Here is a 57671-nt window from a genome sequence, read left to right on the forward strand (position 1 = left end):
TCCAGGCAACCAAGGAGGGCAAGAGCTACACGGTCACCGGAACCGGCGAGGCGACAACGCCCGGCCAAAGCGGCACGCGCCCGGTGACTTTCGGGGTGCACGTCACCTGTCCGTAACTGCAGTGCCGCGGAAACGGTTGTCTACCGTCGTCGCCTCTGCGATGCTGGCAGCTTGGACATCTTCGCGGAGTGGCAAACCGGCGGCACTGAACTGCGTTGGCGGTCAACGACCGCCGCCAACGATGCGCACGAAGTCGCGGTGTTCAGTCGCCGCTGCGGCACACCCGGCGCCCCCGCCCTGGTCCTCGTGCACGGCTTCCCGACGTCGAGCATCGACTATTTCGCCTTGGCCGCTGAATTGGGTTCCGAGTTCGACATCTACCTGCTGGACTTCCCGGGTTACGGCCTGTCCGACAAGCCGGCCGAGCCGTATGTGTATTCGCTCTACGACGACGCGCGTCTGCTTGTCTACGCGATCACCCAGGTGTGGAATCTGACCGAATACCGCATGCTCACCCACGATCGCGGCAGCAGCGTCGGCATGATCGCACTGGAGATGCTGGCCGCCCTGGATCCGCCGGCCGCGCCCGTCGACCTCATCGTGACGAACGCCAACATCTACCTACCGCTGTCCAACCTCACCGCATTCCAGACCGCGCTGCTTGACCCCGCGACCGGTAGGCCCACCGCGGAGGCGACGACGCCGGAGTTGCTGGCGGCGGGTCTGGGAGCCAGCACCTTTATGCCGCGGCGGACAACCGACGACCCGGAGATCGCCGCGCTGGCCAAGTGCTTCGCCCACAACGACGGAATCCGCGTGCTGCCCGACACCATCCAATACCTGCACGAGCGTGCCGCGGACGAAACAGGTTGGCTGGAGGCACTTTCCAAGAGCCCGGTCAACACCACCCTGGTGTGGGGGCTGCATGACAACGTCGCGCCGCTGCGTGTCCCCAATCACGTCTGGCAGACGTATCTGAAGAACAAGCCCGGCCGCAACCGCTATTGGGTGGTGCCCGGCGCCGACCACTACCTGCAATGCGACGCGCCCGGCCAACTGGCCGAGATTGTTCGGCTCACGGCCCAGGGCGGCGACATTCCGCTGCAGACACTCGGCAACCAGCCCGACGGCGCGGTGTTGGTCGACCAAAGCGCCTCCTAGCCCGGCCGCCCGAGTGCCCGGCTAGCCGCACACTCAAGCTCGAGTGCCCGGCTGGCCGGGCACCCTCAGCGGGCCGGGCCAGCAGCGTCAGCCGGTGACGACGGGCAGGCGCGCCCACCCCCGCACGCTCGCGGTGTGCGCTCGCTGGGCGTTGGCGTAGTCGACTTCCCAGTCGGGCCAGCGCTTGAGGACCTCTTCGAGGGCCACGCGACCCTCCATCCGGGCCAGCGCGGAGCCCAGGCAGAAGTGCAGGCCTTGCCCGAAACTCAGGTGGCTGCCACCGCGGTGGATGTCATAACGGTCCGGATCCGTGAAGTGCCGATCATCTCGGTTGGCAGAACCGTTGAGCAGCAACATGTACGAGCCCTCGGGCACCACCCGACCGTAGAGCTCGGCGTCCTGCGCCACATAGCGGGCCTGCACCGGCGAGGGCGGCTCGTAGCGCAGCGTCTCCTCCACCGCGCCGGGGATCAGGGACGGGTCGGCGACCAGTTCGCGGCGCTGATCCGGGTGATCGGACAGCAGCTGTCCCATGAAGCCGATCAGCCGGGCCGTGGTCTCGTTCCCGGCACCGGCGATCATGGCGGTGTAGGCCAGCACCTCGGTCCGCGACAGGGGCCGCCGGGTGCCGCCCGGTTCCTCGATCTCGGCCCGCAGCAGGTCGGTCATCAGGTCATCGGAGGGGTGATCGGCCCGCCATTCGATGTACTCGGCGAACACCACGATGCTCTCCTCGAACAGCTTCGCGTTGACCGCGGCGGGGTCGCGCTCCTCGGACAACTCGATGTACGCCCCGCCGCGATCGCGAATCTTGGCCTGATCCTGCTCGGGAATGCCCAACAGGTAACCGATGGTCCGCATCGGCATCATCGCCCCGAGATCGGCGATGAAGTCGAAGCCGCCGGCACCGATCAGCGGATCCAGCTCGCGGACGCAGAAGTCGCGCACCAGGCTCTCCACGGCCAGCATGCGCCGCGGCGTGAAGACACGGGACAGCAGGCGGCGGTGCAGGTCGTGCAGCGGCGGGTCTTCGAACAACAGAATGCCCGGTGGCACTTCGATATTGGCGAACAAGATGTCGGCCGTGGTCCCGCGGCCGGATCGGTAGGTCTGCCAGTTCGGCAGCTCGCGCGCCACGTCGTCGTACCGGCTCAGCGCGAAGAAGTTGTACTTCTCGTTGTAGTACAGCGGCGCTTCGTCGCGCATGCGCTTCCACACCGGGTACGGGTTGTCGTCGATATCGGAGTCGAACGGGTCGTAGTACAAGTCGATCGTGCTGGTGCCGGCCATTGTCAGTCCCTTCGCTCAGTCGTTTCGGTGTAGGAAGCCATGCAGGATCGCCTGGGTGAGTTCTTCGACGATCACCTCTCGAGATGGCGGCTTGGCGCCGAAGTAGGTGGAGCGCAACGCGGCCATGCCGGCGATCATTGCCACCGTCGAGTGAGCGGGCAGGTCGGGATGGTCCGACCGCAGTCCCCGCAGATGCATGCCCTCCGCGCTGATCTCCCCGAGCGCCGTGATCGCCCGTCTGATATCGGCGACGCCGGCGTCGGCCTTCTCTTCCTCGCTGAGTGCCTCCGACGCCATCAGCGTCAGCAGCAGACCCTGGTGTTCGACGAAGACGTCGTAGAGCTGTCCGACGAAATGTCGGGCCAGCTCTTGCTCGTCGGTCTCCTCGGGGACCACCGATTGCCAGGTCCGGCCGAACTCGGCGACGAAGTCGGTAAACGGCTGGACGAGCGCCTCGCGGAACAGCGCCGCCTTCGAACCGAAGTGACGGAACAACAGATGCTCGGTAACGCCTGCGGCCTGGGCGATTTCACGCGTGGTCGTGCTGCGGTAGTCCTGGCGGGCGAAGCGCGCCCGGGCGCTGTCGAGCAGCAGCTTGCGCGGAGCGCCACGCGGTCGGCGGTTCGCCGGGGGCGGCGCTTCCGCCGCGGCGGGTTTCGTGCTGGGTGGCCGCTGGGGCACGGTTTCGCTCCTCGCCCGATTGTTGACTGTCTTTAGGATAGTGTGCACTATCTAATGAGTCGAGCGTAGGAAGGGGTGCGACCGTGGGCGCCGTCATCATGCTGGGCACGCTGTTCGGGCTGATCGTCCTCATATTCGGGCTGGTGTTGCGCTTCGACCCGCAGGCCCGCCGGGCTCAAGGACACGATCGGTGAGCTCCCAGATGACGCCCGTGATGCAGGCGGCGAGTGCCTTCGCGCTCGTCGGGGGCATCGGGTTCACCGCCCTCGGCGTGTACCTCAGCGTTCGGCGGCGCCGCCTCCACCCCCTCCTGCTGCTGTGCATCTCGGCGATGTCGTTTTCGTGGATCGAGGCCCCCTATGACTGGGCGATGTACGCGCAGTTCCCGCCGGCAATCCCCCGCATGCCGTCGTGGTGGCCGCTGAACGTGACGTGGGGTGGACTGCCGTTGTTCGTTCCCGTCGGCTACATCTCCTACTTCGTGCTGCCAGCCGTGACGGGCACGGCGCTCGGGCGATGGTTGAGCGGTCGGTTCGGATGGCGAAGGCCCCCAACGTTGTTGGTGGTTGGTCTTGTCGTCGGCTTCTGCTGGGCGCTGTTCTTCAACGGGTTCCTCGGCGCCAAGCTCGGCGTGTTCTACTACGGCCGGGTCATCCCCGGGCTGGCGATCCGCGAGGGCACCGTGCATCAGTACCCGCTGTACGACTCCCTCGCGATGGCCATCCAGATGATGGTCTTCACCTATCTGCTGGGCCGCACCGACCCGCAAGGACGAAACGTCATCGAGATGTGGGCCGAGAACAGGGCGAAGAGCCGCCTGGGTTCGTCGCTGCTGTCCGTCGTCGCTGTGGTCGTCGTCGGAAACGTCCTCTATGGCGCGGTTTTCGCGCCGCACCTCGTCACGAAGCTGGGCGGCTGGGTGACCGCGGGACCGACGGAGCAGTTGTTTCCGGGCGTGCCGAATCAACCCGAGTAGTTACTTGCCCCGGCGGTCACCCAAGAGCCTCGGGCAGCACAACCTCTCCCACGCGCTTGAGATACGACCACGCGACGTCCGGTGGCAGCCCGCCGCACAGCGGTGACAGGTTGAGGACCTGGCCGGCGCGGACCCGCGAGATCGCCTCGGGGACAGAGATAATCACGTGTGATGTCCCGGTCGCACGCAGCTCGTCCACGGTGTTGACGTGGCTGAATCCCGCCGTCGTCTCGTCCCCGGGGTTCCACGCGGCATAGGTGCGCACATCGTGCAGCAGGTGCTCGCCGATCTCTTTCCACGCCTGCTCCACGTCGTCGGCGACGAAGACGACCGAGGGCGTGTCGCGGTCGGGAAAGAAGGTGGGCCCGGGCTGGTGGCCGTGCTCCCGGCAGGCCTCTTCGTAGGCTTCCTGCATGCCTGGTGCGTTGGCGTTGCCCAGCATGCCCAGGCCATACCTGCCGGCCCGGCGGGCCGCTGCCAACGTTCCGCCGCCCCACATCAGTGCCGGCCCGCCGGGAGTCAGCGGACGCGGTGTGACGGTGATCCGCCTTCCGTCTTCGACGACGGTTTCACCGGCAAGCAGTCGCCGTAACAGCGCGAGTTTCTCGTCGCAGAGGCGGCCACGCGTCTTGATCGGCACACCGAAGTGCTCGAACTCCTCGGGCCGATAGCCCAACGCCAGGATGTAGGACGCCCGCCCGTTGCTGATGATGTCGAGGACCGCCATGTCCTCGGCGAGACGCACGGTTTCGTAGAACGGAAGAATCAGGATCAGGCTCAGCGCCAGACGCTGCGTTCGCCCGGCCACGGCCGAGGCCAGCAGAAGCGGTGACGGCAGGTAGCCGTCCTCCGACCCGTGATGCTCGCACAGCACAGCGGCCAGACCGCCGTGTTCCTCGGCCCAGGCGCACATTTCGGGTGCCGCGGCGTACAGATCGGTTGGGGGCGCGGCCCATTCGGGATCGCGCATGTCGAAGCGCAGCGTGTACACGGCAAACTCCTAGGTGGCCTAATCTTGGTGATGCACGTTACACGCTCAGTCGAAGGCGTAAAGCGGCAGCGTCGTGGGAATGTCCAATGAGCTCAGCAGGCCCGGGCGCGCGTCGACGACATAGGGAATGGCATTGACCACCCGCATGGCCGTCGACGCCATCGCGGCGTGCCCGGCGCCGTGGCCTTCGGCATCGCCGAGCGTCATCACGCAGTGGATGTCGGGATCGCCGTCGATGTCCACGCGATAGGTCGCGTCGAACTCCGAGGTGGGCCAGTCGGGCGCGACGTCGCGGGCCATTCGGATCACGTGTTCGATCACGATCGCCTCGCGGCCGTTGACCACCCCGGCGGCCCGGGTCCGCACGGCACCGCAGGTGTCCGCCTCGATGGTGCCGAACGCCACCTCGATGTCGCGCTCGGTCAACCGGCGGTCGAGCGAACCGCGCACCTGCTCCACCTCGACCCGAAGACCCTCGGCGATCAGGTATATCGGTGCCTGCCAGGCCATCTCGATGAAGCCGGGAGTCTTCAGCATCGGCTCGAAATCCAGCGGCCGGCCGAAGCCCATCCCGTCCATCATGACGTCGGCCACCGGGTAGTGATCGTTGAGCGCGACCTCGCTGGCCGTGATGGTGCGGATGTTCTTGGACTGCGTCGTCATCAGCAGGGCGAGCTGGTCGGAGGCGAACCCGGGAAAGATGCCGGAAACGTAGAACGAGGCGCCGCCGGCCTTGGCCGCCACCTCGAGTTGGTCACGCCAGTCGGGGGCGAAATACGACGGCGGATGCACCAGGCTCGTCGAGGACGTCGACACAACGTTGATGCCGGCCCCCAGCAGCCGCAGGTAGTCGGGCACGGCCGCACCGTCGCGTTCGGGGCCGCTGGCCGCGAACACCACGCAGTCGGGCGACAAAGCCATCAGCGCATCGGCGTCGTTGGTGGCCGCCACGCCCAGCGGCTCGCCACCGGCCAATTCGCCCGCGTCCCTGCCGACCTTGTCGCTCGAATGTACCCACACGCCAACGAGTTCCAAATCCGGCCGACGCCTGATGGCATCGATGGCGATCGAGCCGACTCCCCCGGTGGACCACACGACAACACGCATCAGCATTCTCCTTACTGGACGTGTGCCCGCGCGGCGGCGGCCGCCGCGCGCTCTAGGTACGGCCACGCAACGTCGGGCGCGATGCCACCGCACAGCGGGTGCAGTGGCAACGGCCGGCCGCCGCGCACGTAGTCGGTCGCCTCGTCCGAGGTCAATATGCGGTACGGGCCGCGCTCTTCGCGCAGAGCCGCGACGCTGTCGGCGCGTGTGATGCTCGCGACGGAATCGTCCCGGGGCCGGTAGGAGGCCGCCATCACGGCGTCGTGCAGCAGGTGGGGCCCCAGCACATCCCACGCCTCATTCACGTCGTCAGCGACGAAAACCGCAGTGGGTGCGCCCGGGACGGGGAACTGGACGATCCCCGGCTCATGTCCGTGCGCGCGGCACTGGGCTTCGTAGAACTCCTTCAGGCCCGGCCACTCCGTCTGGGAGACGAACCCGAGGCCGTAGCGCCCGGCCCGACGGGCGGCGGCCTCGCTGCCGCCGGCGATCAGCATCATCGGTCCACCGGGTGAACCGCACGCCGGCGTGACACGGATTGTGCGACCGCGATATTCGACGGGCTCCCCGCGCACCAGCGGCCCGAGCACCGCCAACATCTCGTCGGCCGCGCGGCCGCGGGTGGCCATGTCGACGCCGAAGTGGTCGTACTCCTCGCGTCGATGCCCGACGCCGAACGCATACGACACCCGTCCCCGGCTGACCAGGTCGAGCACGCACATCTCTTCGGCGAGCCGGACGAGGTCCCACAACGGAATCGGCACGGCGGCAAGCAGGATCGCCAATGTGCGTGTCCTGGCCGCGATCGCCGCGGCCAACGTCAGCGGTGCGGGCAGGTGGCCGTCGTCGGTGCCGTGATGCTCGGAGAGCACGGCCAACACGCCGCCGCGGGATTCCGCCCACGCGCACATGTCGATGGCGGCCGCATAAAGGTCGGCGGCCGGCCCGGCCCCACTCGGCGCCCGCATATCGAACCGAAGGATGAACATCAGCGCGCACCCGCGTCGCCTCTGAGGATCGGCCGGAATGCCCGCACAGCTGCAGACTAACCTAAGATTTGTTCTTTAAGATAGTGCGCGCTCTCTTAACCCTTGACCCCGCGGACGCGCGGCTGCTAGCTTCCGAAGCGAACGTTGGGTAACGGTCGGCGTAAAGGGCAACGGCCGCCTCAGTTTTCATCGCGCACGCATCTGAGGAGGAACAAGATGACGACTCATCGCGTGGTGGTGTGGGCGACCGGCGGCATCGGATCGATCGCGATCCGCACCATCCAGCATCGCCCCAATCTGGACTTGGTCGGGGTATGGGTGCACTCGCCGGAAAAGGACGGCAGGGACGCGGGCGAACTCGCCAACGGCGAGCCGATCGGTCTGGCGGCCACTACCGATGCCGACGCGCTGATTGCGTTGAAGCCCGATTGCGTCATCTACGCCGCCAGCGGTCCGGAACGCGACGCGCTGGCCATCCCGGATTACGTCAGGCTGCTCGAGTCCGGCATCAACGTCGTCACGACCAGTACCACCCGCTTGGTCAACCCGCACGCCTACGAACCCGCCGAGTGGCGCGACCAACTGGTCGCCGCGGCCAAGCAGGGCCAGGTGTCGCTGTACGCGTCGGGAATCGAGCCCGGCTTCGCCGCCGACTACCTGCCGCTGGTGCTGTCGACCCAGTCGTCGTCCATCGACAAGATTCACGCGTTCGAGATCGGCCTGTACGACGACTACGGCGTGCCCGACATCATGAGCGACGCGCTCGGTTTCGGGCGCCCACTCGACTATCAACCCTGGATCGGTTTCCCCGGCGCGATCGCCGGGGAATGGCAGGGGCAGATCCGATTGGTCGCCGACGCGCTCGGCGTCGAAGTCCAGGAAGTCCGCGAATATTTCGACCGCGCCGTCACCAACCGGACGCTGGAGGTCGCCATGGGCACCGTCGAGGCCGGAACGTGCGGCGCGCTGCGGATGCGGGCGATCGGCGTCGTCGACGGCCGGGAGGCCATCGTCATCGAGCACGTCACCCGGCTCGCGCACGACGTCGCCCCGGACTGGCCGACGGGGATCGGCGACCTGTCCTACCGCGTCATGATCAGCGGCGACCCCGACATCGATTGCACGCTGGCCGCGACGCTCAAGGACCCACGCAAGGCCGGAGTCGGCGGAATGACTTCCGGGGCCGGCGCGATGGTCGCCACCGCGATGCGCGTCGTCAACGCCGTGCCGTATGTCGTTGCGGCAGAACCGGGATTGATCAGTTCGGTGGACCTGCCGTTGACGATCCCGCAACACGCGTTTGTCGGCGGCTAGGTTGCGCCGGTTACTCTGCGGGCGTGACGTTTAACCCGCTCGAGGAGCTCACGCTGCAGCAACTGCAGCTCCGCACGAGCATGAAATGGCGCGCGCATCCGGCCGATGTCCTGCCGCTGTGGGTCGCCGAGATGGACGTCATGCTGGCACCCACCGTGGCCGACGCGCTGCGGGCGGCCATCGACAACGGCGACACCGGATATCCGTGCGGCACCGCGCTGGCCGAAGCGGTGAGTCAATTCGCGTCTGAGCGCTGGCAGTGGCACGACCTGGACATCGGTCGCACCGCGATCGTCCCGGACGTCATGCTCGGCGGCGTGGAGCTGTTACGTCTGGTCACCGACCGCGGCGACGCCGTCATCGTCAACCCGCCGGTGTACGCCCCGTTCTACGCCTTCGTCACGCACGACGGCCGCCACGTCGTCGAAGCGCCGCTCGACGCCGAAGGCCGAGTCGATCTGGACGCATTGGCGGACGCCTTTGCGCGCGCCCGAGCCCGGGGTGGAAACGTCGCGTACCTGTTGTGCAACCCGCACAATCCCACCGGAACGGTGCATACGGCCGACGAACTCGGGGCCATCGCCGAACTCGCCCGCCGGTTCGGCGTCCGGGTGGTGTCGGACGAAATTCACGCGCCCGTGGTCTTGTCGGGCTCGCGGTTCACCCCGTACCTGACCGTGCCCGGCGCGGAGAACGCCTTCGCCCTGACGTCCGCGTCCAAGGCCTGGAGCCTGTCCGGACTCAAGGCGGCACTGGCCATCGCCGGACCGGAGGCAGTCGCGGACCTGCACCGGATGCCGGAAGAGGTCAGCCACGGGCCGAGCCACTTCGGCGTCATCGCCCACGCCGAAGCTTTCCGAACCGGTGGCGACTGGCTCGACGACCTGCTGCGCGGCCTGGATCGGAACCGGACGCTGCTCGGCGATCTGGTCGCCGAGCAGCTGCCGAAGGTGAAATACCAATGGCCGCAAGGGACTTACCTCGCATGGCTCGATTGCCGGGAGCTCGGCTTCACCGAAGACGCCGCCGATGGGCTTGCGGTGGTGGCCGACCTGTCCGGGCCCGCCCGGTGGTTCCTCGACCACGCCCGGGTGGCGCTGAGTTCCGGCCACGTCTTCGGCACCGGCGGCGCGGGGCACGTCCGGCTGAACTTCGCGACCTCGGGGGCCATCCTCACCGAGGCCGTGTCCCGAATGGGCCGCGCCCTCGCCCACGCGGCCGACACGCGCTAGGCCGGAATCTCCTCGGCGCCGCGGCCCAAGTTGCGGAAGCCCTCGGCGGGCCGCTTGAAGCCGAGCACGAACGGCAGCGAGTTCAACTCCAGCTTGGCCGTGGCCCCGAGCCGGCGCAGGAAGCTGGACTCGGCCGGGGCCAGGGAAACCTGCGACGTCGCGAGGTCGAGGTAGTGCGTCGAGGTCTCCCCGATGTCGTCGAAGACGTGGGTCAGCGTTTTGCACTGCGAGCGCACCGGTTCGTCGAGGCACGCCGCGACGGGATCGGTCATCAGCACGTATTCGATCACGGGCACCATGTTTTTCAGCATGCGATGCACCAGGATGACGTCGAAGCCCGCGAGCTCTGTGTGGCGCTTCACCCGCTGCTCGGCCACCTCACCCTGGTGGACGACGAACTTCAACGAGAGCTTGTCCAACTGCGCGCAACTCGCACACTCGCAGGCGAGATCCTTTTGGAAGCGCTCACGCCGCGCGATGAACGCTTCCCGCATCCGGGACAGCCGGTCACACACCAGCACTTTGGCGTCGCCGTCGGGCGCCCAGAAGAAGGCGGCGTCACCCTCCAGCTTCGCCAGCTTCAGGCCTCTGCCGGCATCGATCACCGCCTCCAGCAGACCCGCCACCGTCAACTGCGCATGGGCCAGGTGGGTGCGGTTCCACTGCATGTAGTGGGTATAGCCGCTGATGTCGGCAATGATCAGGACCGCGCGCCGAATCGCCATGAACAAGCCAGTTTACTGTCCGCCCAACGCTTAGCCCAATGAAATCTCCCACTAGACGAACTCGCGTTGTCGCGGGAGGCTAACTCAAGGCGCCCGCCCACCGGAGGAGCTGAATATGCATGTGCTACGAACCCCGGATTCCCGATTCGAAAACCTGGAGGGCTATCCGTTCGTAGCGAACTACCTCGACGTGGCGGCGAGCGACACCCAGCCGCTGCGCATGCACTTCCTCGATGAGGGCCCGGCCGATGGACCGCCGATCGTGCTGCTGCATGGGGAACCCACCTGGAGCTACCTCTACCGGACGATGATCCAGCCGCTGGCCGACGCCGGAAACCGCGTGCTCGCGCCCGACCTGATCGGTTTTGGCCGCTCGGACAAGCCCAGCCGGATGGAGGATTACACCTACCAGCGGCACGTCGAATGGGTGACCGCCTGGTTCGAGCGCCTGAATCTCAAGGACGTGACGCTGTTCGTGCAGGACTGGGGATCGCTGATCGGGCTGCGCATCGCCGCCGAGCAGGGCGACCGCTTCGCTCGACTCGTGGTGGCCAATGGCTTCCTGCCCACCGCGGACCGACCCACTCCACCCGCCTTCCACGTCTGGCGGGCGTTCGCGCGCTACTCCCCCGTGCTGCCCGCCGGCCGCATCGTCTCCATGGGGACCGTCCGCCACGTTCCCTCCCGGGTGCGGGCCGGGTACGACGCGCCGTTTCCCGACAAGACGTATCAGGCCGGGGCCCGCGCCTTCCCGCAATTGGTGCCCACCTCCCCGGACGATCCGGCGATCCCCGCCAATAGGGCCGCCTGGAAAGCGCTGGGCCAATGGGACAAGCCCTTCCTCGCCATCTTCGGGGCCCGGGACCCCATCCTCGGCCAGGCGGACCGTCCGCTGATCAAGCACATCCCCGGCGCCGCTGGTCAGCCGCACGCCCGCATCCGCGCCAGTCACTTCATCCAAGAAGACGCCGGACCCGAACTGGCCGAACGCATTCTGTCCTGGCAGCAGGCGCTGCGCTGACCGCGTCAGCGGGTGTTGACCCTCCCCTGTCGATCAGTGGTCCGGGATGCCCGCCCCGGCCAGAGCCGGAACTGCGTCCTCGTTGTGTAGCAGCGACGCGGCACCGGTCTTGAACTGGGTGAGCTTGTCGATGATCGTCTGCCCCTCTGGAGTGTGGCCCCAGATGCTGATGCCCTGGTGGGTGGTGGGCTCCCAGGTGGCCTCGTCCACGACAATCGGATTCCAGCCGACTTCCCATTCGAACCCCGACGGCGTGACGGCGTAGAAGGACAGCTCCTTGTCGTTGGTGTGCTGGCCCACCCCGAGCGCCATCCGGAAACCCAGTTGCTTGACGCGCTGGTAGGCGGCGGTCATGTCGTCGAGTTCGGCGACCTGGACATTGACGTGCTGGACCCGGGTGCGGATCGGGTTCAGCCTCAGCCGGTTGACCGAAGCGATCGCCACGGTGTGGTGCCGCTCGTTGAATCGCAGGAAGCGGATCTTGAATCTGAGGCCGCTGATCGTCTCGTCGATGTAGTCGGACAACCGCGCATCCAACACCGTGTCGTAGTAGCCACGCAGCTGATGAGGCTTCGTGGTGGCGACGGCCACGTGCCCCAAACCCGCTGCGCCCGTGACGAACCCGCTAGAAGCCACCATGCGCAACGGCGCGATGCCGGGACGCGCGCGGGTGAAGACCTCCTGGGTCAAGCCGTTCGGCCCGGGAAACCGGACGAGCCGCTCCACGCCGCGCAGCGCCGCCTCCTCGTCGGTGCCCTCGGCCACGGGCACACCATGCTGCGTCACGCGCGCGAGCACGGTGTCGAAGGCGTCGTGGTCGTCGAGCTGCCAGCCGATAGCGGTGACGTCTTCGGCGGGGCCGCGTTGCAGCAAAAACCGGCACTCGTTGTCGTCGAGGCGGAACCGCATGGCGTCGGTCATCCCGTCGTCGCAGTGCATGCCGATGGCATCGCGGCCGAATCGTCGCCAGTCGCCGAACTTTTGCGTCTCGATCACCACGTAACCGAGGTGGACCCGGCCGAAAACCGACGGGCTCATCGCTCGTTCTCCAAGAAGTCGATGACCAGACGGTGGAACAGTTCGGCGCGTTCCCATTGCATCCAGTGCCCGGTGTGCGAGGTCATCACCAGATCCGCGTTCGGCAGCGCGTTGAGCAGCAGGGGGCCGCCCGATGGCCGGTTCACCTTGTCGTCGCGGCCCCACAGGACGAGCGTCGGTGTCATCAGGGTCCGCAGCCGGCTGTCTCGGGTGAGGTCCATTCGCCACAGCGTGCGCAGCGCCGTTGGGCCGGAGGGGCGGCGCAGCGGCGGATCCGCGACCACCGCCGGGTCGATCGACGCGCGGTAGCGCAGGTCGATCAAGTCCTCGGGCACCGAGGCACCGTCGTAGACCAGATAGGTGCGGATGAACGTCGCGAGCTTGTCGCGGCTCGGGCCGTCGCCGCCGTAGTAGGACAGCAGGCTCCGCAATCCGGGCGTGGGCAGGCCCCTCGTCGTGCCGATCCCGCCCGGACCCATCAGGACCAGCTTGCCGACGCGGTGCGGGGTGTCCAGGGCCAGCCGCAGGGCCGCCGCGCCGCCGTACGAGTTGCCGACGAGATGGGCGGTATCGACGCCGAGCTCGTCTAGGAGGCCGCGCATCATGTCGGCCAGGTAACCGAACGGATCGTCTTGGTCGACGCCCTTGACCGACCTGCCGTAGCCGGGCATGTCGGGAACGATGAGTCGGAAATGCGTTGCGAGAGCGTCGATATTGCGCGAATAGTTCGACACTCCCGACGCGCCGGGGCCGCCGCCGTGCAGCATGACAACGGCCGGTCCGCTCCCCGTCTCGGAGACGAAGATCGGTTTACCGGCGACGCTGACGGTCCGCTCGTTCAGCTGTGTGGCGATCATGCGGTGACTCCGATCGGGGTGGCGGGGAGGGATGACGTCAGGTCGGTGAAGTCCTTCGGCGGCGCCGGCAGCGGACGGCCCTCGCCGGCGGCGGCGAACACGAATCCGTCGGGGCGCAGCACCACCGCCGCCGCCTTCTTGCTCCGAAGCCACCGGGTCAGCGTGCCGTCGTCGTCGCGAATCGCACCGCCCTGCGGCGCGCCGGCCTGGATGGCCAGGGCGCGAGCGCCCAGCCGCGCCCACCGATCGGCGCCCGGTGGCGCCACACCGAGGTGCAGGACGGCCCAGCCCCCGCCGAGGACATCGTCCGCCCGCAACCTCTTACCGGTCGTGTCGGTGACCCAGGGTTGCGGCAGCTGCCAACCGACCGCGGCATGCGCCTCGGTGGTGAAACACCCGTCGGGGTAGTGCGCGGGCGGAATCCAAATCAGGCCCTGCCCCGCCTTGAGCACGCCGGGCAGCCGCGTCAGCGCGCGCAGCAAATGGTTTCTCAAGAATGCCAACGCCTTTCGGCGCTCGGTGATGAGGCGTCCGTTGCGCACCGCCCGGCGGGTGACCTCGGTGACGTGGGGTTTGCGCTCGACCTGGTAGCTGTCGAGCAGTGCATCGGGCGCCTGCCCACGCGCCACCGCCGCTAGCTTCCAGCACAGGTTGGCCACGTCGCGCACCCCGGCCGACATCCCCTGGCCGATCCAGGGCGGCATGGCGTGCGCCGCGTCACCGGCCAGGAAGACCCGCCCGACGCGCCAGCGATCCGCGACGCGCACGTGGTGGCTGTAGATGACGGCACGCAGGATCTTCACCTGCTCCTCGGTGATGCCCTGCTCGCGCAGGACCTCCCACACGGCCTCGTGGGTGACGAGTCGCTTCTCGTCCTCTCCGGCTCGGGCCGGGTACTCCCAGCGGTGATGCCCCAGCGGGGTCGGGCAGTCCACCGTCGGGCGGGCGGGATTGCAGTGAAAGCGCAACCGGTCGTGACCGTCCCACTCGCGGATCACCTTGGTGTCGATGACAACCCAGCGTTCGGCGTATGTGCGTCCTTCGTATCCGACTCCGAGTTGGGCACGGGTCGGCGACGCTCCGCCGTCGGCGGCGATCACGTACGAGGCCTTCACGCGTTTGAAGGCGTCGGTGCGCAGGTCGGCGAGCATCAGTTCGACGGTCGAGTCGCCGTTGATCACGCGCAAGCATTCGTGTTCGAGCAACACCTCGACGTTGGGATACCGGGCGACGCCCTCCCGCAGCACGTGGTCAACCGCGGGCTGGTACAGGAACTGCTGCGGCGGATGCCCGCAGCCCCGGGACGTCATGGTGGTTTCGACGAACGGCACCCCGTCGGCGTCGACCCACGCCAACGGCCGGTCGGGCAGCATGTCCCGTTGCAACCGGTCCGCCAAACCGACGGACTGCCAGATCCGCATCACCTCCTCGTCGGTCGAAATGGCCCGCGCGCGACCGTACACATCGGGGTCGCGCTCGATGACGACGACGTTAAGCCCCATGCGGCCAAGGAGATTCGCGGCGGTGGCGCCGGTGGGCCCATAGCCGATCACCGCCACGTCATAGGTCAGGTGCTCGTTCATTGCCCTCTCGCCTTCGTGTCGGGCTTGTTCTGTAGTGATCGCTACGGTAATGTAGTGATCACTACAGAGTCAAGGGCCTCCAGCAAGGAGTTTCAGTGGCCGCTAACGACAAGCCGCAAAAGTCGAACAGGCGCCGCCGCGTCGACGGCGAAGCGTCCAGAAGCCGCATCCTGGACGCGGCCACCGAGATCGCCAGCGAGCGCGGCTACGAGGGCACCAGCATCGGACTGGTCAGCGCCAAGTGCGGCCTGCCGGCCAGTTCCATCTACTGGCACTTCAAAGACAAGGATGACCTGATCGCCGCGGTCATCGAACGCAGCTTCGCGCACTGGCTTTCGGCATGGCAGATGCCTGCCGAAGGAACCGCGCGGGAGCGGCTCGTCTCGATGGTTATGCAGATCGCGAAGGCGCTGCTCGACTCCCCCGACTTCCTGCGCCTCGGTCTGATGCTCGCGCTGGAGCGCCGGCCGGTCGAGCCGCGGGCGCGTGCCATGTTCCTCGCCGTGCGCGCCCAGGCGTTCGAGACGCTCACGCTAGCCATCGGGGACCTCGTCCCTGGGCTGACCGACGCGCAGGTCCACCAGTTGGCCACCTACGCCCTCGCCGGTGGCGATGGCCTGTTCGTCGCCAAGGAGATCGGCGGTGATTCGGTCGACCTGCTGGCGCTGTTTGAGCTGCACGCGAGCACCCTCTACGACAGCGCGCTGCGCATGGCCGCCGAGAACGCAAAGTGACCCCGACCCAAAAGTGGCCGGTGGCCATCATCGGCTCGGGCAACATCGGCACCGACCTGCTGCTCAAGATCCTGGGCAGCGACGGCCCGCTCACGGTGGCCGCCATGGTGGGTGTCGACCCACACTCGGACGGACTGGCCCGGGCGCGGCGAATGGGCGTGCCCGTCATCGCCGACGGGGTCGGCGGGTTGCTGAGCATGCCGGACTTTGCCCGCATCAAGCTGGCCTTCGACGCCACCTCCGCCAACGCGCATCGCGCCAACTGGGCGGCCCTGCAAGCCACCGGAATCCGAATGCTCGACCTCACGCCCGCGTCGATCGGCCCGATGTGCGTGCCCGTGGTCAACCTGAACGACCACCTCGACGCACCCAATCTCAACATGGTGACCTGCGGCGGGCAGGCAACGGTGCCGATCGTTGCGGCCGTCGCCAAGTCGGGAATCGTCTCCTACGCCGAGATCGTCTCGTCGATCTCCGCGAAGTCCGCCGGCCCGGGCACCCGGGCCAACATTGACGAGTTCATCGAAACCACCTCAACCGCAGTACAAGTCGTGGGCGGTGCGCAGCGCGGCAAGGCCGTCATCATCGTCAACCCCGCGGACCCCCCGGTGCTTATGCGCAACACCGTGTACTGCCTCGTCGACGGGGACGTCGACCACCGCTCGATCGAGAACGAAATCCTCGACATGGTCGGCCAGGTCGCCGCATACGTGCCCGGCTATCGGCTGAAGCAAGACGTGCAATTCGAGGTCTTCGGCCACGACGATCCGCTCTACATTCCTGAAACCGGCAAGTTCACGGGCACCGGCGTCACGGTGATGCTCGAGGTGGCCGGCGCAGGCGACTACCTGCCCGCCTACTCCGGGAACCTCGACATCATGACCTCTGCCGCTAAGGCCACCGCAGAGCGCTTGGCTCTCCGTGCCATGCACCCCGCCGAAAGTGTCGGTGCCACAACGTGACCCAACACATCTATGTCAGCGACGTGACCCTGCGCGACGGCATGCACGCGGTGCGCCACCAGTACAGCATCGAGCAGGCCACCATCATCGCGCGGGGCACTCGACGAAGCGGGGGTCGACTCGATAGAAGTCGCTCACGGTGACGGGTTGTCGGGTTCGAGCTGCGTGTACGGGTTCGGGGCGCACACGGACGCCGAATGGATCGAGGCCGTCGCCGCGGCCGTCGACCACGCGAAGATCGCGACGCTACTTCTGCCGGGCGTGGGCACTCTGCGCGACCTCAGGGACGCGCAGCGCGCGGGCGCAACCGTCATGCGCGTCGGCACCCACTGCACCGAGGCGGACATCGCCGCGCCTTATCTCGCCGCCGCCCGCGGCCTGGGCATGGACGCCGTCGGCTTCCTGATGATGAGCCACATGACCAGTCCGGCCGGTCTGGCCGGCCAAGCCAAGCTGATGGAGGGATACGGTGCCACCTGCGTCTACGTCGTGGACTCGGGCGGCGCGATGACGATGCGCGATGTCGGCGACCGAGTCCACGCCCTCCGCCAAACCCTGTTACCCACAACGGAAATCGGCATCCACGCCCACCACAACCTGTCGCTGGGCGTCGCCAACTCGATCACCGCCGTCGAGCACGGCGCTTACCGAGTCGACGCATCCCTGGCGGGCATGGGAGCGGGTGCCGGAAACGCGCCGCTGGAGGTCTTCATCGCCGCGGCCTCCCGCCTTGGCTGGCACCATGGTTGCGATCTCCATCGGTTGCAGGACGCGGCCGACGACGTCGTCCGGCCGCTGCAAGACCGGCCCGTGCGGGTGGACCGCGAGACTTTGACTCTCGGCTACGCGGGCGTGTATTCCAGCTTTCTACGGCACGCGGAGGCGGCCGCTGCCCGGTTCGGCATCGACGCCCGCACGCTGCTCGAAGAGGCCGGTCGGCGCCGGATGGTGGGCGGCCAGGAGGACATGCTCGTCGACATCGCCCTCGACCTCACCGGTGCTCACTTGCTTGACATTCGCCGTCATAAGGACCCCTAACGTTCGTTCTCGACCTTACTTTCACGCTTCGGTCGCGAATCAGGGTTGCCCCTATACTCTCGGATGCCTTGATGTTCAGAACGGTGCGACGCTTTGATCGCTGACGGACATGCCGTGGCCGCTGCGGTCATTCCTGAGTAGGCCTGGAAATTGAGTGTTATGCGGCCCTCGAGAGCGCCGAGATCGGCTTCAAACCACTGTAATTGGCCATCAAGGGGTAATACTAACGGTATGGTAATGCCGCCCACTCTGGGTCATCGGCCACTTGTTCGCCGCGGCCTGACAGGCAACCAGTTCAATATTGGCCGAACAGCCAATTGATCCCGAGTTGGTTCCCACACGCACGTACCCTTGGGCGTTCGGTGTCAAGGGAATCGCGGGCGGCGCCGGTGCGGTGGACGTGGAGATCAAGCTGTACCCTCCGGGCGTTCCGCCCCCCGCGTATCCAACGACGGTGACGGTCACAGCCAAGATTCCGCCGACAACATTGGGGCCAACTTTTCTATAGCCCAATGTTTTTGACTTTGATCCGCAGAAGGGCTAATTGACACAGATATCGACCTTGGGGTCGCACGCCGGCTTCTTCGTCATCGTCGTCGTCGGCGGTTGGATCGTCATCATCGTCGTCGGCGGTTGGATCGTCATCGTCGTCGACGGCGGTTGGATCGTCATCGTCGTCGTCGGCGGTTGGGTCGTCGTCGCCTTGGGACTCGGCAGTGGCGTCGTGACGTCGTTCGTCGGGCGTGGGGTCGTTCCGTTGTTCGGTGGAGCATTGGGAGTGGTTGCGCCGGGCGCCGGCGGGTGTGATTGCCCGGGCGACCCCGGTGGTGGAGCCCCCGGCGTCGGCAGGGGTGGGGTGCCTGCCGGCTGGCTCGGCCCTAACGGAACGACCGGGACGTTGGGATGAGTCACGTCCGGCGGCCTGGTCCCATACGGATTCCCGCCGGTTGGGCCGTACCCCGCACCGGCATTCTCGTTCCACGTTTCTTGGCGGCGCTGCGGAACGACGCACACCGCATCCCCGTCGAAGGCCTCGCGCCAGACATATCCCGACTTGCAGGTCTGGGGCCCGTATGCGCCCCCGGTCGGCTCCCGGACGTTGGCAGCGTTGGCATTCTCCTGTGCGATTTCAGCGGCAACTTGTTTGGTAACGCACACCTGATCGCCCGGACGCGCGTTGCGTGGGACGAGATCGTTGGGGCACCCGCCGTCGGCGGGTGCCAGCGCCGGAACGCCTACCGCAATTGCGCCGATGACCGCAGACAAAGACAAACCGGCCGCCAAGACTTGACCCCTGAACACGTTCGGATTCCTCTCCGGTGAGTAAGCGTTACGAGATTCGACGCTATGGCCCGGGAGCATCCGTCACATCAGGGGTTTCACTACATTTTTGCGCGCCATCGACCGCGCCGCGGAAGACTTAGATGTCAGCCGGTGACCGCGAGGACGGCTGCGGCGAGTTCGGGGCGGCAGACCACCAGGTCCGGCAGCTTCGGGTCGGGCTGGTTGTACGCCAACGGCGAACCGTCGATGCGCGAGGTGTGCAGACTAGCGGCGCGGGCCACCGCGACCGGGGCGGCCGAGTCCCATTCAAACTGGCCGCCGGCGTGGACGTACACATCGGACAGCCCCTGGACGAGCGAAGCCACCTTGGCGCCGGCGGAACCCATTTCCACGAGCACCCCGTCGAGCGCGTCGCGCACGGCCAGGGCGATGGCGGGCGGGCGGGTGCGCGACACCACGATGCGCGGCTTGCCCGGCGCCGCGGGCGGGGAATCGACCTCAGGAGTGGCCAGGGTGATGCCCTGCGCCGGCAGCGCCACCGCACCGGCAACAAGTTCGCCGGCCTCCCACAGCGCGACGTGCACGGCCCAGTCGTCGCGTCCGGGCTCGGAGAATTCCCGCGTGCCGTCCAGCGGATCCACGATCCACACCCGCTGCGAGCGCAATCGGACCGGATTGTCGATACCCTCCTCGGACAGCACCGCGTCTTCTGGCCGTGCGTCGGTGAGAGCCGCCATGAGAAAATCGTGGGATCGCTTGTCGCCGGCGGCTTTCCGCTCGCTCGCTTCGGCGTCTGCAAACTCTTCGCGGACCGTGAGCAACAGCCGCCCGGCCTCGGTGGCCAACCGTGCGGCCAGTTCGTGGTCGTCCGTCAGTTGCAGGGCCATCACAATCCTTAACTTGGTAGCGTTGACCAACTTTACCCTGCCAGGACAACGCTGACGGGCCCCACCCCGGCAGGAAAGTTCCGGCCGTAATCTGGTGAATGTGAGCGGGGGCAACGTTCCTTTATTGAGCCGGTTGCGACGCATTCCACGGGGGCGTCTGATCGTGGTCGGCATCGTCTCGGTGGTCGCGCTGGGCGGCGTACTCGCCTTTGTGGGGATGAAGCTGGCGCAGGGCAACCACGGCGCGGGGCCTCCTACCGCCCAGCCGGCACCACCGCAGAGCTTCGCCATCCCGGGCTGCTACAACCTGTCCGTTCCGCCGGTCGAGCGCCCGAAGCGGCTCAACGTGCTGGGGTGCGCCAGCGTTGCCATTGCGCTGCAAGACATGTCGTGGAGCTCGTGGGGGCCGCAGGGCGCCGACGGGACCGGCACGGCCGTGTTCAAGGTCTGCGACCCGAATTGCGCAGTGGGGTATCAGCTGACCGAGCCGGTCGTCGTACACGCCTGGAATCCGCAACCGCCGCGACGCGAGGCGATCTGCCAGGTCGGCCTGAACATCTTCGCCGACATGGTGCTGTCCTTCCCCAAAGGCGCCCCGCCACCGAACGTGCAGAAGATGAACACGCAGTACAACGGGCAGCCGGCGGTGCATTTCGCCAACTATTCGAGCGGCGACACCCGCGGCACCCAATTCATCGGCTACACGTACTGCAACTAACGGTTGCTAGACCTCGATCACCACGGCGCCGCCCTGGCCGCCGCCCGCGCACATGGCCGCGACGCCGATGCCGCCGCCCCGGCGGGCCAGCTCGTAGGCCAGCGTGGTCACCATGCGCGCACCCGACGCCGCGATGGGGTGGCCGAGGCTGCAGCCGCTACCGGAGAAGTTCACCTTCTCCTCGTCGATGCCGTACTCCCGGCACGCCGCGATCGGCACGGAAGCGAACGCCTCGTTGATCTCCCACAGCGCCACGTCGCCGGCCGACAGACCGGCCCGCTGCAGCACCTTGCCGATGACCTTGACCGCTCCCAGGCCGGTGTCCCTGGGGGCGACACCCGCGGCCGCCCACGCCCGGACCGTGCCCATCACGTTCAGGTTCTCGGCGGCGGCATAGTCGCGGTCGACGAGGGCCACCGCCGCGGCTGCGTCGTTGGTACCGCTGCTGTTGCCCGCCGTGATCGAGAATCCCTCGATCTCCGGGTGCAGCACTTTCAGCGCGGCGAGCTTCTCCACGGTGGTGTCCCGGCGCGGATGCTCGTCGACGGAGAATTCGGTGACCGAACCGTCGAATTGGGTGATCTTCAGCGGGATGATCTCGTCGACGAACTTCCCCGCGTCCATGGCCGCGATCGCGCGCTGGTGTGACCGGGCGGCCCAGGCGTCCATCTCCTCGCGCGTGATGCCGACCGCCTGGGCGGTGTTCCAGCCCACGGTGATCGACATGTCTTTCGCGGGCGCGTCCGGGGTTTCGACGTGGGTCGGTGGCATCCAGCGCTCCTCGAATTTGAGCTCCGGGCCGGGAATGCGCCAGTTGGTCAGCGGCGTCATTGACAACGACTGCACGCCACCGGCGATCAGCACGCGTTCCATCCCTGAGCCGATCTGGGCCGCGGCGTTGCCGATCGCGGTCAGGCTGCCCGCGCAGTGCCGGTTCACCGACTGGCCGGGAATATGGTCCATACCGGTTGCGGTGGCCGCATACCGCGCCAAATCCCCACCGCCGTAATGTGATTCGGCGAAGATGATGTCGTCGATAGCCGACGGGTCGACGCCGGACCTGCGCACCACCTCGGGAAGCACCGCGGTGATCAGCGTCTCGGGCGGTGTGTTGACGAGCGTGCCCTTGAAGGAGCGGCCGATCGCCGTCCTCACTGCTCCGACAATGACAGGTGTAGCCATGTTCTCAACCTCGAACGGTCTGGCTGCGGTCGGCAGCACTGGCGGGATGTGCGGTCGGACGCCGCGCCGCGAATCGTATCAAATACTGTATGCGCAATAGTACCGACCTAAGTTCAGGCTGCGGATGGGCGCCGCCCACATGAGTCACTCCTTGCGAAGCACCGCGTCACGAAGCGAAACCGGGATAGCGACGTCCCCAACGTCGCGCTGACGAAGAAGTTCCCTGGCTGACATGGCACCAGCGGGTCGACCGCGCTCGTTGCGTCGAGAACCGAAGTTCCGGTTCAGGGTTCACTGGCGACTAGAACGTCACATTCGTCTCCGCGTGACCGATTTCCTGAGTCTGCTTACCGCTGGCGTCGTGGCACGAGACCACCACGTGGTAGTTGACAGGAAACCCGAAGCCGTCAAAGGGCAGGGCCGTACTTGCATTAGGCCCAACGGTGAAGTCGAGGTGATTGCCGCCCGGGGCCGAGTCATAGGTGCACTTCGCCGTTAGTGCCGATGAGTTCGTCACCGTCGCGGTGATGCTCTTGCCGGTAAGGCCATTGCCACTCACAGGACCGAACGTCAATTGGATCGCGTTGGTCACTGGCGCCGGCGCCGGCGCCGGAGGCGGATTGGGATTGGGAGTCTTGGAACAATCCGAGCCCGGCGGCAGGGTGTACCCGGCTGTGCAATGGACGGGGTTGTTTGCGTTTGGCGCCGGCGCCGGCGCCGGGGCGGGGGCAGCCGGCGCGGCAGGTTTGGGCGCACTTGTGTAGTGGTAGTCCGCCCAGGGGCCACACCAGTCTGACGAGAGGTCGTTTTTGCGGCAGCCCTGGACGCTGATCTTGCGGTCCGCGGCGTGGGGGCCAGTTGCGTATACGTCATAACCTTGCCTGGCGGTCTGCCCGTTGATGCACTTGAACGGGTATTCGTGTTGCTCCCCGTCTTCAACCCTCACATGGACGGCGTCGATGACGTAATCGCCGTTCACTCGTGCACAGCCGCCAATGATGCAGGTCACGTGGACATCGCTGTCTGGCTTGCAGTCCACGGTGAGCCCGTTGGACAGCGTGTCCGCGGACGCGACCGGCAGCAGCGATGTCCCTGCAACGCCAATCACCGCGGCCATGACCGGTCCGACTTTCCGAATGATCATGAGCCTGGACATGAGAGGTCCTTTCGAGTTCACCGTCCTAATGCCGCTGCCCGGGTGCGCTTTCGGTTTCAGCTGGGCGTCAGACGACACGACCCTATTGAGCAGGCCAGCTCCAGCGCATCAGGGGTTTCCCTACAGTTTCGGGACGCTGGGACCTGGTCGCTGGGCGACTGATGAGCTACCACAAGCTTGCGACACAATGGATCGATGACCGCACCACTGGCTCAGCGCGACACCACCCAACTTGCCGCTTACCGAGTCGCGGCGATGCTCCTCGGCGTGGGGACGCTGCACTTCGTGGCACCCCAACCGTTCGACACGATCGTTCCCGCCGAGCTGCCCGGCAGCGCGCGGTTCTACACCTACGCGTCGGGGGTGGCCGAGCTGAGCGTCGGAGCGGCGTTGCTGCCACGACGCACCCGGCGAATGGCCGCGCTCGCGGCGGCCGTGTTGTTCATCGGGGTGTTCCCGGCGAACGTCAACATGTGCAGGTTGTGGTGGAACAAGCCCTGGCCGATGCGGATCGCCGCGCTGGCCCGCCTGCCAATGCAGATTCCGATGATCACCACCGCCCTCAAGATCAGCCGCAACAGCTGACGTCCCGCGTCGTCGTCACCTGCACCACAGCCGTCCCCGCCGGAGGGGATGTCCGAAGTGCCGGCCTCTCAGCGACAATGCGCCGGGTGGGCCGCCTCCAAATTCCGTCGCCCGATTTTGTTGCTCGGAGGCGGGCAACTCGTGCATCACCCGGCGGGGGGCTGGCGTGGCCGCTGCGACAGGAGGACGGAGTCAATATCGGAAACAGGTTGTGCCGCAAGTGTAGTCACGCCCCGACGTCGACTGAGCGCCCGAGAAATGCCATGAGCCGGGCAGTCGGCGTCGCATCCGCGGGCGCGGCTTGGGCCGGACCGAAGCCACCTGGCCGCCGCAACATTTGTTCCGGCGCCGATTCCACCAGCCCGCGGCCCAGCGCCAGCAGGTCCTCCGGCAGCTCGATCAGCCGCCCTTGTGAGCGATGGATGTCCCAGGCGTGCATGGCCAAGTCCGAGACGGGATAGGTCAGGGCCCGATGCAACGGAACCTCACCTTCCGGCGACGTCCGCATCCCGTCGAACTCGGCGCCCGGCAAGGCGTCTCGTAGCCGCGTCGCCAGCTCACGAAGGCGCGCCGCCGGGTTCTCGCATATCCAGTCGGAAGGCTGCGAGGGACCTCCCCAGATCTCGCCGTCCTCCACGAGCGTCACGACTTTCGCTGCGCTGCCGGTGACGTGACCCACCAGCTCGCGCAGGCTCCACCCCTCGAGGTTGGATGGCTGGTCCCAGCTGTCCGGTGAAATGTGGTCGACGGCATCGATGAGTAGATCGAGCGCCTCGATAGCCATCACGCCGATCCCGGAGGTCGTGTTGTCCATTCCTTGTATCTCCTTGCCAGCAGGCGAATTCGGCGTTGTGGTGCCGGGGTGCACCGAATCACTCTGCGACCGCAGTGCGTCCGGCCCCTCAGCGCGATGCAGAAACACAAACTTATTCTGTCCCGCGGCGCCTGCCAGGAAGGGCCGCACCAGGCGCGGGTAGGCCCTCATCGCTTCCGCGCGGGGGATCAATTCGGGTCTTTCGAGCGCGTACTCGCTGCCGTTCCATGTCAAACTGCATTTGCCGGCGTCCAGCACATTCTCCAGCCAGTCAACATGGGGGTACGCCGCCGCCAGCACGAAACCATCGCCGAGCGGATAAGCGCTCAGCGGCGTCACATACGTTCTGCCGCTGCGCCGGCCGACGTGGCGCAGTGCGCTCAGGTTGAAGTAGAACATTCCCAGCCGGGTCCCGGCGACGGCGCGCAGATAGGGATTCCCCCGCTTGGTCAGTTGGCGCGTCCAGTCGCTGACACGTTGTATGCGCATCAGCATTCCCCAGCCGAGCAAGAGCAGATACAGCACCGCGACAACAGCGGCGGCGATGGCCGGCAGCGGCACGAGCGCACGTCTCAGGCTTCGGCTGATCATGCGGCAGCCTCCTAAAGTTCTAGCGGGAAAACTTCCGCTACCGTCGGCCGCGTACCGTCCAGAAGTCTAGGGTCGCAAGTCCTTGGACCGGCAAAAAGGCCAGACCTGACGTCGGCTGATCACACAGGAGGGCCGCTTGGGCAAGACAGATATCGCAGCGGTTCTCGCCGTCGCCGCCGCCCTAATGGTTGGTATCGGAGACGTCATCCAGCAGCGATCCGCCCAGCAGGTCACCGACAAACCGGTTGGCACCCTCGCGCTGTTTCGCCGGTTGCTTCGTGATCGCCAATGGTGGACGGGCAGCCTGGTGGCCGGCGCGGGGTTCGGGTTTCAGGCCGCCGCGCTGGGCCTGGGTTCGGTGGTGCTCGTGCAGGCCCTGTTGGTAACGTCGCTGCTGTTCGCGCTGCTCATCAGCGCGCGGGTAAACCACCGGAGAATCACTGTGCGGCAAGGAATTTGGGCCGTATTGCTGGCAGCCGCGGTTGCGGTGGTGGTGACCGTCGGCGACCCGCAGGAGGGAACGCCGCGAGGGTCGGTGCAGACGTGGACCATCGTTGCGTTGGTCATGGGCCCGGCGCTGATCCTGTGCGTCGTCGGCGCGCGCATGTTCCCGGGCGGGGTCGGCGCGCTGTTGCTGGGCCTGATGTCCGGGTCGCTGTGGGGATTGTTTTCGGTGTTGACCAAGGGCGTGGTCGACCAACTCGACCACGGCATCCCGGCGTTGCTGCGCATACCCGAACTGTATGTGTGGGTGGTGGTGGCGATCGCGGCCACGGCCTGGGAACAATCGGCGTTTCGGGCCGGCCCGCTCACCGCATCGCTTCCGGCGGTCACCGTCGCCGAGCCCGTCGTCGGATCGGTGCTCGGTGTCACCGTGCTGGGCGAGACGCTGCGAACCAACGACGTCGGCCTAGTCGCACTCGGGGTATCGGTCACCGTCATGGCCGCAGCGGTGATCGCGCTGGCCCACAGCCAGGCCACCGGCGCCCCGCCGGCCGACGAAAAGCCCGCGATATCAGCCTGATCGGCTGCGCGAGCCGACTCGGTGCGCCGTGCCGTCCGGATCCACATAGGCGAATTCGCGCAGACCACAGGGCGTGTCCTGCGGTGGGATCAGGCGGCCATCGAGGCCTTCCAGCGCCGCCCACTCCGCATAGAGGGCATCGGCATCGCTGACGTAGAGGTACACGCTGGCGGCGGTGCGCAGCGGGTCGTGCTCGTCCCATTCGGTGAGGTGGATCGACACGGGTCCCCGTTCGACGAAGCCGTAACGATCCGGTCCCTCGTATCGGCGCGCATCGAAGCCGAGTCGTCGATAGCGATCCAGGGCGGTGTCCAGATTTAGGACCGGGACGATCGGCGCTACCGATGTGAAGTCGACTGCGGCCACACCGCGAAACATAACGTTTGGCACCGAACTTGCCCAAGACAACCGGCTGCTGTCGTACGCTTCATTCGCGAAATAGCTTCTGAATAGGACGACGCGCGGGGGGTGCGCGAATGCTTGATAGCCGAATCAAGTAGGAAGGCACTCGATATGCGCCAGCTGATAACGGCTCTTGCCACTGCGGCCATCGGAATGCTGATCGCCGGCTGCGGCAACAATGACGGGGGCGGCGCTGCCTCGTCATCCACCACCACCAGCACCAGGGCGTTGTCGTCCAATGCTGCCCTGACGAAGGCCCAGCTGCCCGACCTGATGCTCAGCCCGACCGAAATCGACACCGCGCTGGGCGTCACCGGAACGTCGAGTGACCCACCGAAAACCGCGCTGGAAGAAGACACCGCCAAACGCACCAATTACACCCTTCCCGCCGAATGCAAGTACGCCATCCACGCGGCACTGGAACCCGTTTATGCGGACAGCGGTTACACGGCGGTTTACGGCTACCACGACCTTGCACCCGCTCCCCCGGGTGCGAATGACCTGGAAAGCGCTGACGTGTATCAGTTTGTCGTATTGTTCCCGTTGCCCGACCAAGCGAACGCGTTTTTCACCACCTCGTCGCAGCAATGGCCCGCCTGCGCCAACCGGTTGGACACCGTCCCCGCCGACGACACCAATCCCGAGCTTCAGTGGAAGGTGGGACCGGTCGCCAACGCCAACGGGGTTCTGAGCACAACCGTAACCCTGACCGTCAACCGAAACGGCGTGAACGTAACCATGCCCTGCCAACGGGCGCTGACCGTCCGCAACAACGTCGTCATCGACGTCGACGCGTGCCGTAAGGACGCGGGAGACCGTGGCGTCAGCATCGCCAATCAAATCGCCGGGAAAGTCGGCAAACAATAAGACTCGATGGCCGCCTGCCGTTTACCTCTCGGCGGTAGCTACTCGCCGGGACCCTGGCGTACGATCTTGCGGCCGGTCAAGCGACGCCACTTGCGCCACCACCGATCCTGGCGGTAAGCCGTAGCTGCACACGATGTCGCGGTCCGGTTTCGTGCAGTCTGCTCGAAGGGTCGGTCGCGGGGTGTCGAGGAGGAACGAATGAGCGCATCGGAGACGGCGGCCGAACGCAGCGAGGAGCGGCCGGTGATTCACCTTTCGCAGTTGCTGCGCGCGCCGGTACTCGCTCGCGCCGGAGAAACCGTCGGCCGGGTCGAGGACGTGATCGTCCGGCTGCGGGGCGCCGACGAGTATCCACTGGTGACCGGGATCGTTGCCGGAGTCGGCGGTCGGCGTGTGTTCATCGGCGACAAGTCCATCGACGAGTACGCCGCGGACCGAGTCCTGTTGACCAAGAACAAGGTTGACCTTCGCGGCTTCGAGCGCCGCAACGGCGAGGTGCTGTTGCGCGCCGACGTGTTGGGCCACCGGTTGATCGACGTGGCCAACGTGGAGCTGATCCGCGCCTACGACGTGGAGCTGGAAGATATCGGCGGCGGATGGATGCTGACGCGCGTGGACACCCGACGGCCACCACGATTGTTCGGGCTGATCAAGCAGTCCGGTGGGCACGCCGCTCGGGATTGGAAGGCGTTCGAACCGCTGATCGGCGACACCCGCTCCGACGCGGTGCGGCGCCTGTCGGACCGGTTCGGCGAGTTCAAAGCCGCCGAGATCGCCGACCTCCTCGAGGAGGCGGACAAGGCCGAGGGCGGCGAGATCCTCGACCGGGTGCGCAGCGATCCCGAACTCGAAGCCGACGTGTTCGAAGAACTGGAGCCGGAAAAGGCCAGCCGACTCCTCGACGGCATGCCCGATAACGAGGTCGCCGCGCTGCTGGGCCGGATGCGCGCCGACGATGCCGCGGACGCGATCGCCGACCTGCGCCAGTCGCGGCGCCGGCGGGTGCTGGACCTGATGCCGGGCCCGCAGCGCACCAAGGTCATCACCTTGATGGGCTTCAATCCCGAAAGCGCCGGCGGGCTGATGAACGTCGACTTCGTATCGGCCGCCGCCACCACGACGGCGGCGGAGGCGTTGGGCCTGATCACCACCGCCAGCACCATACAGCCGGAGGCGCTCATCAAAGTGCATGTTCTCGACGGGGACGGACGGCTCGACGGCGTGGTCTCGGTGATCACGCTGCTGCAGGCCCAGGCCGGTGAAACCCTTGAGCGGCTGATGGATTCGGACCCGGTGCGGGTCACCGCCGACGCCGACCTGACGGACGTCGCGCTGTTGATGGCCGATTTCAACCTCTACTCCATCCCGGTCGTGGACGAACAGGACCGCGTGCTCGGAGTGGTCACCGTCGACGACGTGCTCGAAGCGACCATCCCCGAAGACTGGCGCCGGCGTGAGCCCGCTCCGCGTCCCGTCCGCGAGCTCGCCCAACCCGGTGACCCCAACGCACGCGTACCGGGAGGTAACGCGCCGTGACGGCAGGTCGCGAAGAGGCGGCCCACAGCGCGGTGCTCGACACCGCGCACCTGGGCGATATCGAGGGCGCGTTCGGAAGGATCAGCGTCGGCGAAACCGAGCACGCACGGACGTGGAAGACACGGTTGCTGACACTGCTGGCGATCGTCGGTCCGGGAATCATCGTGATGGTCGGCGACAACGACGCCGGCGGTGTGGCCACCTACGCCCAGGCCGGGCAGAACTACGGCTACTCCCTGCTCTGGGTGCTACTGCTGTTGATACCCGTGCTGATCGTCAACCAGGAGATGGTGGTTCGGCTCGGGGCGGTCACGGGCGTCGGACACGCGAGGTTGATCAACGAACGCTTCGGCCGCGGCTGGGGCTGGTTCTCGGTGGGCGACCTGTTCTTGCTGAACTTCTTGACGATCGTCACCGAGTTCATCGGTATCAGCCTGGCCGCCGAGTACCTCGGCGTCTCCAAATACGTGGTGGTGCCGGTCTCGGCGGTGGCACTGGTCGCGATCATGGCGAGCGGAAGCTTCCGGCGCTGGGAGCGCGCCATGTTCGTCTTCATCGCCGTCACCCTGCTGCAGATCCCGATGCTGCTGATGTCCCACCCGCAGTGGGCTCAGGCGACGAAATCCTTCGTGATACCGCGCATTTCGGGTGGCGTGAGCTCGGACGCGGTGCTGCTCGTCATCGCCATCGTCGGCACCACCGTGGCGCCCTGGCAGCTGTTTTTCCAGCAGTCCAACGTCGTCGACAAACGCATCACCCCGCGCTTCATCGGCTATGAACGCGCCGATACCGTGCTGGGCGCCTTCGTCGTCGTCATCGGCGCGGCGGCGCTGGTGATGACGGGCGAATGGGCGGCACGTTCCACCAACACCATCGGCGGTTTCACCGACGCCGGCGCCACCGCACACCTACTCGGGGAACATCGGGGAACGCTCGGCTGGATCTTTGCGATCGTCCTGATGGACGCCTCGATCATCGGCGCCGCCGCGGTGACCCTGGCCACCAGTTACGCCTTCGGTGACGTGTTCGGCCTGAAGCACTCGCTGCACCGCGGATTCGCCGATGCCAAACAGTTTTACCTCTCCTACACCGCCATGGTGGTGTTGGCCGCGGCCATCGTCCTCATACCGGGCGCTCCGCTCGGTCTGATCACCACCGCCGTTCAGGCCCTTGCCGGCCTACTGCTGCCCAGCGCCAGCGTCTTTCTGCTGCTGCTGTGCAACGACCGGGAAGTGTTGGGGCCGTGGGTCAATCGCCCCTGGCTCAACGGGGTCGCCGGGCTGATCGTCGGCACGCTGCTCCTGTTGTCCGGAATCCTGATGGCCACCACCCTGTTCCCCAAACTCGATGTCGTCGCGGTGGCCGGCTATCTGGCCCTGGTCCTGATTGTCCTCGCCGCTGCGGCTGCACCCGCGCTGCGCTGGATGGCCCGCCGGCAACCCGCAGCGCCCCAGGCACCCCTCCCGGCACGCGGAGTGGACCGCAATACCTGGCGCATGCCACCCCTGACCCTGCTGGAACCGGTCACCTGGTCACCGGGCACCCGTCTCGGCATGATCGCGCTGCGCGGCTACCTGATCCTCGGCGCATTGCTGTTGGTGGTCAAAGCAATACAGCTCAGTCACTGACCGCTTGTCGTATCCGACGCGCCACCTCGCCGTACCGCTCGAAACGCTCCGGATCGCCCACGGCATTGTAAAGCACGAGCCGCGTGGCCATTCCGGCATATTTCTCCGTCAGCGCGTCGGCCAACCCGTCCCACGTCGACTCGGTGGCAAAGACCGCGATGTGGTCATCGCTGACCTGGGCCGCCATTCCCGCGAAGTCCCCCGCCTTCTGCTTCTCCCGGATCCGGGCGGTCGTGCCCTCGAACCCGGCCTGGTCCCAGATGAACGCGTAATTCGGTGTGCTGCCGTAGAAAGCCATGCTGGCCCGCACCACTTCGCGTTGCTTGTGGAGCTCTTCGTCGCTGTCGCCGACGATGGTCATCACCGGGACGATCACCGCGAGGTCCGACGGCGAGCGTCCCGCCTTCGCCGCTCCGTCAGCGATGTTCGGCAGGACGTGACGGGCGATGTAACCCGGCTCGCCGATCGGATGCACGTGCACCCCGTCGGCCACTTCGCCCGCCATCCGCAGCATCCACGGATTAACCGCTGCGATATCGACTTTCGGATCGGGCGCCTCGATCGGACCCGGGCTCCACTGCGGGGTGATGAAGTCGAGGTCATAGAAGTCGCCGTGGTGCTCGAGCGTCCCGGATCTAAACGCCGCGAAGCAGGCCTTGACGGCGAACAAGTAGTCGCGCAACCGGGGGCCGGGCCGCTCGAACGCCACGCCGTAGCGCCGGACGACGTGGGTGCGCACCTGGGTGCCCAGGCCCAGCCGGAAGTTTCCGCCGGTCGCTTCCTGAAGCTCCCACGCAGTGGCTGCCGTGACGAAGGGGCTGCGCGGGAAGGCCACCGCCACGCCCGTGGACAGCTCGAGGCCGGGAGCGGCCTGCGACGCGACGGCGGCATTGAGGTAGGCCGTCCGGCCAGTCTCGGTGAACAACAGGCCGGAGAATCCGGCGGATTGCGTTCGCCGGGCCAGGTCGCCTATCTGGTGTAGCGGCTGAGGGACCGTCATCGCGTCGACCTGCATTCCTCGGAGCCTACGTCGGGCCGAGCGCTGTTCGGGCAGCGGGACAACCGCGCCGGCAATATCCGCCTCTTGCTCGGCGGCCGGTGCACAGTGTTAGCTCTGTAGGCAACAGCAACCACAGCCGTTTCGCTAATGGGAGGATTTCGAACATGCTTCGTGGATTGGTCATGGCCGGAGCAATCGCAGTGGGAATTGCCCTGGCTCCCCCGGCCCTGGCCGCCCCGTCGACGACGACAACCACGACGACGACCTCACCGACGGCGGGTGGCAGCGTTTACTACCCGAACTGCAAAGCGGCGTGCGCCGCCGGCGCCGCCCCGATCTACGCGGGGCAGCCGGGATACCGGGCACCGCTCGATCGCGACGGCGACGGCATCGCGTGCGAAGTCTGCCACTGACGCTGGGGCACTCGATGTCCATGCCCACGGTGCGATGGCTCGCCGTCATCTCGATGGCCTGTGCCGGCCTCATGGCGTGCGGATCGCAGCACGTCGCACCGTCCAACGCCTCCAGTTCGAGCGCGACAAAGTCGTCGACGCCTCCGAGCTCGAGCGCATCTAGCTCAGTCGCCTCGCCCGCCACTACCAGCACGCCGGCTTGCGTCGGTTTATCGATATGCCCGCCACCGCCGCCGGATGCCGAGGGAAATCCGGCGTGCTATTACGCCGACGGGTGGCGCGCCGATTCCTCAGGCGCCGGGATCGAGGTGTGGTACTTCCGTGACCCGCAGAACCCGCCCCAGCCGGCCAAGATCACGGCGCTGGTGCGCAAGAAGGATGGGACCAACGAATCCCAGGACGCCGACATCGCCGCCGACCAACAAGTGCACCGGTTCGGATTCCCCAGCGTCGCGCCGTCAGCAGTGCAAGAGGTCTTGCTCAGCAGCGTCAGCGGCCGCTGCTTCGTCATCGGCGGCTGACGCCCGCGTGCTCAGCGCCTCGGGGGACGGTGGCTCACCGGAGCGGTAAAGCCTTGGGTGTCGTCGAAGTGAGCCCAGTGCCCGTCGTCGTTGACCTCCATGCGCCAACCCAGCTCGGTACTGCCGCCGATCGAATGGGTGAACCAGGCGTGCGCGGACTCCGCGCTGGCGAAATCCTTCGTCGCGACGACCCGCCCACGTGGGTCGATGACGCGAAACTCAGCCATGGGAGGTGATTATCCCTGCCAGCGGCTTTTCAATCGAGCTAATCGCCCATTTGCCGACAAAGCCGACAGCAACAGTGTTCCCGCGGATCTGGCAAATCCTGGACTACACGGTCCGGGTCAAGCGGTCGGCGAGCAGCTCGGCGAATCTGGCCGGATCGTCGAGCGCGCCGCCCTCGGCGAGAAGCGCTGTGCCATACAGTAATTCGGCGGTCTCGGCAACCTCAGCAAGTGCGGCGTCGCCGTCCGCCTTCTTTTGCGCCTCGCGCAGCCCGGTGACCAGGGGATGGTTGGGATTGAGTTCGAGGATCCGCTTACCGACCGGGATGTCCTGCCCGGACGCACGGTAGAGCCGGGCGAGCGCGGGGGTGATTCCGAAGGCGTCGGTGATCAGGCAGGCCGGCGAGTCCGTCAGGCGGCTGGAAAGCCGAACTTCCTTGACGTGTTCGCTCAACGTCTCCTTCATCCAGGTCAGCAGGTCGGCGAATTCCTTCTGCTGTTCCTCGCGCTCGGCCTCGCTCTCGTCGCCTTCGGAGCTCAGGTCCACCTCGCCCTTGGCGACCGACTGCAGCGGTTTGCCGTCGAACTCGGTCACGGTGCCCACCCAGACTTCGTCGACCGGGTCGGTGAGCAGTAGGACTTCGTAACCCTTGGCTTTGAACGCCTCCAGGTGCGGCGATTTCAGGATCTGTTGCCGCGTCTCCCCCGTGGCGAAGAAGATCTGCTCCTGGCCGTCCTTCATGCGCTCCACGTACTCGGCGAGGGTGGTCGCCTCCTCCTCGCTGTGCGTCGAGGCGAACGAGGATATCTGCAGCAGGGTGTCCCGGTTGTCGAAGTCCGACAGCAGCCCCTCTTTGACGACTCTGCCGAACTGGGTCCAGAAGCTGCGGTAGTCGTCCGGCCGCTCGGACTGCAGTTCCTTGATGGTGGAGAGGACCTTCTTGGTGAGGCGCCGGCGAATCGCCTTGATCTGCCGGTCCTGCTGCAGGATTTCGCGCGACACGTTGAGCGACATGTCCTGTGCATCGACGACGCCCTTGACGAAGCGCAGGTATTCGGGCATGAGCTGGTCGCAGTCGCCCATGATGAACACCCGCTTGACGTACAGCTGAATCCCGGTCTGGGCGTCGCGGTTGAACAGGTCGAACGGCGCGTGGGACGGGATGAAGAGCAAGGCCTGGTATTCGAAGGTGCCCTCGGCCTTCATCGCGATGACTTCGAGCGGGTCATCCCAGGCATGCGCGATGTGCTTGTAGAACTCCTGGTACTCCTCCTCGGAGACCTCTTCCTTGGGCCGCGCCCAAAGCGCCTTCATCAAGTTGAGGGTCTCGGTATCGATGACGACCTCTTCGCGGGTCTCTTCGGAGCCTTCCTCCACAGGAACCTGGATCCGCCGTTCGACCTCCATCCGGATGGGCCAGGCGATGAAGTCGGAGTACTTCTTCACCAGGCCCCGGATCTTCCACTCCGAGGTGTAGTCGTGCAGCTCATCCTCGGCGTCTTCGGGCTTGAGGTGCAGCGTGACCGACGTTCCCTGCGGAGCGCTCTCGACGGCTTCGATGGTGTAGGTGCCCTCGCCGCTCGACTCCCACCGGGTCGCTTCGCTCTCGCCGGCCTTGCGGGTGAGCAGTTCGACCTTGTCGGCGACCATGAAGCTCGAGTAGAAACCGATGCCGAACTGACCGATCAGTTCCTCCGAGGCGGCTGCGTTCTTGGCGTCCTTTGCCTCCCTTAACTGCTGGCGCAGTTCGGCGGTCCCCGACTTGGCCAGGGTGCCGATCAGGCCGACGACCTCGTCCCGCGTCATACCGATGCCGTTGTCACGGATGGTCAGCGTGCGTGCGTCCTTATCCACCTCGACCTCGATGTGCAGGTCGGAGGTGTCCACGTCGAGGTCCTTGTTCCGGAAGCCTTCCAGCCGGAGCTTGTCCAATGCGTCGGAGGCGTTCGAGATCAACTCCCGCAGAAACGAATCCTTATTGGAGTAGACGGAGTGGACCATCAGATCCAGCAACTGTCGGGCCTCTGCCTGAAACTCCAACTGCTCGACACGCGCGTTCATCGGCATTCCCTACATTTCTCCCAGGACATGACGTTTCAAATTTACCGAGGTGCGAAGCGCTCGTGTCCGGGGGTTCGCCCGTAGCGATCACGTCGGGCCTACGCTGAACAGATGTCTGTTGCCCAACGCGAGCGAGCCGCCCTTGTCGACACCCTGCGCGGCGTGGGACCCGATGCGCCCACCCTCTGCGAAGGGTGGAAGACGCGGGACCTCGCCGCCCACCTCGTCATCCGGGAGTACCGGCCCGACGCCGCTCCGGGCATCGTCATCCCGTTCTTCGCCCCGCACACCGAGAAGGTGCAGGATCAGACGGCCGAGACCGAGTGGGACGAGCTGGTGGACAAGGTCGCGTCCGGCCCGCCGGTGTACTCACCGTTCAAGCTCCTCGACGCGGTGGCCAACGTCGCCGAGATGTTCATCCACCACGAGGACGTGCGCCGCGCCCAGCCGGGCTGGAACCCGCGCGAGCTGGAGCCCGCCCTGGCCGCCAGGCTGCGCCGAACCCTGCCCCTGATGGCCCGGGTCACGCTCGCCAAGGTGCCGGGCCGGGTGGCGTTGCGTACCCCGGAGGGCAAGACGCTGCTGACTGCGGGCCGCGGCCCGGCCGTCACGGTGACCGGTGCGCCCGAAGAGCTGCTGCTGTTCGCGGTCGGGCGCTCCGCGCGAGTCGAGTTCGACGGCGACGCATCGGCGGTACAGGCCGTCCGGGACGCGCCCAAAGGGCTGTAGCCCGGCTTCACCCGAACGTTTCGCGGAGCTCTTTCTTGATCACCTTGCCGAATTGATTGCGCGGCAGCGCATCAACAATCACGAGGCGTTCGGGATGTTTGTAGCGGCTCAACCCGTGTGAATGACAGTGCCGCACCAGCGATTCCAACGACGGGTCCTCGGCCGACGCCGGCACCACCACCGCGCATACGCGCTCACCGGTGCGCGGGTCGGGGATGCCGATTACCGCGACGTCGGCGACCGCGGGATGGGTGGCCAGCACATTCTCGACTTCGAGGGCCGACACATTCTCCGCGTTGCGGATGATCGCATCCTTGATGCGGCCGGTCACGCGGACGTTGCCGTCCTCGTCGACCAGCCCGAGATCGCCTGTGCGGAGCCAGCCGTCCTTGTCGAACGCGTCGGCGTCGAGCGTTGCGTCCGCGTACCCGAGAAAGCACTGGGGTCCCTTGAGCCGCAGCTCACCTTCCTGCCCGACGGGCAGTTCGGCTTCATCGCCGCCGACCACCCGGACGCTGACCCCCGCCGTCGGCGCGCCGACGGTGTGGTCGAGCGACTCGGGCGCGGCGCTGAGCGATGGTGAGGCCGCCACGGGGAATTCGGTGAGCCCCCACGCGTTGGCGATGCCGGGCAGGCCGAAGGCCTCGCGGATTTGACGGCCCAGTTCGGCCGTGATCGGCGCGCCGCCGGCCAGGCAGCCGCGGAGGAAGGGGAATAGCGGCTGGTCGCCATGGGCTCGTTGGGCCTCGAGGAAGCCGACGAAGAACGGGGTTGCCGTGCCGAGGAAAGTCGGGTTGTGCGCCGCGATGGAAAACGGTGTCGTCGCCGGGTCGAATACCTCAAAGAGCGCCAGCCGCATGCCCGTTCGCAGCGCGGCGGCCAGCATGACCGCCCCGCCGATGTGCGCAACCGGAAAGGCGATGGGATCGACGTCGCTGCTGGTGATGCCGATCGCGCTGACCAGTCCGGTTGCGCCGGCGATCACCGATGCGTCGGTATGGCGGATTCCTTTGGGCGCCGCGGTGGTTCCCGACGAGTAGTAGACCCAGCGCGCGTCGCGGGCGGACGCCGGCGGCGGCCCGAGCGCGTCAGTGGCCGCGCGGGGCAGTCGAAGCTTGCCATCGTCCGGCGGCGTCGCCAAGTCAACGGTGATGACTTCGAAGCCCCGCGTCGCGGCCAGGTTCCGTGCCAGCGCACCGTGCTCGAATCCGCGCCAAAGTTCAGGCACGACAAGGTATTCCGAGGACAGCTCCCCGGTGATGAAGCCGACCTCGTGCTCTCGCAGTATCGGGATGATGGGATTTTGCACCGCGCCGATCCGGGCCAGCGCCGCCATGACGACCATGGTCTCGAGCGTGGTCGGGAGCTGCCAGGACACGACGGTCCCCGCGCGAATCCCCCGCTCGGTGAACGCGGCGGCGGTCACGCACGCGGCATCGTGGAACTCACGGGTGGTCAGGCTGCGCCCCTGGTCGTCGGCGAGCAGCGGCCGCGGCGAGGCCCGCGCCGCGTCGGCGATCAACGTCCAGTAGGTCGCGTCGCTTCCGATGCTCATTCGTTCGTCGGATTCACCTGCGTCGGGCGGAATCCGGAGTGGGCTATCGCGACCGACACACCACTGCCGATGGGCCCCTCGCGGTCGACGAGCACGGCCGAGCCGGTGGCCACGCCCTCATGGCTGTAATGCGTCAGCGACGCCATGCCGATGTGGGGCCCTTCGGGTAGCCGGCTCAACGTGAGGGTGTAGTCGGCGTTGATGAATTGCAGACCGTTCGTGCCCCAATTGGCAAGGGAAGCCGTGATATCGGCCGCCATGGCGGCACGGGTGAAGGCAGTGAGCGGTTCGCCGTCGATGAGTGAGCGTGTTTCATAAAGCCAGGTGTATTTCGGGCCGGAGGTGTCGACCCATTCGGGATCGCGATTCTGCAGTTCGGTGCCCCAGCCGTAGGTGCGCATGAAAAGCGTGGGTTGCGCGTCGTCCTCGATGGGCAGTGGCGGCATCTGCAGATTTGGCGACCACACCTGCCCCTCTGGCTGAGGGCCGCGCCGCAGAAACAAGGCGCTCCCCCGCGCGACGGGGACACCACGCTGGGTGAGAACGGCCTCAACGAGGCGCAGCCGCCGACGATCGTGGTGCACGGTGGTCTGCACCTCGATGGGTTCCAGCGCGGCCGGTGCGGGAAGGTCGACGGTCAGCCGGGCGGGTTGCAGTTGCGGGTCGTCGACCGCGCGTTCAACGGCCCAGCCCAGCAGTCCGCCGACCACGTGCCCGCTGAGCGACGGACCCCACCCACCGCGCGCGATCGGATTTGGCACGAAACGGCTTTCGTCGCGCAGGAAGTACGGCGTCTGCGCCGCTGAATCAACGTCATCCGGCACGAAATTCGTTTCGGTCAATGCGCGGCGCTCCGCCCAGAGTTGGGGTCCCCCGTGTGGGGATGGCAACAGTTGATATTACTGTTTGAGTTCCAGTCCCCCGGGGCCGACCTGTCTCAGGTCAATCCGCTAACCGAGCAAGGGTGTTGGCACCCTTAGGCGATCGCTGCACCGACCAAGTGGCCGATCACGTAGGTGATCGACAATGCGAGACCGCCTCCGATGACATTGCGGAGGACCGCCCGGCTCTTGGGCGCCCCACCCAAACCGGCCGATACCGCCCCGGTGAGCACCAGCGCGGCGAGTACCGCGGCCACGGTGACCGGGATTCTCCACGTCGCGGGCGGCGCCAAGATCGCGACCAACGGCAGGAGGGCGCCGACTGCGAACGACAGCGCCGAGGACGACGCGGCCTGCCACGGGTTGGTCAGCTCCTCGGGATTGATACCGAGTTCGACTTCGGCATGGGCGAGGAGCGGATTGTGGTCGGTGAGTTCCTCGGCCACGGTGCGCGCGGTCGCGGCGTTCAGGCCTTTGGCTTCGTACAAGGCGGCAAGCTCGTCCAGCTCGGCGGCCGGATCGTCACGGAGCTCCTGGCGTTCCTTGTGCAGCAGCGCCTTCTCGGTGTCCCGCTGGGTGCTCACCGACACGTATTCGCCCAGCGCCATCGACACGGCCCCAGCGACCAGTCCAGCGGTACCGGCCGTCAATACCGGAGCGCGTTCCACCGTCGCCGCCGCGACTCCCACCACGATGCCCGCCGTCGAGACGATTCCATCGTTGGCACCCAGGACTCCGGCGCGCAACCAATTCAATTTCGATGACACCGAACCCGAATGCGGTTCGGACGGATGCGGATGCGACGGACTCGACACGGCCGCAACGATATACATCAATACCCCGCTCGACTAGGAAACATAGCCTTTCCAAAGCGGCTAGGGGGCTCTCGGCCTCGTCGGGTCTCCGGCGGCCGTGCGAGGCCGACGTCGATCCGTGACACATAAACGTCTGCGGCGACACGCCGTCGCGGGTCGCAGTGGTTCATATTTCGCGGTTCCCCGCGCAGGCCGTCCATCTTCCGCCACGTCAACACGCAGGTCGGCGCGCCCAGAAGTTCTGCTTGGGCCACGCACAGCCGATACATAGGGAAGCTATCTACGGTCGGTTTGTGTAAGGGGGATTCCGAGGAATTCACTAGTAGTTAGACAGGTGAAGGACTATGAAATTCAAGCAAATACTTGGGGGGATAACCGTCGCCGGCGCCCTGAGCGCCGCAGCGTTCGGTATGGGCGCCGGTGTCGCCAACGCCGCGCCGGGAGCGCCACCGCCCGGTCCGGCCGGCAATCATGGTGGGCCGGCTCCTGGGGGTATCCATCCGCCGAACGCGCCCGGTGACCCGGGTGGGCCGGGTGGACCAGGCGGGCCCGGTCACCCCGGCGGACCTCCCGGTGGGCCGGGTGGACCCGGCGGACCCGATCATCCGGGTGGACCTGGCGGACCGAGTGGACCTGGCGGCCCCGGTGGCCCCGGTGGACCCGGTGGACCCGGTGGACCCGATCATCCGGGCGGGCCCTGGCACGGAGACGCCCAGCGCGGTTACTTCCGCGGTGCCCCGTGGGGTGACGGTCCGGCACCTTGGGGGCCCGGTGAGCCGCCGCGGCCCGCGTGGGACCGGCCACTCCCCCCGCCCGGCGGGCAGTGGGGATATGGCCCGATCAACTACTGGGGCTATCAGGAGACTCCCGTGTGGGACCCCGGATTCAATCAGTGGGGCTTCTGGTTCTTTGGAGTCTGGATTCCGCTGTAAACAGCAGTGACCACAACGCCCGCTTCGCCACCCAGGCGAGGCGGGCGTTGTGCTGTCAACCCCTGACCCTGTGCCGGAGTGCGGTTTAGACATGACAGCGGGGTCGGCCAGTGCGACCTCAAATACGCTACACCGCAACAGGACCCGTCAACATCCCGTCAACGGCGCGGTAGACCTGCCACCACTTTCGCCGGGGCGAGGCGGTAGGACTTTTCTCAAATTCTGGACTGCTGGCGCCATCGGGCATCGTGACCCCGGTTAGGAGACACCAAGCGTCGACGCCACAGGAGTATGAATTTCAAAATTCACTACGCCCGATGAACTTCGGTGCATCACAATAGCCTCGACGCAGTGGCAAAGGTGGTGCGCTCGTGATGGAGGGTGTCGACTTCCAACTGCTATTCGAGTCGGCCCCCGGCCTATTCCTTGTAGTGGATCCCCACCTGCGCATCGTGGCGGTCACCGATGCGTACACGCAGGCGACGCTGACCGAGCGAGCACAGATTCTGGGGCGCGTCATCTTCGAGGTCTTCCCAGACAATCCCAACGATCCTGATGCCGAGGGTGTCCGTAACCTGCGGGTGTCGCTGGATCGGGTGCTGCGCGAGCGCGTCGCCGATTCAATGCCGGTACAGCGCTACGACGTCAGGCGCCCCGACGACGAGTTCGAAGAACGATTCTGGAGCCCTACCAACTCGCCGATTCTCGACCCCGACGGCAATGTCTGCTACATCATTCACCGCGTCGAAGACGTCACCGAGTTCGTCCGCCTCCAAGCATCCGACGTCGCCCAACAACGGGAGACGGCCGCGCTGCGCGCCACCACCCAGCAGATGGAACAAGAGGTCTTCGCCCGCACCCACGAAGTTGCCGAGGCAAGCCGCGAACTCAAGGAGACCAACGCCGAACTAGCCGATCTCTATGCGCGGGCTAAAGAACTCGACGACCTCAAAAGCCAATTCTTCGCGAACGTCAGCCATGAACTTCGCACGCCATTGATGCTCATCCTGGAGCCCGCCCGCAAACTGCTCGCATCCATCGATGCGCAAGACCCCGCACACGCCGATCTCGAACTGATAGCGCGCAACGCGCAGTTGCTGCTGCGTCACGTCAACAACCTTCTCGACGCGGCCCGGCTGGAAAGCGGTGCCGTACAACCGAACTACACCGAAGTAGATGTCGCGGAGCATGTTCGCCTCGGCGCGTCGTTTTTCGAATCGCTTGCCGTCGACCGCGATATCGACCTCATCGTCCACTCGAACCAGCCCATCCCGGCCGCGCTAGATCCCGAGCACCTGCAACAAATCGTGGTGAATCTGCTGTCCAACGCCTTCAAGTTCACCCAGCCCGGCGGCACAGTGCGGTGTTCGGTCTCGGCCGCGGCCAATGATCGAGTCATCATCGAGGTCGCCGACAGCGGTCCGGGGATACCGCTCGAACAGCGAGGAGTGGTGTTCGACCGGTTCCGGCAGGTCGAGGGCGGACCCACCCGCGTAGTCGGCGGCACCGGGTTGGGACTGAGCATCGTCCGCGACCTTGTGGGCCTTCACCGCGGCCGCGTGACCATCACCGACGCCCCCGAAGGCGGAGCACTGGTGGTCATCGACCTTCCGCGGGCTGCGCCCGCGGGCCTGCCCGTGCAGAGTGCGGGTCCACGTAACGCTGACGGCATCCGGGCCAGTGCCGCCGGAGCGATCGCCGAACTGAGCCGCAGCCCAGATGCGATGGTCGAGCCCGACCACGACAGCACGGATTCCAAACCCGTCGTCGTCGTAATCGAAGATAATGCCGATCTTAATGCCTTTGTGTGCCAAGCACTATCACAGCGGTATCGGGTCAAGGCGGCATTGGACGGCCGGTCGGGATTGGAGCTGGCGCGCGCGCACCGCCCGGACCTGATCGTTTCCGACATCATGATGCCCCAACTGAGCGGAGAGCAGGTGCTGGCCGAAGTCCGCGCAGATCCGATGCTCGCCAACACACCCGTGCTGATACTGACCGCCCGCGCCGACGATCGATCGCGGCTGGCACTGCTGGAAGCCGGAGCGAACGACTACCTGCCGAAACCATTTCAACTCGGTGAACTGCAGGTTCGCGTGGACAATCTGGTGAATCTGCGGCGCGCCGAAGCCCACCTGCGAAGGCTGCGAGTCGTCGTCGAACGCGAACGCATCGCACTTGAATTGCACCGCACCGTGGTACAGGAACTGTTCGCCATCAGTTTGAAACTCAGCGGCGTCTTACCACTGGTTCGAGTCCCGGGCGTCGCCGACCGTATCCGCGAGACGGTCACTGGGCTCGATGCCGTCATCAACGAGGTCCATAACGCCATCAATCAACTCGACATGCCGGCCGAGGACGCGACAAATTTCCGGCTACGCATCTCGGAGCTGATCGGCGAAGCCTCGGAAACCCTAAACGCAAAATTCCAGGTTTCCTTCGCCGGACCCCTGGACACCATCGACAAAGCGATCACCGGTGCGGTCAACGACGCTGTGCAGCAACTCATGACAGCAATCCTCCGGCACGCGACCGCCGACGAGATCATCTTGCGGGCCAGCTACGAAACCGACCTCGTCATTACCGTGATCGCGAAATCCGGCGCAACCGCACGCCTGGCCGTGTCCGCTGATCGTTCAGCGCTGCTGCCCCAGCAGCTCGCCGACCGCGGGGCACGACTGGACATCGCGACGCCGGACATCGGTGAGACGGCGTGGACATGGACGATTCCCATGCCCGACGGCCCGCAGGCCGACCGGTAGAAAATCTCAATTCTCGGGACTTTTGGCCTCTTGAACGGGGCCTAACGCCATGACCAGCCGTGCCGTCTGGCCCTCGTCTATGTGGTCTCGGCAACGAAACATTGAGGTCACGGTTCAGTTTCCGCCGTACGAAGACTCTCATCCGACTAAACAGGAGGAGCCCGCGGCAATGCCTAATACCCCGCCGCAAGCCCGAGAACCTCGCATGACCCTCCTCTACGCCGGCACACTCGTCGTCGCCGTGGTGTCGGGCATCCTCGCATTGGTCGCCCTTGCAGCCGGCTCGCCACTCCAGTTCGGTGTCACGGCGGCGGTATTCGGCGCCGGGTGGATCGCCACCGATTTCATTGAACGGACGGCTGAGCGCGGGCAGGAGCGTTTCGCTCGGCAATGCGCCGTCGCCCGGCCAGTCCCCGGCTATCGGCCCTCCCGCGTCGTCTACGGCGGTGGCTGCGAGCATCTCTCGCGACCGGCTCCGCGCGTCATGAGCAGGCTAGCCGCCTGACGATCGCTCAGCTTTTGGTGCCGACGGTGATCAGGTCGGAGATGATCCGCGTCCAGGCCGGACGCGGGATGCGGTGCTGATCGCTGATGACGAACCCGGCGCCTTCGAACAAAGCCCTCATCTCCGCAGGTGACGCATTGTGTTGCGGTTTCCACCTATTCGCCGAGGGTGCCTGCAGCCGCGGTTGCCGCGTGCTCAGGGCCGCGACGGCCACCAACCCGCCGGGCGCCAGCACGCGGTGGAATTCGCGCAACGCCGCCGGCTGGTCGAAGAAGTGGAACGCCGATGTGGTCACCACGGCGTCGAGCGCACCGTCGTCGAAGGGCAGCTGCTCAGCCGGGCCGCGCAACCACTGCACACGGTCGGTTCTGGCACGCGCCTGGGCGAGCATGCCGTCGGACATGTCGACACCGTAGATCTCGTCGGGCTGCAGCTCGCGGGCGATCCGATCACTGAGGATGCCCGTGCCGCAGGCGATATCGGCGATCTTGCGGGCATGGTGGGCGCGCAACCGCGCAATCACCTCATCGTGCGGCGGCCGGTAAACCCACTGCTGCAGGACCGGCAGATCGTAGGCCGGAGCGAGAAAGCTCCAGAGCCGAGTGACCGCGTCGTTGAGCCCTCGTCGACTCGGTGCCGTCACGCGCTCAGCACCGAGCTGTAGTAGACGGTGTCGGCGACTGACACCGAGTCGTTCGTCTGCGGAATCGCCGCCAGCCCACCGTCCGCCAGCAGCTCACTCATCTGGGTGCCGACCGTCTGCCACCCCAGGTTCTTCAGGTAGTCGGCGACGTCGTTGCGCTCACCCTCGAAACCCAGCTCCTCCCAATCCAGCTCGAAGCCGTGGTCGCGCCATTTGGCGGTGGCCCTGCGCATCATTTCTCGCGCTTTTTCGACGTCCTGCTGCGGCCGGTCCGGGATGGCTTCGACAGCTAACCTGCTGCTCTCGGCGCTCAGCGCGGAGATGTTGTCCAGCAAGCGGTCCTGAGCCTCTGGCGGCAGGTACCCGAAGAGGCCTTCCGCGATCCATGCGGTCGGGCGGCTCTTGTCAAAACCGGCATCCACCAACGCTTTCGGCCAGTCCCGTCGCAAGTCAATTGCGACGGTGCGCAGGTCCGCCTGGGGGGCGGCGCCCAGCTTCGCCAGGGTGGTGGTCTTGAACTCGATCACCTCCGGCTGGTCGATTTCGAACACCGTCATGTCGGCGGGCCATTCCAGCCGGTAGGCGCGCGCGTCGAGGCCGGACGCCAGGATTACCGCCTGACGGATCCCGGCTTGCGCCGCCTCCTGAAAGAAGGTGTCGAAGAACCGGGTCCGGGCGGCCATCGCCACGGGCATGTGCTCGAGTTTCCAACCGGATTCGTGGTCGTCGACGTCGACCGCGACAAGGTCGCCGTCGACCCATCGCGTGAAGAAGTCCACGCCCACGGCGCGAACCAGGGGTTCGGCGAACCGGTCCTCGATCAGCGGCTTGTCGGCCTTGGTCGCGATCGCCCGGGCCGCGGCCACCATCGTGGCCGTCGCGCCCACACTGGTGGCCAAATCCCAAGTGTCGTTGTCCGTGCGTGGCATGCGTTTGGTCCCCTCGGTCTAAGCGATACTTAGCCAGTGTAACGACCGCAAGGGGCGATAAGTTCCCGAGCATTTCGCGACAGGTTGCCGCGCGGCTCGGGCGTCCAGCTACCGAGCCCTACCCCGGACCGGGACCACCCGGGCCGCCAGGACCACCCGGACCACCGGGCCCGCCCGGTCCGCCGGGGCCACCCGGGCCGCCAGGACCACCGGGTCCGCCCGGCCCGTTCACGGCGGGGACCCAGGGCACGCATTGATGCAAGTCCACGCTCCACACAAACCCCACAGCGCAATTGGGGTCGGCCCGGCCGATCGCCGGCGCCGTGACTGCCGACAACATCGCCAATGCGAGGGCGAATGCGCCGAACGCCCAGACCCGTACCAACTGCTTGATTTTCATACCGGTCTCCTCCCGAGCCCGACATTCATTTTGCGACACGCAACCCATCGGCGGTGCTGTTATTCGGTAACCAGTTCGAAGACCGGGATGACCCGGTCGGTGCGCTCCTGATACTCGCCAAACCTGGGCGCCCGCTCGACGACGATCCGATAAACGGAATCGCGCTCGCCGCCAGGTAATTCGCGCACAGTCGCCGGCTTGGAGGCCCGCTGCGCGCACCGGTCGACGTCAACAGCAGCAACGGGAAGCCCTCGAACTGTCCACCCACCCTGCCCCCGTTGCGGCGGAATTCCTCGACATTGCGCTCATTGAAATCGCGCTCCGACTGCATCGCATCATCGACCATCACCCCATCCTGGCACGGGCATCCGGCCACCGAGCGGCCCACGATTGATCGCCGCGGAATCCGGGTATCACCTGGGACATCCCATCGGGGGGGTATCCGCTTCCGTAGAACCGAAGTGAGCACGAGATGGTCGGCTGGCTGGACAGGCTGCAGCGCCGAAACCGCGTCGCGGGTGTGGTGATCGGCGTCATTTACAAATACCTCGACGATCAAGGCGGTTACCTGTCCGCGCTGATCACCTACTACGGGTTCGTGTCGCTGTTCCCGCTGTTGCTGCTGTTGACGACCGGCCTCGGGGTCATCCTGGCCGGACGCCCCGACCTGCAGGGACAAGTGCTGCACAGCACCTTGAGCCAATTCCCGGTCATCGGCAGTCAGCTACATGAGCCCGCCGGGCTCAGCGGAGGAACCGTCGCCGTGGTCGTCGGCGTCCTCGGCGCGCTTTACGGCGGTCTGGGCGTCGGGCAGGCGGTGCAGAACGCAATGGACTCGGTGTGGGCCGTCCCGAGGAACAAGCGTCCTGACCCGATTCGCTCACGCCTGCGCAGCTTGATGCTGTTGTTGGTCCTCGGCTCGGCGGCCCTCGCCGCGACCGCCCTGTCTGCCGCCGGCCAGGCCACGGGGGCGCTCGGCGTATTCGGAAAGATCGGCGTCGCACTGGTCGCCGTGGTGATCAATGCGTTGATCTGCCTGGTGGCATTTCGCGTGACGACCGCGCGAGACCTCACCTATCGCCAAGTCTTGCCGGGAGCGCTTGCGGCAGCCGTGATCTGGCAGATATTGCAGTGGGGCGGTGCCGGATACATTCGCCACACGGTCAAGACGGCCAGCGCTACCAACAGCGTCTTCGCATTGGTGCTGGGATTGCTGGCCTTCCTTTTCCTGATCTCGTCCACGCTGGTCGTGTGCGCCGAGATCAATGTCGTTCTGGTGGAAGGGCTTTACCCGCGCGCCTTGCTCACGCCCTTCACCGATGACGCGGAACTCACACCGGCTGACCGCAAGACCTACACCAAGAAGGCAAAAGCCGAGCGGGTCAAGGGCTTTCAGCGCGTTAGCGTCAGGTTCGGCGACCTCCGCCGCAAGGCGGCCGGCCCCCCGACGCCGACGACGCCGACCATCCGCAGCCGGTCCGCAGGCTAGTCAGTCACCACGTCCGGTTTGTTGCTGCAGTTCGTCGATGAGCTCCGACGCTTGCGCCTTCGTCAAATCGTCGGAAACGTCGCGCCCTGCTTCCTGGGCCAAGGTGTGCACGTAGCTGCGCTGGGGACCGGTCATCGGTTCGTCCCCGGTCACCCACTCGGACGTCTCCTTCTCGGGATTTTCGCTTGGCGCCTGCCGGTTGTCTGTCATGTTCTTCACCTCCGCGACGAGGGATAACCATCGCACGTACGTTCGAAACATGGTGATTTGGAAGAATCGCTGCCATGTCGCGTTCCTTCGGCATCCTGGTCGAATCGCCCGCCAGCGTTGAACAGATCCATACGACGTTCGGCCGCGAGGACTACTGGCTGGCCCGCCTGAAAGCCAGCAACGCTCCCACGACGCTCGATTCGCTGGTCGTTGATACCGACGGCACCGTGACAGTCCGCGCCACCCAGCACGTGGCCCGCCAGTTAATGCCCACGCTCATTGCCAAAGCCGTCCCCGGCGAGCTGAAGATCGTCCACAGCGAGACATGGCGACCAGCAGGCGACGGCGAGGTCCGCGGGCAAATCACCGTCGTGAGCTCCGGCGGCATCGGATCGGGCCGTGCGGAAGCCTGGATGGCGCCCGCGGGCAACGGCGCGCGCCTGCGCTTCACCGTGGAGGTGGCGGTCAGAATTCCGTTGGTGGGCCGCAAATTCGAGAAATCGATGGAAGCCGACCTGACTAAGAGCATCCCCGCGCTACAGCACTTCACCAGCACTTGGATCGCCGAAAACCCCTGACGCAGCGCCGGAAGTTCGTCAGTTTTCCGATGTCGGCGACGCGGGATCGACGGCAACCAGTTCGGTGAGGCCGCTGATGGTGAGGATCGGCATCAAGATCGGATGGGCGATCAGGTGGATGTGGTTGGCGTGGGTGAACAGCGCGTTGATGGCGGCGCTGTCGAGGTATTCGACGCCACTGAGGTCGACAGTGAGCGGACCGCCGCCGGGGGACTCCCCGCTCGCGCTGGTAAGGGCCTGGACGAAGGCGTCGATGTTGCTCAGATCGATCTCCCCCGCGGCGACCAACGTCACTTTCCCGTCGTCGCGGCGCGCGGTGTCGAGGGTGAGCAACGTGGGCATCATGTGATCCTCGCGGATAGGTGAACCGTGGTCCCGGCGGCGTCGGGGCTGATGGTGACGTCGTGCATGAGCCCTCGCATGAGAGCGATACCCCGGCCCCGATGGGGATAGCTGGCCGGTTGCGGAACCTTCCACGAGCCGGTGTCGGTGATGGTCAGCTGCACCTGGTCGACCAATGCGGTCGCGCCCAGGCTGATCGTGCCTTCCGGCTTGTCGCGGTGACCGTGCTCGATGGCGTTGGCGACGGCCTCCCCGGCGGCGACGAGCACGTTCATCGCCTGTTCCGGGTCCAGACGGGTCCGTGTCAACCAGGTGCGCAACGCGGTTCGCGCCGGGGCGAGGTGGCTGATGTCGGCGGGGAACGTCAGCTCCAGCGGCGCGGGATGGCGATAGAGCATTAGGACGACATCATCCTGGTAGCCGCCGTCGGGGGCCAGGCCGGACATGATGTCGTTCGCCAAGTCGTCGAGCGTGGACGCGCGGCCGTCCTGCACCAGCCCTGCTGCCCGGGAGATCCCCTGTCCGAGTGCGGTGCGGCGGCGTTCGACCAGCCCGTCCGTGTAGAGCAGCAGGGTCGCGCGCGCCGGCAAGGTCACCCGGGCCTCCGGGCGGGACCAGCCTGCACGTACTCCCAGCGCGATGGTGTGGCCGTCATCGAGGATCTGGGTGGTGCCGTCAGCGTGGACCAGGATGGGCGGCGGGTGTCCGGCGCTCGAATAAACCAGCTCACCGGTCTCCGGGTTGAGCACCGCGCAGACGGCGGTGGTGCACTGGGCGCCTGGCAGCCGCGCGGCGAAGCGATCCATCCCGGCAAGAGCGGCGCCGGGGCTCGGGTTCTCGAACAGCAACGCGCGGCAGGCGCTGCGCACCTGACCCATTACGGTGGCGGCGGCGAGGCCATGCCCCACACAGTCGCCGACGACCATTGCGATGCGCCCGTCCTCCAGGTCGACGACGTCGTACCAGTCACCGCCCACCTGCAGAGGCCGGCTGGCGGCCTGATAGCGGACCGTGAAACCGTGCGGCAGATCGGCCGGGCCGAGGATCGCGTGTTGCAGCGCCAGGGCGGTCTCGCGCTGCTGGTCGACCTGATGGACCCGCTGCAGCCCCTGGCCGAGCCGGCCTGCCAACACCGTGAGCAAGGTCTGGTCCTCGAGGGTGAACGCGCGTCGCTCGGCCAGATCGATCCAGACGACGAGCACGCCCTCGGGGTGCTGCAGCGCGATGCCGGCCGTCCCGGCTTCCCCCGTGCTGGTGGTGAGCAAGTCACCGTCGCGCAATGCGCTGAGCATCTGTTGGGTACGGGGCGGCAGGTCGCCCCACTGCGCGGGCTCGCCGACCGACACGACCTGCGGCGCGCCATAGGCGGTTCCCGTGGAGGAACTGGGGGTCGGAAAGGTGACGGCCAGAACGCGGCGGGCCCGCCACAAACGGCGCAATTCCTCGGCGGCGGCGTTCACCGCATCGTCGACGGTGTCCGCCTGGGCGAGTTCCTGGTTGAGCGCGTGTTCACGACCCGCCGCCAACGCCAGGGCGATAGCCGCGTGCCGGGCGAAGTCGCTGACGAGCTCGAGGTAATCGTTGCCGAATGGCGACTGCTGGGGGTCGCGTGCGACGGCGATGACGCCCAGCACCGCGCCGTCCGCGATCAGCGGCATGACGATCGCCGAGCGTTCACCGACGTCGGTGAATCCCTCGATCGGATATTGAAAGGATTCGGTGATCAGCGGTAGCCCGCGCCGCGCGACACCGCCCGTGGTGGAGCCGTCCATCGGCACCTGGCGACCGATCACCGCCGAGGAGTACCGCCCCGCCGTCGCAGCCACCACCAGGGTGTCAACCTCATCGGCGGGCAGATCGGGTTCTTTCGGAACCAGCAAAATCGCCTGTTCGGCGCCGGCCAACTCCAGCGCCCGGTTCACGATGAGTTGCAACGGCCCGGTCTGGGGGTCGCCCGACAGCAGCGCGGTGGTGATCTCGCGGCTGGCCTTCGTCCATCTGGCCGTCTCACGTTCTCGCTCGAACAGGCGCGCGTTGTCGATGGCGGCCGCCGCGGCCGTCGCCAAGGCCCGCACCGCGGCCGCCTGGGAGTCGGAGAAGACTCGGCCGGTCCGGTCGTCGGCGAGGTAGAGGCTGCCAAAGTCCGAGCCCCGCACGGTGATCGGTAATCCGAGGAGGGCCCGCAGCGGCGGATCGTGGGCCTGCAGCTTGGCGGCCTGCGGATGAGCACTCACATCTTCGAGGCGGAGACCCTCACCGACCGGCAGATCGCCGAGCCGCCGGGCCGTGTCGTCGTCGATTCCCGCGCGGACGAAAGTGGCCAGGGCGCCGTCGGCAGCGCGGATACCCAGGGCAGCGTAGCGGGAGCCGGTCAGCTCCATCGCCCCCTTCACGATCCGGCGCAGCGTCACGTCCAGGTCCAGATCAGAACCGATTTCGCTGATGACCCGCACCAGTTGTTCCATCTGGTCGCGGGCCTCGACCAGCTCGTCGAGCTGCTCATGAATCTGGCTCACCAGCTCACGCCGGCCCTGCCAGGTGAACGCCGATCCACCCCCTTCGTTGACCATGGATACAAACCTAACTGCTCACGGTGGTGTGCATTCCAGTGGCGGTGACTTCGGGCCTGGACGCGACGGCTTTACTCGATCTTGACCGTGCATTGAATCCCCCCACCGACGATGGCTGATGTGAGTACGCTTCCATCGGTGGAACTGGGGGTTTTGGGACCTCTCCAGGTCCGGCTAGACGGGGCGCCCGTCACTATCCCGGGCGCCAAACCGCGCGCGATCCTTTCCATGCTCGGGCTGCACGGCGGTTCGGTCGTGGCGGCCGACACGCTCGTCGAGCTCCTCTGGGGCGAGGATCCGCCACGCACCGCAGCGAAGGCCCTGCAAACCCACATCTCCACGTTACGTCGCACCCTGGGTGACGGCTTCGTTCTGACGGCGGGCGCGGGCTGGACTTTGGCCGAGACCCAGGTGGACGCGGCGTGCTACAAATCGGCCGCCCGACTGGGACGCGACGCCGCGGCGGCCGGCGACATCAGCCAGGCAGTGGCCCGCTTCGAGGAGGCGCTCGCCCTGTGGCGCGGAATCCCCGAGCTGCCCGACGGCCGACGGGGAACCTCCGAGAAAACGCGATGGATCGAGGGCCACGCCGCGCTGGTGGAGGATCGGGCCGATGCGCTGCTCGCGACGGGCCGGGCCGCGGAGATCATCGGCGAGCTCGAGGCCGCAGTGGCCGATGCGCCGCTGCGCGAGCGGCGTTGGGGCCAGCTGATGCTCGCGCTGTATCGCGCCGGCAGGCAGGGCGAGGCACTCGGCGCGTACCAGCGTGCGCGTGCGCTGCTCGCCGATGAATTGGGGGTCGACCCGGGACCGGACCTTCGCCGGCTGGAGGCCGCGATCGTCGCGCAGGACTCTGCGCTGGAAATGCCTGCCGCACAACACCTCTCGTCCGTGACTCGCGCCGTGACGTTTCTGCTGACCGACATCGAAGGGTCGACGGCTGCATGGGAGGCAGACGCCGGGGCCATGGCGGCGGCACTGGCGCGACACGACGAGCTCGTCGAGCAGGTCGTGACGTCCCGCGGCGGTCGGCTGATCAAGACGCGCGGCGAGGGCGACGCAACGTTCTCGGTTTTCGAGCGGCCGTCGGCGGCCGCCGCCGCGGCCATCGAGCTTCAAGATGCGATCGTCCACGAGCCCTGGGCGCTGCGGGAGCCCATGCGTGTTCGCGTGGCTTTGCACACCGGGGAGGTCGAATTTCGCGACGGCGACTACTTCGGGCGCGCGGTCAACCGCGCCGCCCGCCTCCGGTCGCTGGCAACCGGTGGCCAGATCCTGTGCTCGGGTGCGACGGCGGAGCTCGTAATCGACTCGCTGTCCGATGACGTCGTGCTCGCCGACCTGGGCACGCGCCAGCTGCGCAATCTCGCGCGCCCGGAACACGTTTTCGAACTCCAACTGCAGACCACCCTGCTCGACCATCCCGCGGATTCGATCGACGTGCCTGTGGAACGCCCGAGCCTGCCCCCTGTGCTTGCCGGCCCGGGGCCGTTCGTCGGGCGCGGGCACGAGCTTGAGCGACTGTCGTCGGCGTGGCAGACCGCGCTCGCCGGTGGCACCAACGCGATGCTGATCGCGGGCGAACCGGGTGTCGGTAAGACGCGTCTGGCCGGCGAATGGTCGCGACAGGCTTATGACCAAGGCGCTCTGGTCATTTACGGCCGATGCGACGAGGACCTCGGCGCGCCGTACCAGCCGTTCGCGGAAGCTTTACGTTCGCTGGTGCCATGCCTCGGTGCGGGTGGGCTCCGTGGGCTGCGCGGCGTGGAAGCACTCCTCACACTCGCGCCCGGGCTGGCCGACCTGCTTCCCGACCTGGCCGCGCCGACCCGTGCCGACCCGGACACCGAACGCTACGCACTTTTCGACGCCGTCGTCGCGCTGTTGGCCATGGCCTCGGCGAGCGCGCCGGTCGTCCTGATCCTCGACGACCTGCACTGGGCGGCCAAGCCCACGCTGCTGTTGTTACGACACCTCCTGCGTTTCGGCGAACACGCCCGCATGCAGATCATCGGCACATACCGCAGCACGGACCTCGACCGCTCCCACCCCCTGGCGGCGATGCTCGCCGACCTCCACCGCGACGGCACGGCCAACCGGCTCAGCCTGAGCGGCCTCGACGAGGACGACGTGACCGCTTACGTCGCCGAGGCGGGCTACAACGACGAAGAGCTCGCCCGGGCATTGGCGTCCGTCACGGGTGGCAATCCGTTCTTCCTCATCGAGGCCCTGCGCCACGTGGATGAAAGCGGTGGACGCTGGGACCAGAGCACCCTGCCGCAAGGGGTGCGCGAGGCGGTGAGTCGCCGGCTTTCGCGGCTTCCAGCGCAGGCGAACAAGGCGCTTGCCGCGGCCGCCGTCGTCGGCAGCCGGTTCGCCTTGGATCTGGTGGAACGGGTGGTAGAGGACGACCTGGTCGACGCGTTCGACGAGGCGTGCAAGGCCGGCATCGTCATCGAAGAGCCCGGCGGTCGCTACCGGTTCAACCATGCGATCGTCCGGCAGTCGCTGCTGGCCGAGTTGCCGTCGGTGCGGCGCATGCGACTGCACCAGCGCATCGCCACAACGTTGGAAAGCGAGCCCGGCGCCGACGACGAGCTGCTCGCCGAACTGGCGTACCACTACTTCGAGTGCGCGTGGGCGGGGAACGCGGCGAAGGCGGTCGAATACTGTCGGCGTGCCGCGGACCAGGCGATGGCACGGCTCGCCTATGAAGGCGCCGCCGACCTCTACGACCGGGCCCTGCACGCACTCGAGGAGATCGACGAGGAGTTGCCCGATCGCGACGACCAGACGGCCGAGTTGTTGATGGCGCGTTGCGAGGCCCTGCTGGCCGCGGGTGATGTGGTTTCGGCGGCGGGCGCGGTGGCCCAATTGCAGAGCGCCACCGCCGGTTCGGCGCAGCTAGCCGCGTGGGCCACCTGCTTCGACGGCCAACTCTCGATGCTGACCCACCCGGAGCGACTGGACGACGTCGCGGCCGCGGTCGGCGCGGCCGCCGAAGAGCTGGCCCAACTCGGCGACGCCGCCGGAGAAGCCATGGCACACACCGTTCGTGCCGGATGCCTCGCACGGCTGGGAAGAATCGGCGACGGCGAAATCGCTCTGGACGACGCCCTTTCAGCGGCGCGGCGCGCGCGTGAACACCGCCGGGTGAACGCCGTTCTGGCGAACGCACCGCTTGCGGCGCTGTGGGGCCCGAACCCCGTTCCACGCGCAGGCGGGCGATGCCTGGACGTGGTGCGGCTGCTCCGAATCACTACGGACTCACCGGCGGTCGAAGCGACATCGACGCGGTGCCAAGCGGTGTTGGAGGCTTTCCGCGGTCGGGCGGCGGCGGCGCGACGGATGATCGACTCGGCCCGGCGCACGGCCACCGAGCTCGGACTGCGCCATTCTCTTATGGAGGTCGAGCAGTTCGCCGGGATCGTCGAGCTGGTGGTCGACGAGCCTGCGGCGGCCGAGCCACACTTGCGCAAGGCCTACAACGGCTTTCGTCGCATGGGCCTCGACGCCGATACCGCCGAGACCGCGGCGTTGCTGGGCCGCGCGTGTCTCGCGCTCGACCGCGATGCCGAAGCGGATGAATTGAGTGCCGAGAGTGAGCGTCTCGCCGGTCACGCGCTGAAGGCGTCGATCGCCTGGCGCACGCTTCGGGCGCGGCTGCTGTCGCGGCGCGGTGATCACGACGAGGCTCGGCGAGTCGCCGAGGAAGCCGTCGGGCTCGCCGAACGCACCGACGCGCTGGTGGATCATGGCGATGCGTGCCTGACGCTGGCGACGGTTTTGGGTGCGGCCGGTGAAATCATGGGTGCGCGGGCGGCGGCGGAGCGGGCCGCCGAGTTGTACGAGCGGAAAGGCGCTGTGGCGCTTGCCGAGAAGGCGCGCGCCATTCTCGGTGCTGAGCGACCACCCGCTGCTGCTCCGCCCGAAGCGCCCGTTGTTGAACCCGAAAATGCTTGCGTACGAGCGGGGCAACACGTGGTGGCCGCTATCAATAACGGGGAATGGGATGAGTTCGAGCAGCTCTTTGCGCCCGGAGTCCTCGTCGAGAACCGCCGCAAGATCGTCGGCTTCACCCAGGCTGACCTGCCATCGGCCGACTGGGCAGGTGAGAATAGGCGGGTCCTTGAGGCGGGCGACGTGCGTATCACTTCAGTCGTTACCGCCGTGCGAGGCGAGCGGCTAGCACTCGCTCGATTAGCGGTGGGCACTGCGGACGCGAGCCCCGGGGCGCCAGAGGACGAATTCTTCTGTATCTACGGCATCGATGAGGACGGCCGAATCGCGCTGCAGATGTGGTTCGACATCGACGACATCGACGCCGCTATGGTCGAGCTCGAAGCCCGATTCGAGGCGGAGCGCCCGATTGCGCGGCGGCTAGAGAATAAGGCGGCGCGCGTATTCGAGCACGTCTGGTCTCATTTCGCGGCTCGCGACTGGGACGCACTGGCCGACACCGTGGCCGATGACTTTGTCGGCATCGACCACCGGCGGGTCGTCAGTGCCGAGACTCAACACAGCCGAGACGACGTGGTCAGAGACTTGCAGGCGGCGGCTGACGTCGGCTTCACGATCTCGATGGTCAGCGCCGTGGCGATCCGCGGGGAGCATCTCGTCCTCGCACGTGTTCGCGCGGCAGGCCAAGACCCCAAAGCGATTCAAATCGACGCGCTCAACGTCGTCGAGATCGACGCCGACGACCGGATCGCGAACGTCTTCACTTACGACGTCGAAGAGATCGGGGGCGCCATCGCCCAGCTCGATGCCCGTTACCTCGCGGGCGAAGGTGCGCCCTATGCGGCCACGTGGCAGGTCGTCACCGGAACCTTCGCCTCGATCAGCCTGCACGAGTTCCCCGCTCTGGCCCCCGACTGCGCAACGATTGACCATCGCCACGTCGCAGCGTTCGCACCCGGCGAGCTGCCTGCATACATCCGCGCCGGGTGGGACATCGGCCAAAACATCACCTCGTACGTCGGCGGCGTACATCGATTGAACGACCTGGGAGCGGTCGTCTCCTACGTGGCGTATGGAAATTCGCACGAAGGCTTTGACGGTGAGTGGCACGAAGTCGCCCTGGTCACGGTCGAAGGGAGCATGGTCAACCGCTGCGAGTTGTTCAACGACGCCGACTTGCAAACCGCGATCACGCAATTCGATCAGTTGAGCCGCCCAGCACCGCTTCTCGAAAATGCGGCAAGCCAAGCGTACGAGCGCTTCCGAACGTACTTCGCCGCACGCGACTGGGTCGCTATGGCCAAGCTACTAACCGCGGATACGGCTGTCGACGACCATCGACGGGTCGTCAACGCCGAAACCCGGCACGGTCGTGACGTCGAAATCGCGAATATGCGGGCCTTCGCCGAAATTGGGGTGACGACAAGTACGGCGGATGTCATCGCCACTCGAGGCGAACGACTTGTCCTGTGCCGGACGCGTATCTCGCGCGAAGACCACCCATCTGGGGGATTTAGCATCGAGATGCTCATTATCGTCGAGACCTCCGCCGACGAACGGATACTGGCACGCGTTGCATACGACCCAGACGACATCGACGCCGCGATGGCGGAGCTCGACGCGCGCTATCTCGCCGGGGAAGCGGCAACCCATGCGCATTTGTGGACTGCCATGTCCGCGGCCTACGCCGCGATCAACCGACGTGAAATCCCGCCTATAACCGGCGATTTCAAAAATCAGGACCATCGCCGCGGAGCGGCTTTCGCATCCGGTGACATGATCGAATACCTACGTGCCGGATGGGATCTCGACCAAGACATCCATTTCTACATCGAGGCCGTGCATCGCCTGAGTGACCTCGGAGCGGTCGTCACTCATAACGGGTATGGGACGTCACGCGACGGCTTCAACGCCGAGTGGCGGGAGGTCATGCTCTTTACGGCTGATGGTGATTTGTTCAGCCGCTGCGAGGTATTCGACGAGGCAGACCTGGATTCGGCGATCGCATCGTTCGACCAACTCATCCCCCCGGCGCCCCGGCTGGAGAACGCGGCAAGCCGAGTGGGTGAGCGGTATCTAGCGTGTTTTGCCGTCAGCGACTGGGACGCCATGGCTGAGTTGCTGGACGACAACTTCGTGAATGACGATCGCCGCCGCGTGGTGGGCGCCGGACCACGACATGGTCGAGACGCCCAGAACGCCGACATGCGGACCGTCGCCGACCTGTGGACCGCAACCGTGGCTACAACGGTCGTAGCGACTCGCGGCAAGCGCCTTGCCCTCATGCGCCTACGCTTCGGTGACGGTAATCAAGGGCCCGATGCCTTTCTCACAGACGTTTTCGGCGTGCTCGAAATCAACGCTACCGTGCAGATTTCCGCGGTCGTCTTCTTCGATACCGACGACGCCGGCGCCGCGTTCGAAGAACTTGATTCCCGTTACCTCAATGGCGAAGCGGCTACGCACTCGCGGGCTTGGTCAGTCATCGTGGATAGCTATGCCGCACTGAACCGGCACGAACTACCGCCGACTACCCCGGATTTCGCAAGCATCGACCACCGCCGAGGGACGGCTCACGCCCCCGGTGAGCTGATCGAATACGTCCACGCCGGATGGGATCTCGATCAAAGAATTCGAACCTACCCAGAGGTGGTGCATCGGCTGAGCGACGTGGGAGCCGTCTACACCCACGTCGCGCATGGGACGTCGCACGAGGGCTTCGACGCTGAGTGGCGAGGGATCAGCCTCGTGACGGTCGACGGTGACCTTGTCAGCCGCTGCGAAGTATTCGACGAGACGGACTTGGACGCCGCGATCGCGCGATTCGAAGAACTCAGCCGGCCGGCCGCCCAGTTGGCGAATGCGACGACCCGCGTGGTCGAGCAATTTCTCGCCCGTTTCGCGGTCCGCGACTGGAAGGCAATGTCAGAATTGCTGGCCGACGACGTTTCCTCAGACGACCGCCGCTCGGTCGTCAACGCCGGGATCCAACGTGGTCGAGATGCCGAGATGGCGAACTGGCGGGCCAGCGGTGACGTTTGGAGCACTGCCGTGGCGTCGACCGTTGCAACTCGTGGTGAGCGTCTCGCGCTCTTTCACTTCGACTTCGCCAGCCAGGACCAACAACGGGAGGCATTCCAGGGCGTGGCCCTCGCCGTCATCCAAACCGGCGACGACAATCGACTCGCGGCAGCTGTCGTATTCGACACCGACGACATGGACGCTGCCTTCACCGAGCTCGATGCCCGATACACCGCCGGCGAAGCGACCCTCTACGCGCGCACATGGTCTGCCATCGCGGCGAGTTACGCCGCAATCAGCCGCGGCGAACTCCCCTCTACGACAACGGACTTGGTGGACGTCGACCATCGCCGAGGGGCGGCGATGGCACCGGGTGAACTCATCGCATTCCTCCGCAGCGCGTTGGATCAGACTCCTAATCTGACGATCCGCATCGCAGCTGTGCATCGTCTCAGTCGATACGGCGCGGTTATCGCCCACACTGCGGCTGGGACCTCCCCAGAAGGGTTTGACGCCGAGTGGCGTGAGATCAGCATTTTGACGGTTGATGGTGACATGCTCAATCGTTGCGAGGTCTTCGACGAGACGGACCTGGACGCCGCACTCGCCCGGTTTGAAGAGCTCGATTTACAGGAACAAGGGCTGGAAGATCCAGTGAACCAACGCTTCCTGGCGCACTTTGCTGCCCGCGACTGGGACGCCATGGCCCAGCTGTTTGCCGAGGGCTATTCCCTTGACGATCGCCGCCGGGTCGTGA

Annotated in this window: 49 protein-coding genes and 2 pseudogenes (2 of these 51 running past the window's edge); 25 read left to right on the top strand and 26 right to left on the bottom strand. The window is 66.5% G+C overall.

Annotated features, from left to right (window positions below; translation table 11 throughout):
• On the top strand, positions 1 to 116 hold the final stretch of the coding sequence (locus tag A5758_RS13495; protein WP_067212255.1) for a lipoprotein LpqH. The gene continues 379 nt to the left of window position 1, outside the view; only the last 116 of its 495 coding nucleotides appear in the window; the start codon falls outside the window, past its left edge; its stop codon occupies positions 114 to 116.
• A gap of 55 nt (positions 117 to 171) precedes the next feature.
• Positions 172 to 1161 (top strand): alpha/beta fold hydrolase, encoded by a 990-nt coding sequence (locus tag A5758_RS13500; protein ID WP_067740641.1) that lies wholly within the window; start codon positions 172 to 174, stop codon positions 1159 to 1161.
• A gap of 87 nt (positions 1162 to 1248) precedes the next feature.
• On the opposite strand, the gene A5758_RS13505 is transcribed toward A5758_RS13500, so the two are convergent.
• Together A5758_RS13505 and A5758_RS13510 are read right to left on the bottom strand one after the other, a co-directional pair.
• Positions 1249 to 2451 carry a cytochrome P450 gene (locus A5758_RS13505; RefSeq protein ID WP_067740643.1) on the bottom strand — a complete coding sequence of 401 codons (1203 nt, stop codon included), beginning with the start codon at positions 2449 to 2451 and terminating at the stop codon, positions 1249 to 1251.
• 15 nt (positions 2452 to 2466) lie between these two features.
• Positions 2467 to 3132, bottom strand: coding sequence for a TetR/AcrR family transcriptional regulator (locus A5758_RS13510; RefSeq protein ID WP_067740645.1), 666 nt, complete (start codon positions 3130 to 3132; stop codon positions 2467 to 2469).
• A 190-nt stretch (positions 3133 to 3322) separates the two neighbouring features.
• On the opposite strand from A5758_RS13510, the gene A5758_RS13515 reads away from it, so the two are divergent.
• Positions 3323 to 4108 carry a spirocyclase AveC family protein gene (locus A5758_RS13515; RefSeq protein WP_067740647.1) on the top strand — a complete coding sequence of 262 codons (786 nt, stop codon included), beginning with the start codon at positions 3323 to 3325 and terminating at the stop codon, positions 4106 to 4108.
• A gap of 16 nt (positions 4109 to 4124) precedes the next feature.
• On the opposite strand, the gene A5758_RS13520 is transcribed toward A5758_RS13515, so the two are convergent.
• The 3 genes from A5758_RS13520 to A5758_RS13530 are packed head-to-tail and all read right to left on the bottom strand — an operon-like array spanning position 4125 to position 7195.
• Positions 4125 to 5099, bottom strand: a complete 975-nt coding sequence (locus tag A5758_RS13520) for an LLM class flavin-dependent oxidoreductase (RefSeq protein WP_067740649.1) — start codon at positions 5097 to 5099, stop codon at positions 4125 to 4127.
• 45 nt (positions 5100 to 5144) lie between these two features.
• The gene (locus tag A5758_RS13525; RefSeq protein ID WP_156622624.1) at positions 5145 to 6206 is read right to left on the bottom strand and encodes a dihydrodipicolinate reductase; all 1062 of its coding nucleotides are present in this window, start codon (positions 6204 to 6206) and stop codon (positions 5145 to 5147) included.
• Positions 6207 to 6217: 11 nt separating this feature from the next.
• Positions 6218 to 7195, bottom strand: a complete 978-nt coding sequence (locus tag A5758_RS13530; protein ID WP_067740657.1) for an LLM class flavin-dependent oxidoreductase — start codon at positions 7193 to 7195, stop codon at positions 6218 to 6220.
• A 216-nt stretch (positions 7196 to 7411) separates the two neighbouring features.
• Between A5758_RS13530 and A5758_RS13535 the strand changes: the two genes are divergently transcribed.
• Both A5758_RS13535 and A5758_RS13540 read left to right on the top strand, forming a co-directional pair.
• Entirely contained in the window at positions 7412 to 8509 is a 1098-nt protein-coding gene (locus A5758_RS13535; RefSeq protein WP_067740664.1) for a dihydrodipicolinate reductase, read from the top strand.
• A gap of 80 nt (positions 8510 to 8589) precedes the next feature.
• Positions 8590 to 9741, top strand: a complete 1152-nt coding sequence (locus tag A5758_RS13540) for a MalY/PatB family protein (protein WP_369816440.1) — start codon at positions 8590 to 8592, stop codon at positions 9739 to 9741.
• Here the strand turns inward: A5758_RS13540 and A5758_RS13545 are convergent.
• Positions 9738 to 10466, bottom strand: coding sequence for a DUF2652 domain-containing protein (locus tag A5758_RS13545; RefSeq protein ID WP_067740668.1), 729 nt, complete (start codon positions 10464 to 10466; stop codon positions 9738 to 9740). The two genes, A5758_RS13540 and A5758_RS13545, sit on opposite strands and share 4 nt — an antisense overlap.
• A gap of 115 nt (positions 10467 to 10581) precedes the next feature.
• Between A5758_RS13545 and A5758_RS13550 the strand changes: the two genes are divergently transcribed.
• The gene (locus tag A5758_RS13550; protein WP_067740670.1) at positions 10582 to 11487 is read left to right on the top strand and encodes a haloalkane dehalogenase; all 906 of its coding nucleotides are present in this window, start codon (positions 10582 to 10584) and stop codon (positions 11485 to 11487) included.
• 33 nt (positions 11488 to 11520) lie between these two features.
• On the opposite strand, the gene A5758_RS13555 is transcribed toward A5758_RS13550, so the two are convergent.
• Genes A5758_RS13555 through A5758_RS13565 form a run of 3 tightly spaced genes read right to left on the bottom strand, consistent with a single transcriptional unit; the run spans position 11521 to position 14965 of the window.
• Complete coding sequence (locus A5758_RS13555; protein ID WP_067740672.1) at positions 11521 to 12525, bottom strand: VOC family protein; 1005 nt, start codon at positions 12523 to 12525, stop codon at positions 11521 to 11523.
• On the bottom strand, positions 12522 to 13382 hold the full coding sequence (locus tag A5758_RS13560; protein ID WP_067740674.1) for an alpha/beta fold hydrolase: 861 nt from the start codon (positions 13380 to 13382) through the stop codon (positions 12522 to 12524). The genes A5758_RS13555 and A5758_RS13560 overlap by 4 nt, the downstream gene beginning before the upstream one ends.
• Positions 13379 to 14965 carry a bifunctional 3-(3-hydroxy-phenyl)propionate/3-hydroxycinnamic acid hydroxylase gene (locus A5758_RS13565; RefSeq protein ID WP_067740676.1) on the bottom strand — a complete coding sequence of 529 codons (1587 nt, stop codon included), beginning with the start codon at positions 14963 to 14965 and terminating at the stop codon, positions 13379 to 13381. The genes A5758_RS13560 and A5758_RS13565 overlap by 4 nt, the downstream gene beginning before the upstream one ends.
• 95 nt (positions 14966 to 15060) lie before the next feature.
• On the opposite strand from A5758_RS13565, the gene A5758_RS13570 reads away from it, so the two are divergent.
• The 4 genes and pseudogenes from A5758_RS13570 to A5758_RS13585 all read left to right on the top strand — a co-directional run bounded on the left by A5758_RS13570 (position 15061) and on the right by A5758_RS13585 (position 18606).
• The gene (locus A5758_RS13570; RefSeq protein ID WP_067203614.1) at positions 15061 to 15699 is read left to right on the top strand and encodes a TetR/AcrR family transcriptional regulator; all 639 of its coding nucleotides are present in this window, start codon (positions 15061 to 15063) and stop codon (positions 15697 to 15699) included.
• Entirely contained in the window at positions 15696 to 16661 is a 966-nt protein-coding gene (locus A5758_RS13575; protein WP_255377736.1) for an acetaldehyde dehydrogenase (acetylating), read from the top strand. The genes A5758_RS13570 and A5758_RS13575 overlap by 4 nt, the downstream gene beginning before the upstream one ends.
• Positions 16662 to 16702: 41 nt before the next feature.
• Positions 16703 to 17699: pseudogene (gene dmpG / locus A5758_RS13580) on the top strand (4-hydroxy-2-oxovalerate aldolase).
• 544 nt (positions 17700 to 18243) lie between these two features.
• A complete protein-coding gene (locus tag A5758_RS13585; protein WP_156622625.1) occupies positions 18244 to 18606 on the top strand; it encodes a hypothetical protein in 363 nt (120 codons plus the stop codon).
• A 520-nt stretch (positions 18607 to 19126) separates the two neighbouring features.
• On the opposite strand, the gene A5758_RS13590 is transcribed toward A5758_RS13585, so the two are convergent.
• Positions 19127 to 19870 carry a 3'(2'),5'-bisphosphate nucleotidase CysQ gene (locus tag A5758_RS13590; RefSeq protein WP_067740679.1) on the bottom strand — a complete coding sequence of 248 codons (744 nt, stop codon included), beginning with the start codon at positions 19868 to 19870 and terminating at the stop codon, positions 19127 to 19129.
• 163 nt (positions 19871 to 20033) lie between these two features.
• On the opposite strand from A5758_RS13590, the gene A5758_RS13595 reads away from it, so the two are divergent.
• On the top strand, positions 20034 to 20588 hold the full coding sequence (locus tag A5758_RS13595; protein WP_197503742.1) for a hypothetical protein: 555 nt from the start codon (positions 20034 to 20036) through the stop codon (positions 20586 to 20588).
• A 6-nt stretch (positions 20589 to 20594) separates the two neighbouring features.
• Here A5758_RS13595 and A5758_RS13600 read toward each other — a convergent pair whose 3' ends face one another.
• Positions 20595 to 21770, bottom strand: coding sequence for a thiolase family protein (locus A5758_RS13600; RefSeq protein ID WP_067740743.1), 1176 nt, complete (start codon positions 21768 to 21770; stop codon positions 20595 to 20597).
• Between the two features lie 301 nt (positions 21771 to 22071).
• Positions 22072 to 22926, bottom strand: a complete 855-nt coding sequence (locus tag A5758_RS13605) for a hypothetical protein (RefSeq protein WP_156622626.1) — start codon at positions 22924 to 22926, stop codon at positions 22072 to 22074.
• Between the two features lie 195 nt (positions 22927 to 23121).
• Between A5758_RS13605 and A5758_RS13610 the strand changes: the two genes are divergently transcribed.
• Positions 23122 to 23511 (top strand): hypothetical protein, encoded by a 390-nt coding sequence (locus A5758_RS13610; protein ID WP_067740684.1) that lies wholly within the window; start codon positions 23122 to 23124, stop codon positions 23509 to 23511.
• Between the two features lie 226 nt (positions 23512 to 23737).
• Here A5758_RS13610 and A5758_RS26250 read toward each other — a convergent pair whose 3' ends face one another.
• Positions 23738 to 24886, bottom strand: a complete 1149-nt coding sequence (locus A5758_RS26250; protein ID WP_231987311.1) for a TIGR03086 family metal-binding protein — start codon at positions 24884 to 24886, stop codon at positions 23738 to 23740.
• 166 nt (positions 24887 to 25052) lie between these two features.
• On the opposite strand from A5758_RS26250, the gene A5758_RS13620 reads away from it, so the two are divergent.
• Positions 25053 to 25940 carry a DMT family transporter gene (locus A5758_RS13620; RefSeq protein ID WP_067740686.1) on the top strand — a complete coding sequence of 296 codons (888 nt, stop codon included), beginning with the start codon at positions 25053 to 25055 and terminating at the stop codon, positions 25938 to 25940.
• Here the strand turns inward: A5758_RS13620 and A5758_RS13625 are convergent.
• Positions 25932 to 26306 (bottom strand): VOC family protein, encoded by a 375-nt coding sequence (locus A5758_RS13625; protein WP_067740750.1) that lies wholly within the window; start codon positions 26304 to 26306, stop codon positions 25932 to 25934. The genes A5758_RS13620 and A5758_RS13625 overlap by 9 nt on opposite strands.
• A 147-nt stretch (positions 26307 to 26453) precedes the next feature.
• Between A5758_RS13625 and A5758_RS13630 the strand changes: the two genes are divergently transcribed.
• The 3 genes from A5758_RS13630 to A5758_RS13640 all read left to right on the top strand — a co-directional run bounded on the left by A5758_RS13630 (position 26454) and on the right by A5758_RS13640 (position 30373).
• On the top strand, positions 26454 to 27209 hold the full coding sequence (locus tag A5758_RS13630; RefSeq protein WP_067740687.1) for a sensor domain-containing protein: 756 nt from the start codon (positions 26454 to 26456) through the stop codon (positions 27207 to 27209).
• Between the two features lie 198 nt (positions 27210 to 27407).
• Positions 27408 to 28745 carry a magnesium transporter MgtE N-terminal domain-containing protein gene (locus A5758_RS13635; RefSeq protein ID WP_067740689.1) on the top strand — a complete coding sequence of 446 codons (1338 nt, stop codon included), beginning with the start codon at positions 27408 to 27410 and terminating at the stop codon, positions 28743 to 28745.
• Positions 28742 to 30373, top strand: coding sequence for an Nramp family divalent metal transporter (locus A5758_RS13640; RefSeq protein ID WP_067740691.1), 1632 nt, complete (start codon positions 28742 to 28744; stop codon positions 30371 to 30373). Before A5758_RS13635 ends, A5758_RS13640 begins: the two co-directional genes overlap by 4 nt.
• Here A5758_RS13640 and A5758_RS13645 read toward each other — a convergent pair.
• On the bottom strand, positions 30363 to 31388 hold the full coding sequence (locus A5758_RS13645) for a TIGR03617 family F420-dependent LLM class oxidoreductase (protein WP_067740692.1): 1026 nt from the start codon (positions 31386 to 31388) through the stop codon (positions 30363 to 30365). The genes A5758_RS13640 and A5758_RS13645 overlap by 11 nt on opposite strands.
• 167 nt (positions 31389 to 31555) lie before the next feature.
• Between A5758_RS13645 and A5758_RS26545 the strand changes: the two genes are divergently transcribed.
• Both A5758_RS26545 and A5758_RS13655 read left to right on the top strand, forming a co-directional pair.
• Entirely contained in the window at positions 31556 to 31786 is a 231-nt protein-coding gene (locus A5758_RS26545; protein WP_067740694.1) for an excalibur calcium-binding domain-containing protein, read from the top strand.
• A complete protein-coding gene (locus tag A5758_RS13655; RefSeq protein ID WP_231987312.1) occupies positions 31768 to 32307 on the top strand; it encodes a hypothetical protein in 540 nt (179 codons plus the stop codon). The genes A5758_RS26545 and A5758_RS13655 overlap by 19 nt, the downstream gene beginning before the upstream one ends.
• 11 nt (positions 32308 to 32318) lie before the next feature.
• Here the strand turns inward: A5758_RS13655 and A5758_RS13660 are convergent, their stop codons facing one another.
• Both A5758_RS13660 and htpG read right to left on the bottom strand, forming a co-directional pair.
• Complete coding sequence (locus A5758_RS13660; RefSeq protein ID WP_067208828.1) at positions 32319 to 32534, bottom strand: hypothetical protein; 216 nt, start codon at positions 32532 to 32534, stop codon at positions 32319 to 32321.
• A 103-nt stretch (positions 32535 to 32637) separates the two neighbouring features.
• Complete coding sequence (gene htpG, locus A5758_RS13665) at positions 32638 to 34593, bottom strand: molecular chaperone HtpG (protein WP_067740754.1); 1956 nt, start codon at positions 34591 to 34593, stop codon at positions 32638 to 32640.
• Positions 34594 to 34704: 111 nt separating this feature from the next.
• Here htpG and A5758_RS13670 point away from each other — a divergent pair, with 111 nt between their 5' ends.
• A complete protein-coding gene (locus A5758_RS13670) occupies positions 34705 to 35322 on the top strand; it encodes a TIGR03085 family metal-binding protein (RefSeq protein ID WP_067208831.1) in 618 nt (205 codons plus the stop codon).
• A 7-nt stretch (positions 35323 to 35329) separates the two neighbouring features.
• Here A5758_RS13670 and A5758_RS13675 read toward each other — a convergent pair whose 3' ends face one another.
• The 3 genes from A5758_RS13675 to A5758_RS13685 form a co-directional block, all read right to left on the bottom strand.
• Positions 35330 to 36877 (bottom strand): class I adenylate-forming enzyme family protein, encoded by a 1548-nt coding sequence (locus A5758_RS13675; protein WP_067740696.1) that lies wholly within the window; start codon positions 36875 to 36877, stop codon positions 35330 to 35332.
• A complete protein-coding gene (locus A5758_RS13680) occupies positions 36874 to 37719 on the bottom strand; it encodes an acyl-CoA thioesterase domain-containing protein (protein WP_067740698.1) in 846 nt (281 codons plus the stop codon). The genes A5758_RS13675 and A5758_RS13680 overlap by 4 nt, the downstream gene beginning before the upstream one ends.
• 134 nt (positions 37720 to 37853) lie before the next feature.
• Entirely contained in the window at positions 37854 to 38591 is a 738-nt protein-coding gene (locus A5758_RS13685) for a VIT family protein (protein ID WP_197503883.1), read from the bottom strand.
• A 326-nt stretch (positions 38592 to 38917) separates the two neighbouring features.
• On the opposite strand from A5758_RS13685, the gene A5758_RS26255 reads away from it, so the two are divergent.
• From A5758_RS26255 to A5758_RS13700, 3 genes are all read left to right on the top strand, one after another.
• Entirely contained in the window at positions 38918 to 39505 is a 588-nt protein-coding gene (locus A5758_RS26255) for a chitin-binding protein (protein ID WP_082939679.1), read from the top strand.
• Positions 39506 to 39879: 374 nt separating this feature from the next.
• Positions 39880 to 42267 carry an ATP-binding protein gene (locus A5758_RS13695; RefSeq protein ID WP_067740702.1) on the top strand — a complete coding sequence of 796 codons (2388 nt, stop codon included), beginning with the start codon at positions 39880 to 39882 and terminating at the stop codon, positions 42265 to 42267.
• A gap of 205 nt (positions 42268 to 42472) precedes the next feature.
• Complete coding sequence (locus tag A5758_RS13700) at positions 42473 to 42772, top strand: hypothetical protein (RefSeq protein WP_067740704.1); 300 nt, start codon at positions 42473 to 42475, stop codon at positions 42770 to 42772.
• Positions 42773 to 42779: 7 nt separating this feature from the next.
• Here A5758_RS13700 and A5758_RS13705 read toward each other — a convergent pair whose 3' ends face one another.
• From A5758_RS13705 to A5758_RS13715, 3 genes and pseudogenes are all read right to left on the bottom strand, one after another.
• A complete protein-coding gene (locus tag A5758_RS13705; protein WP_067740706.1) occupies positions 42780 to 43415 on the bottom strand; it encodes a class I SAM-dependent methyltransferase in 636 nt (211 codons plus the stop codon).
• Positions 43412 to 44344 carry a class I SAM-dependent methyltransferase gene (locus tag A5758_RS13710; protein ID WP_067740708.1) on the bottom strand — a complete coding sequence of 311 codons (933 nt, stop codon included), beginning with the start codon at positions 44342 to 44344 and terminating at the stop codon, positions 43412 to 43414. Before A5758_RS13710 ends, A5758_RS13705 begins: the two co-directional genes overlap by 4 nt.
• Before the next feature lie 459 nt (positions 44345 to 44803).
• Positions 44804 to 45090, bottom strand: a pseudogene (locus A5758_RS13715) (nitroreductase/quinone reductase family protein).
• A gap of 126 nt (positions 45091 to 45216) precedes the next feature.
• Here A5758_RS13715 and A5758_RS13720 point away from each other — a divergent pair.
• Entirely contained in the window at positions 45217 to 46233 is a 1017-nt protein-coding gene (locus A5758_RS13720; protein ID WP_067740710.1) for a YihY/virulence factor BrkB family protein, read from the top strand.
• Here A5758_RS13720 and A5758_RS13725 read toward each other — a convergent pair whose 3' ends face one another.
• Positions 46234 to 46443, bottom strand: a complete 210-nt coding sequence (locus A5758_RS13725; RefSeq protein ID WP_067208892.1) for a DUF3072 domain-containing protein — start codon at positions 46441 to 46443, stop codon at positions 46234 to 46236.
• 74 nt (positions 46444 to 46517) lie between these two features.
• Here A5758_RS13725 and A5758_RS13730 point away from each other — a divergent pair, with 74 nt between their 5' ends.
• Positions 46518 to 47021: a DUF2505 domain-containing protein gene (locus A5758_RS13730; RefSeq protein ID WP_067208857.1), complete on the top strand. Its 504-nt coding sequence runs from the start codon at positions 46518 to 46520 to the stop codon at positions 47019 to 47021.
• A gap of 18 nt (positions 47022 to 47039) precedes the next feature.
• On the opposite strand, the gene A5758_RS13735 is transcribed toward A5758_RS13730, so the two are convergent.
• On the bottom strand, positions 47040 to 47363 hold the full coding sequence (locus A5758_RS13735; protein WP_067740756.1) for an STAS domain-containing protein: 324 nt from the start codon (positions 47361 to 47363) through the stop codon (positions 47040 to 47042).
• The gene (locus tag A5758_RS13740; protein ID WP_067740712.1) at positions 47363 to 49933 is read right to left on the bottom strand and encodes a SpoIIE family protein phosphatase; all 2571 of its coding nucleotides are present in this window, start codon (positions 49931 to 49933) and stop codon (positions 47363 to 47365) included. Before A5758_RS13740 ends, A5758_RS13735 begins: the two co-directional genes overlap by 1 nt.
• A gap of 138 nt (positions 49934 to 50071) precedes the next feature.
• Between A5758_RS13740 and A5758_RS13745 the strand changes: the two genes are divergently transcribed.
• On the top strand, positions 50072 to 57671 hold the 5' portion of the coding sequence (locus A5758_RS13745) for a BTAD domain-containing putative transcriptional regulator (protein ID WP_067740714.1). The gene runs 1484 nt beyond the window's last position; 7600 of the gene's 9084 nt are visible here — the first part of the coding sequence; its start codon is at positions 50072 to 50074; the stop codon falls past the right edge of the window.

The organism is Mycobacterium sp. 852014-50255_SCH5639931 (assembly GCF_001665605.1).
In the GTDB taxonomy this organism is placed as follows: Bacteria; Actinomycetota; Actinomycetes; order Mycobacteriales; family Mycobacteriaceae; genus Mycobacterium; species Mycobacterium paraffinicum.

What these genes read in the sequence shown, in the direction of transcription:
- A5758_RS13505 (WP_067740643.1), bottom strand. Translation starts at nt 2,451, where the DNA reads ATGGCCGGCACCAGCACGATCGACTTGTACTACGACCCGTTCGACTCC.
- A5758_RS13525 (WP_156622624.1), bottom strand. Translation starts at nt 6,206, where the DNA reads ATGCGTGTTGTCGTGTGGTCCACCGGGGGAGTCGGCTCGATCGCCATC.
- A5758_RS13530 (WP_067740657.1), bottom strand. Translation starts at nt 7,195, where the DNA reads ATGTTCATCCTTCGGTTCGATATGCGGGCGCCGAGTGGGGCCGGGCCG.
- A5758_RS13535 (WP_067740664.1), top strand. Translation starts at nt 7,412, where the DNA reads ATGACGACTCATCGCGTGGTGGTGTGGGCGACCGGCGGCATCGGATCG.
- A5758_RS13540 (WP_369816440.1), top strand. Translation starts at nt 8,590, where the DNA reads ATGAAATGGCGCGCGCATCCGGCCGATGTCCTGCCGCTGTGGGTCGCC.
- A5758_RS13545 (WP_067740668.1), bottom strand. Translation starts at nt 10,466, where the DNA reads ATGGCGATTCGGCGCGCGGTCCTGATCATTGCCGACATCAGCGGCTAT.
- A5758_RS13550 (WP_067740670.1), top strand. Translation starts at nt 10,582, where the DNA reads ATGCATGTGCTACGAACCCCGGATTCCCGATTCGAAAACCTGGAGGGC.
- A5758_RS13555 (WP_067740672.1), bottom strand. Translation starts at nt 12,525, where the DNA reads ATGAGCCCGTCGGTTTTCGGCCGGGTCCACCTCGGTTACGTGGTGATC.
- A5758_RS13560 (WP_067740674.1), bottom strand. Translation starts at nt 13,382, where the DNA reads ATGATCGCCACACAGCTGAACGAGCGGACCGTCAGCGTCGCCGGTAAA.
- A5758_RS13565 (WP_067740676.1), bottom strand. Translation starts at nt 14,965, where the DNA reads ATGAACGAGCACCTGACCTATGACGTGGCGGTGATCGGCTATGGGCCC.
- A5758_RS13590 (WP_067740679.1), bottom strand. Translation starts at nt 19,870, where the DNA reads ATGGCCCTGCAACTGACGGACGACCACGAACTGGCCGCACGGTTGGCC.
- A5758_RS13600 (WP_067740743.1), bottom strand. Translation starts at nt 21,770, where the DNA reads ATGGCTACACCTGTCATTGTCGGAGCAGTGAGGACGGCGATCGGCCGC.
- A5758_RS13605 (WP_156622626.1), bottom strand. Translation starts at nt 22,926, where the DNA reads ATGTCCAGGCTCATGATCATTCGGAAAGTCGGACCGGTCATGGCCGCG.
- A5758_RS13610 (WP_067740684.1), top strand. Translation starts at nt 23,122, where the DNA reads ATGACCGCACCACTGGCTCAGCGCGACACCACCCAACTTGCCGCTTAC.
- A5758_RS13630 (WP_067740687.1), top strand. Translation starts at nt 26,454, where the DNA reads ATGCGCCAGCTGATAACGGCTCTTGCCACTGCGGCCATCGGAATGCTG.
- A5758_RS13635 (WP_067740689.1), top strand. Translation starts at nt 27,408, where the DNA reads ATGAGCGCATCGGAGACGGCGGCCGAACGCAGCGAGGAGCGGCCGGTG.
- A5758_RS13645 (WP_067740692.1), bottom strand. Translation starts at nt 31,388, where the DNA reads ATGCAGGTCGACGCGATGACGGTCCCTCAGCCGCTACACCAGATAGGC.
- A5758_RS26545 (WP_067740694.1), top strand. Translation starts at nt 31,556, where the DNA reads ATGGCCGGAGCAATCGCAGTGGGAATTGCCCTGGCTCCCCCGGCCCTG.
- A5758_RS13660 (WP_067208828.1), bottom strand. Translation starts at nt 32,534, where the DNA reads ATGGCTGAGTTTCGCGTCATCGACCCACGTGGGCGGGTCGTCGCGACG.
- htpG (WP_067740754.1), bottom strand. Translation starts at nt 34,593, where the DNA reads ATGAACGCGCGTGTCGAGCAGTTGGAGTTTCAGGCAGAGGCCCGACAG.
- A5758_RS13670 (WP_067208831.1), top strand. Translation starts at nt 34,705, where the DNA reads ATGTCTGTTGCCCAACGCGAGCGAGCCGCCCTTGTCGACACCCTGCGC.
- A5758_RS13675 (WP_067740696.1), bottom strand. Translation starts at nt 36,877, where the DNA reads ATGAGCATCGGAAGCGACGCGACCTACTGGACGTTGATCGCCGACGCG.
- A5758_RS13685 (WP_197503883.1), bottom strand. Translation starts at nt 38,591, where the DNA reads ATGTATATCGTTGCGGCCGTGTCGAGTCCGTCGCATCCGCATCCGTCC.
- A5758_RS26255 (WP_082939679.1), top strand. Translation starts at nt 38,918, where the DNA reads ATGAAATTCAAGCAAATACTTGGGGGGATAACCGTCGCCGGCGCCCTG.
- A5758_RS13695 (WP_067740702.1), top strand. Translation starts at nt 39,880, where the DNA reads ATGGAGGGTGTCGACTTCCAACTGCTATTCGAGTCGGCCCCCGGCCTA.
- A5758_RS13700 (WP_067740704.1), top strand. Translation starts at nt 42,473, where the DNA reads ATGACCCTCCTCTACGCCGGCACACTCGTCGTCGCCGTGGTGTCGGGC.
- A5758_RS13710 (WP_067740708.1), bottom strand. Translation starts at nt 44,344, where the DNA reads ATGCCACGCACGGACAACGACACTTGGGATTTGGCCACCAGTGTGGGC.
- A5758_RS13720 (WP_067740710.1), top strand. Translation starts at nt 45,217, where the DNA reads ATGGTCGGCTGGCTGGACAGGCTGCAGCGCCGAAACCGCGTCGCGGGT.
- A5758_RS13725 (WP_067208892.1), bottom strand. Translation starts at nt 46,443, where the DNA reads ATGACAGACAACCGGCAGGCGCCAAGCGAAAATCCCGAGAAGGAGACG.
- A5758_RS13730 (WP_067208857.1), top strand. Translation starts at nt 46,518, where the DNA reads ATGTCGCGTTCCTTCGGCATCCTGGTCGAATCGCCCGCCAGCGTTGAA.
- A5758_RS13735 (WP_067740756.1), bottom strand. Translation starts at nt 47,363, where the DNA reads ATGCCCACGTTGCTCACCCTCGACACCGCGCGCCGCGACGACGGGAAA.
- A5758_RS13740 (WP_067740712.1), bottom strand. Translation starts at nt 49,933, where the DNA reads ATGGTCAACGAAGGGGGTGGATCGGCGTTCACCTGGCAGGGCCGGCGT.